The organism is Flavobacterium chungangense LMG 26729, assembly GCF_000735715.2.
GTDB classification, from domain to species: Bacteria; Bacteroidota; Bacteroidia; order Flavobacteriales; family Flavobacteriaceae; genus Flavobacterium; species Flavobacterium chungangense.
In genome coordinates this window covers 57,672-115,342 of sequence record NZ_JASY01000006.1, presented here as the reverse complement: position 1 = coordinate 115,342, position 57,671 = coordinate 57,672, and the positions used below count along the sequence as shown (strand labels likewise).

The following is a 57,671-nucleotide window of genomic DNA, read 5'->3' as shown; positions in this document are numbered from 1 at the left end:
GAAAAAAACTAGAATCAGATCCAAATATCAACATTGTTGTTATACGCAGCAAAGGATATAAGCTTGAAATTAGCAATCAATAAATGCCACATACTACGCTGAATTATTAAATCTGAAATCATTAACATTTACAAATGGTTTACGGCTCGGATTACAAAAGATCATTCGAACGCATCCTTTCTAATAAACAAATAATTAGTTCTTATAACGTTTTAAATTTACAGCGTTAAAAGAATACGAAATCATTAAGTAACTCCAAATAGAAAGCCTGTTCTCATCCTGTATTTTCGGCAAATATTTCATAGTATCAGTTGATTTATAAAAAGAAAATGCATAATTTATTTCAAGCTCTTTAACTGGTATATATTTCAAAGAAAAATCATTTTCAAATCCAAGAAACTTTGTCATTTCCTGACCTAAATTATTTTGAAGAGGATATTGAGTATAAAAAAGATGCAAATCAGAACGAAGCGACAGCTTAGGACTTAACGAAATTGTAGTAAACAGATAAGGATTTATCAAACCTTTTCCATTAACATCATTTGGGAATCGAGTAAACACATTCATATTTCCATTGAATTTCCATGTTACACCATATAAAACATCAAAGTCTCCAGAGTTATCACTGGATAATTCAGGATTGCTTCCGCTAATTATTTCAGCACCTAAACGCCAGGTAGATTTTTGTAAAGACAATTTGATCTCAGGCTGAAAATAGTAAGCTTGCAAATCCTGACCTTTTGCATTACGTCCAAACTGAAAATATGAGTTTAAAGTATAGTACCATTGTTTCTTTCTAAATTCGATTCTGCCGCCTGTCGTTGCACGAGTATATAACTCCCCGGAATTTGTACTCTCTAAAAAATCTACAACATTTATAGAATTTAACGAAAATCGATTATTAGTATAACTGAAATTATTTAACAGCAGATACTTATATTTATTAGATGCAACGGGAGAATAAGTAGTTTCAAACTCAGTACTGTATTTTCGCGTAAATAAAAATAAAAAGTCGTTAGAGAAATTTTTAGAAGATTTCATTATTCGTAATCCTTCATGAGACCTTCCCTGTTGTGCCCAGGGAGCATCAGAGAATAATCTGCCATTATCTAATAAAATACTTTGCCTTCCCAGCCTCATATTTATTGATTTAAACTTAGTCTCAAAAAACAACTGATAAAAATTAACACTTCCCACCTTGGATGCATTACTGTTTTGATCCCAAAGATGAATTTCCTGCAGATCAGATTTGATAAGCCATTTTTCTCTTGCATATTGCATCGAAATCCTATTTCTCTGTGTAATATAAAAGTATGGATTCATAGATTCGTTGGGAGGAAGAATGTAATTTGAAGTATATTCAAATCTTGGTCTTATTTCTACATTCATCAGGAAATGTTGGGATAAACTATCTGTTTCTTGTGCCCTTAGCTGAATCGCTAATACGAGAAAAAAAAATACGCTATTTTTTTTTAATAAAGCTTTTATCATTATATTACTTTAACCCTATAGATTTAGTATACAAAAATAGTAATAGTAAATTTATATCCACTATTGTAATTTAGTTTATTAATCTTTATTTACATGTCATTTGTTAAAAAGACAGGATTTTCCCCAAGGTTATTTTCTTCTAAAAACGCTGTAATAATTTTTTATTACATTTGACATAGATATTGTTTTGTTTGGCAACTTTATTGCTGTAAAGAAATCAATTCATCAACCAAAACTTTAAAAATGAAAAAAACACTCATAATTCTTTTATTTGTATTTACAGTTATAAATGTATTTGGACAAGTGCCAACCGTGTCAGAACCTGGCAAAACGAATCCTTCTAATGAGGAAGTTGCACCAATTAATGATGTAGTCACAAACAAAATCATAAATCCGTTTGCAAAAGTTCCGTTATACGATAATGGAATCCTGATTTATGATTACGATGGCAATCTTTTTTCATTTGATTTAGATTCCGAACAAATTGTATGGACGGTAAAAGCAACTGATTCCTATACAGAAATGTGTGCAAATGCAGTAACGCTACATGACGGAGTTATATACGTTCCTTTTATTAATGGTGAAATTTTCGCAATTGACAACCAAAGTGGTGATGTTTTTTGGAAATCCAGAATAGGAAATAGCACTGATAAGATCATACTCAAAAATCAAACTCCAATCGTAAATAATGGAAAACTTTATGTAAATGCTCAGAACGGCAATATTTATGCTCTTGATATAAAAAATGGAGCTTTAGTATGGAATTATAAGTTTGACAGCTTAAATAACGATATTCCGGTTCTCGCTTTTGACAATAAAATTTTTACACCAAGTGGATCCAGTTTTTACAGTTTTGAAGCAAACACAGGTAAACCCCTCTCTCAAAGAAGCTTCGAAACTGCTATGAACGGAAAACCTGTAACAGATGGTGAAAACGTATTTATAGCAAATGAAAAAGATGTGCTTTTTGCTTTAGGCCCTAACAAATTAGATAATCTGTGGCAATTTAAATTAGACGAAAATCAATACAACATCAAGGAACGTATATTTTGTAAAGACAAAAAAATATATTTTGGAACACAAGGTTCAACAGTTTCTTCTGTATATTCTGTGGATTCAAAAACAGGTACCCAGATATGGAAAACTGATTTTACGGAAGATAATATCCAATACATTACTGAGCATGATGATACCCTTTGGGGCTATACCCGTAAAGGAAAACTTTTTCAGATAGACTTAGAGAATGGTAAAATATTATTCGAAGCAAAACTAACGACCTTACCTATTTCAAATCTTGAATTTCCGGATGATGTTTCCGTGTTTTATTATTGTGATGCCGGGTTAATTCAATTTGAATTTGAAACAAAAGACGAAAACATGATGTACATGAGAACCTCTATTAAGGACGACATCTATAGCGGATATTTAAAAATAATTCGATAGCAAAAAAAGAAGCTGCTTCAGTAATGAGCAGCTTCTTTTTCTTTTATACGTGGTTTTTTCAACACTCAACTACAAACCTTAATTTGAAGTAATTTTCATAATGGTCACCGCTATAACTGACACCAACACCAATAGCGAGTAATAACTGCTTCTTTTAGTTTTACTATCAATATTGTTTATTTTTGGTTAATTGATTCCATTTTTTCAGCAATTCAGATTAAAATAACGGTTTATGGCTACAGCCTCTCAGTAAACTTTTAAGTATTGATATACAAATCATCTAAAGTTATGAGTCAGCTTTTCTTGTGCGCTAATATAAAATTAATTTTACTACAAAAATTAATTACTTTTTTGATACATTCCCCGCATTATTTTATCTAAATATGCTTTAAATCGCCGAAAAACAATTGTAGTTCGGTTAGCGTTTTAATACTCTTCCTTCGTATTTCGAAATTTAGTGACGGCTTAAAATTCATTAAAACAATGCTTTCAAAAAAAGGACTTTCTGATTTTCCTGCCTATGGAATGTCAGGAGGTGAAGCGCTTACTCCTATTGTTATTTTAATTGATTTCAGAACCATAATTAAGGCGGCTATATACGCTTTCAATTGTTTAATGATCATTTTATGGCTCACAGTTCTGAAATATTCTCTATGGAAAACAGGTAGATGGGCTATAGAAGTACTTGGTCTGTATCTCTTTGAGCTCGAGTATGTTTTTTTTATGGGAGTAGGCAAAATTGCCGTTTCAAAAAACAATAATTGGGATTAATTCTGAAATTGATAAATGATTACTATTTAAAAAAATCTCATCCAAACATGTAATTAAAAACCTCCCAAATCAGTTGATTTTGGGAGGTTTTTAATTATTATATTTTATCTAGTGTGATTTTCATCTCTTTACTCTCTAATATGAGCTTGTCACTTGTAATAGTGCTTTCGCAAGGGTAAGGAGTTCCCGTTTCGTCTTTAATCACTAAACTTTTCCCTCCTTTACTTAAAACAAAAGTACCATCTGTTATTTCACTTTGAAGATAACCTGTTACATGTCCGTCTTCTGTAAAAGTTAAGGTTCCTTTAGTAAGAATTTCATTTTTTAAAGAATCCGAAAGCGGTAATTTTGCTTCCACATTGGTGATTTTCCATGAATTTACCAATTTGTTTCGTCCTTTATGACATGAAACCATTAATACTGCTAATAATACAATCACATAAATAAATAAGTTAGATTTTTTCATGATTTTAGATTATAGGTTAAACAGGAAACAAGTTACAAAAAAAAATAAACACAAAATACTTGTAGTCAATTATTTATAACAAACCAAACAACAAACAAAGCTATTTTCTATCTTAATACAATTTAAAAATATCTTCGTATTTGATATATTTTTTTCTGCTGATGGCGTATAACGGATTTCCATTTTGATCCGTAATTATCCCTATACTTTCGTCATCAGATTTCGGAAAACTGATTTTATAGCCTCTTCCATCTTCCAATTGAATTCCATAGGTAGAAACTGAATTTATAACTTCAACAGAATTTTGGGTATATTCAAATTTTTCTTTTTTTCCACTGCTGTTTGTTACCGTAAAATCTTTGGCATTGAAAAACAAATCAGACTTTACACCTTTAGAATCGGTTGCTTTCCATGAACCTCGATAGGTATCTGAACCACTGCATCCAACTAAAATTACTGCTAAAATTGCCAACAGGGCAATACTGATTTTTTTCATTTTTATTTATTTAATTATTTTATATTAACGGATGACTTATGCTCATTTAGGATTCTTCTAAAAGTAAAAAATAGCATCAGGATATACGCTATAATAGGCAGGTAATATTTTTTGCCTATTTCAATTGTTTTTTGCCATATTGCCCCCCAAACATCTTCTTCAAAATCAGAATCAAAACCACTAGAACCACAAGTAATAATTCGCAAAGGCTCTGCATTTTTGTCAAATTTTACAGGTTTTGGGGGCTTTGGATTTGTGAATAATATATCATTTTTATAACTAAAATAATTCCCTCCTTGTTCTATGTTTATAATATCCAAAACTCTAATATAAGTCCAGTATTGCGATTTTTGCCCAAAGTGAAATTTAATTCCACTAACCGAATCCTTTGATTTCACTAATACTTGGATGTTTTTTTGAGCTTCTTCTAATTTAATACTATCCGAAATAGTATTACCCGTTAAGGCAACAGTCGTAAATTTTTTAGTATTTAAAAAAGCCATATTATTTTTAAAGAATTCTGAATTTTCCTGTCCGTCCCAATTTTGAAAATTCATCGAATAGCTATTTCTAAATGGCTTACTATTTTTGATATGAATTAAGCATAAAACAGGAAGCAGTATGATACTGATTAATCCTGCTGAGTAATATATTCTCTTTAGTTTCTGCATTTTATGATTTAATTACAAAACAACTTATAGATTTTATGTACTTTCAAGCTCATCAAAATCTTTAATTTTTGATAACTGAACCAGTTTGTTAACTTTTATTTTTTCTGTTTTTTCTTCAAATACTTCATCGCCACCTTCTCCCTCCTGGTTGGTATTCGTTTTAGTTACTTTCTTCTTTGTTAAATAATTAATGCTGGTTTCGCTATCAATTCTTGGTCCGAAATTGTCGCTCGAATCATATCCAATCAATTCGAAATCATTGTTTTTTGATCTAAAAGTATAAGTCCAATATCCGTATCTTCCGTGACCATAGTGCACATAGAGTTTTCCTTTTTCTATACTAACGTCTAATTCAGGTGCAAAGTAAACACCGCCATCTTCATTTTCAGACGAGAAGCAATCATAATTCTTTACTGCCTGAATGTAATTGCCGTTTTCCTTAAAAAGCACAATTATTCCTCTTCTATTGCGATCTAATTCACCTCTATATTCATCTCTAATAATGTTTTCTTTATTGGTTCCTTTGATGATTATTACTCGATCTTCTACTCCATCTTTATTGAGATCTCCTTTAATTTCCTGAAAAATCTTGTAACCAACCGGAATAAAATCGGCTATTGTTTTTCGGGTTTCTAAATTTCGCCCTACTGCCTCTGATTTCTTTTCTTCTTTGATTGAAACCTGTTCTTTTTGAATAGGAGTTTGACTTTTATTAGAATTGTTACAACTTTGCAACAAAACAAAAAATGCTACTATAATTGAAACGGAATATTTTTTATTCATAGTTTTACTTTGAATGATCATCTACGTTTTAATGTTTCATTTTTCTACACCAATTTTATAAAAGATCAGCAGAAGAACCTACAAGACTTAAAATTTCAACTTTATGTGTGTCATCTAATCCACTTTTATCTCTTTCTTCCTGAAAAGATTTAAAAGAGGGAATATTGAGAATTTGTTTTTGTATTTCTTCATTTTTGTAAGTTGAAAAATGAAGAAAAGTTATTCCGTCCTCCTGTAAATAAACGTTGTAACTAAATTCAGATGGGTTCAATTTTTTGAAGTCGCTCAGAAATTTGTTAATATTTTGTTTGTTTGTTTCTACAAACTCAGATTTTACTGTATAGGTTACTTTCACCGTTATCATATATGCTTTATTTTGCGTCTCAATTTCTAACATTATTACTGCTAATATAACATTATTTTTAGTACAAATTTTAAACAAATCAACCAAAACCTGATTATGAAACTGCTTGTTGCATAAGGGATGGGAATGGCATCCTTTTGTTTCCTTCTTTAGGAAACAAAAGATATAATGTACAGCCCGGCCCTTGTGGTTATGCCCAAATCATAAAACTAAATCCTATAAAAAACTCCATCGTTAAAATGGAGTTGTTATTTTCTAATGTATATCAGTACTAGTTTCCTCTTCGGGATTGCCTATTTTTCGCCAGTAATTAGCCAGCAAAGAACCCGAAACATTCATCCACGGGCTGAATACCGCTGAGGCCAGACCGACTGTTGCCAGCTTACCCATCGCACCTGCCAATCCAGAAGCCATTCCGCCGTTTTGAAGGCCAACTTCGAAAGCGATGGTCTGACTGCTCTTTTTGTCGAGACCACTTAATCTGCTGAGCCAATAACCAAAGAAATAGCCTGCTCCGTTGTGCAATACTGAAGCCAGGAATAATAAGAAACCTATTTGAATTAAATTATCTCTTCCTGCTGCAGTGGTCACCAAAGTAAAATAAATGATTCCGAACATGGAGAAATAAGGCATAATCGCATCAATTTTCGGATAAGCTTTGTAAAGCCAATGGTACAATACACCCACGATAAATGCCCCACATGTGAAATTAATAATTTCCAGTACATGAGCTGCTGTACTGTCTTCGGGAACCGAAAAAGAACCTGCAAAGAAAACAACTACTCCCAACCAAATTACCGAAATGATTGTCAAAACATAAATTCTTTTTTTTGCTCTTTCTCCATAATTTTTTAAAATATCATGAACCATCGCTGCTGCCAAAGGAACAAGGACAATTTTAATAATTTCCATCATCATGTTGAAAAAATGCACCTCAACCAAAGTTCCGGCAAATATTTTCATCAAAAATGGTGTCATAATAGGTGCTGCCAAAGTAGACATAGCCGTTACGGTTACGGACAAAACCAAGTTTCCTTTGGCAATATAAGTCATTACATTCGAAGCCAATCCACTACTGCAAGAACCTATCAGGATAATTCCGGCGGCGATTTCGGGTTCGAAGTCAAATGTTTTGGCGATGATAAAACCCATAATCGGCATGATGGTAAAATGCCCGAGTAAGCCAATCAGAACGCCTTTGCCTGATTTTCGAATACCTGTAAAATCCTCGATGCTCATTTGCGTCCCCATTCCGAACATTACCATTTGGATGATAATCAGAATGAGCCATTTGTTGCGCATGTCGAAACTGCCTACGTGCAGGAAAAAGTCAGGATAGATTAGTCCGGCACATACGGCTGTAATAATCCAGAAGGTATATTGATAACCACTTAGTATTTTCACATGTCCTGCTCCAATGGCAATACTCGAAAATCCAAAGATTAATCCTAATTTCCAGATGATTTCCGTTTGCTGTAACCAGCCTAAACCGGCTGCAATAAAAAATATCGGGGCAACCCAAAGAAAATATTTACGCATACAAATGAGTATTAAAACATGTTATTTATTTAAATCTTTTATTTTAAACCATATAAGTTATATAAGTCAATGTAAGTTGTTGCTTTTATACGTTTGGCTTAAATGAACTTATATAACTTATATGGTGAAAATTAATCTGTTATTGTTTTTAAAAATATAGCTCTGCCAGTTTTTTCATGGCAATGGCCGGACTTGCCAAAATTGGAACCAGTTTTTCTTCGGCACTTAAACCGTCAACTACTCGCGCCATTGAGGCCTGTGCCAGCACAATTACATCTACTTGTTTCATTAATTCTTTCAGGGCTTTGGCTACCATTTCGTCATGTTTGGCTGCATCTCCGCTCATTAAAGCTTCAAAAGCGCCTTCGCATAATTTAGAAGTAATCGTTGCATTTTTACCTGCCAGTTCGGCTCTTCTTCGCACCAGATCGCTCGTTGGTTCAAGAGTCGTTGGTAAAGTAGCAATCACACCAATTTTATTGCTGATCTGTACTGCTTCATCCGCCATTGCCTGATCTACACGAATTACCGGAACGTTACTCAATGTCGCAGCGGTTTCAATCGCTACACCAATAGACGAGCAGGTTACCAGAATTACATCAGCACCTGCGGATTCAGCAAGCTTAACGTGGCTCACCACTCTGGCAGCTGTGTTGGGCATTAATTTTCCTTTTTTGATTACATCTTTTATCAGACTATCATCAACTATATTGAAGGTTTCTGCTCCGTTTAAAAATTCATTGCTTAACTGCTGAAACAACGGAACCAATGTTGCCGATGTGTGTACAAAACCTAACGTTTTTGCGCTCATAATTTTTCTCCTTTTAATACTTTTATAAAATAATCGGCGGTACCTACCTGGCCGCCTTTAAAATTCATTTCTATTCCATTTACCCATTCCTTGTCCGAAACTGCCTTACAAAGCGGTGCTCCGGGTGCTATTGGTGCAATCATTTCGAGGGCTAAAATATCGAGTTCGGAAGCGGCGTAACTCGATGTGTCACCGCCTGCAAAAAGGATTCTTTTTAACGGAATTGCTTTTAGTACTTCATTGGTTATTTGTCCTAAAACGCTTCCGTAAATGGTACTGCACTGTTTTTGAATGTCATTTACAGGTATTCCTTTTGATGTAAAATACGCCTCAGTTTCGGCTATCCTCGGATCGTTCGAACCAGTACTGGTATGCAAAATCGTGCTTTTTCCCTGATTGAAATTCTCAATAATCTGAGCTACTGTATTTTTTATAATCTCTGCCTGATTCTGAATATCGACTGCTTTGCTTTCTAATGCAATTTCCAAAAATCCATTTTTGAGGGCGTATTCAATTTGGCTGGATGTTACCGGAGAACAGCTTCCCGATAAAACGAGTATGGGCGAAACTTCTCCTGCCGATTCAAATGCTGTTTCGTTTCCTATGACTTTTTTGCCTTTCCAGTCTAACCCCAACGCCATTTCGATTCCGGATGAACCTACTGAAAACAATGTTTTTTCTGCTGCCAATTGGTTAAAAACACTTCCTATTGTTTTCAAATGTTCTAAATTGAATCCATCGAAAAACAAAATCTCTGCTTTGTTATTTTCTAACGCTTCGAGGACTTCTGATATGCCTTTTTCGATTGTCGTTAGATTAACAAGATTGATCGATTTCTCCGTTTGTTTTGCCAAGTGCAAACTCAAATCACCTTCTAAAGCGGGTGTAACGGGATGTTTGCTCATGGATGGATGACGGTCGATTCTATAAATTTCTCCGTTTCCAATTGTTCCCATTCGGGCAAAAAGATTTCCGAATACGCAAAACCTTCCCAAATGTGGTGCTGATGGCGAAACCAAAACGGTCTTTTGATTAAAAACTTCACTTCCGATTTCGATTGCCTTTCCGATATTGCCAACGTGTGGTGCGGAATCAAAAGTGGAACAGACTTTATAATGAAAATGATTTGGGGCAAAACTTTTCAGATTTTCAAAGGCATTACAAAGTTCTGTTTCCATTTCTGAAGGCGACATCGATCTGCTTTTTCCTGCCAGACCAATGGCCTGAATTCCCGGAAAGCGATCTAAGTCTTTTTGTTCGGGTTTTCGAAGAAAGAGAACGGTTTTCACTCCGGCCAGGGTTAGGAATTCCAAAGCATCCGTAGAGCCCGTGAAATCATCTCCGTAATAAGCCAATAGCAATTTATCTTTCTTCATTATTTCGAAAATTTCTTTACCGATTCAGCAAATTCAGGATATTTCAAAGCAGTTTCTTCCACAGACAAACCGTCAACGGCTCCTGTCCAGGCTTGCTGTAATGCGTTTACTCCGGCTTTTGGTCCCATTGGATGTGCCAAAATTCCGCCACCTGCCATATACAGCAAATCGGTGGTTTGGGTTCTTCGGTAAGTTTCTACGGCTTGCCCGCCCCATTGTCCGGAAGAGACTACCGGCAATATTTCGTATCCTCCTAAAAAGGGTTTCAAACAGGATTTTATCGAAGTGACCACCGAATCATCCGATTCCCAAAATTTATTCTGGATTCCGTTGACGTGGAGCTGATCGACTCCTGCCAGACGCTGAATTTTTTGATAGGCCGGAAATTCAATTCCCAACAACGGATGTCGGTTCAGCATTCCCCAGCCGTTTCTGTGACCGTGAATTACTAGTTCGCCCTGATCGCAGATTTTCTTTGTTCCTGAAAGCCCGACACTGTTGATACTGATCATCGCACAGCTTCCTTCTTCCTTTTTAATCAAATCGTATTTTCGCTGCATTTCGTCAATTTCATCACTGATATTGAAGGCATACATTACTTTTTTACCTGTTTTTTGTTCGTTATCACGAATGACTTTCATAATCGCTTTTACACGATCATCAAAAAACGAATTAGCAGCTGACCCCATCAATTCATCGTCTTTGATAAAATCGATTCCGGCATCAATCAGGGATTTTACCAAAGTAGCAGTTTCCTCCACACTCATTCCGATGCTTGGTTTGATAATCGTCCCAATCATGGGCCTGTCGGTTACGCCACAGGATAATTTGGACCCTTTGATTCCGAATTTTGGTCCTTTAAAATGAGTTGTGAAAGAATCAGGCACTTCAAAATCCATTAGTTTTAAACCTGTAAATTGTGTGATTTCGTATAGATTTCCCTGTAAAGTACTAATCAGAACCGGCAGATTATAACCGAAATTCTCTATTGACCAGCTTACTTTTACTCTTGCTTTCTGGTATTTTTTCCCCGGAATACTTCCTCCCGGAATGGATGGCTCATCTGCCAAATCCAATAATTGAATATCCTCTACCCTTGCGGCAAAACGTTTTTTCAATTCTTCGGTTTCGCCCGGAACAGACACAAAGGTTCCTGATGACTGTTCACCCGCCAAAACTGCCGCTGCCTGTTCTACCTCATAAGGGGTTTCGATAAGATACTCCGCAAAAACTCTTTCCATTGTACTTCATTTTTTTAAGAAATCCTAAATAAATGAATTTGCAGAGAGAAAGTGTCCTGCTGTGTGCTGTATGAGAAGAGTTATTTTAACAAAACAGCAATTAAATTTCTTTACTTTTATGACAAAACCTATTAAACCCGTAAAATATTTTCCATTTTTTTACCTTTTGCAAGTTCATCTACCAATTTATCTAAGTAACGTACCTGACGCATCAACGGATTCTCGATTTCCTCAATACGGTACCCGCAAATTACGCCTATAATGAGCGAAGCATTAGGATTGAGACTGGCTCTTTCAAAAAAGTCTTTAAAGGTTGACTTTTCATCAATCAGCACTTGTAATTTCTTTTCGTCATATCCCGTTAGCCATTCGATTACCTGATGCAATTCGGCTAGGGTTCTGCCTTTTTTCTCCACTTTAGTTACATAATGTGGATAAACCGACGCAAATGTCATTTGGGCTACGCGTTCATTTTGTTTCTCGTTAGGTGTCATAGCTTTTTGAATTACGAATTAATCTGATTACCAATACGAATATAACAGTTTCCATGTGAATATTTATTCTGACAGCATTGACTTTTTGTCTTTTCAACAAAGCTAAAGATGCTGCTACATCTTAAGTTTAATTGATACAGCAAACATTACAAACAAGTCAATGGAAAACAATTCTTTGCTGTGGGTTTGAATTCGTATATTCGCCCATTATTTTGAAAAAGAAGAATGATTGCAAAATTGAATGAAAAAAAATCCTATCCATGGATTGTTGTTGGCTTGTTGTGGTTTGTAGCGTTATTGAATTATTTAGACCGACAAATGCTTTCCACTATGAAGTCAGCGATGATGGATGACATTCCTGAATTGGCTAAAGCTGAAAATTTCGGTCTCTTAATGGCTATTTTCCTTTGGATATATGCGCTCATGAGCCCTGTTTCCGGAATTATAGCGGATCGGTTTAACCGAAAAAGAATCATCATAGGAAGTCTTTTTATCTGGTCTGGGGTTACTATGGCGATGGGTTATGCCACAACTTTCAATCAGATTTATATTTTGCGTGGCATTATGGGTTTTAGTGAAGCTTTTTATATTCCGGCTGCATTATCCTTAATTGCAGATTACCATCAGGAAAAAACACGCTCTTTTGCTATTGCAATTCATACCACAGGAATTTATCTAGGACAGGCACTGGGCGGTTTTGGAGCCACTGTTTCTAAGCATTTTTCCTGGCATTTCAGCTTTCATTCCGTAGGTTTACTCGGTGTGCTTTACAGTGTAATACTGATCTTTTTTTTACAGGAAAAGAAAACTTACATTTTTGATCCTACAAAAAAGTCATCTATCCGCTATGAATTCAGACAAATGTTCAAGGGATTGGGAATATTATTTGGTAATATTTCCTTTTGGGTTTTACTCTTTTATTTCGCTTCACCAAGTTTACCGGGCTGGGCGGCCAAAAACTGGTTACCCACCTTATTTACTGAAACGTTACATTTAGACATGGCTCTTGCGGGACCAATTGCAACGGTAACCATTTCGATGTCTTCCTTTTTTGGTGTTTTAATTGGTGGTGCCATTTCAGACCGATGGGTGATGAAACATCTTAAAGGAAGAATTTACACCAGCGCTATCGGATTGTTCCTTACCATTCCGGCCTTGTTTTTATTTGGCTACTGCTGTGACACAGCAGCTATTGTTTTTGGCGCTATCCTTTTTGGACTAGGATTTGGAATATACGATACCAACAATATGCCTATTCTTTGCCAGTTTGTTGCACCTCGCTACCGTGCTACCGGATATGGAATTATGAATTTCGTAGGCATTTCGGCAGGAGCTGTTATCACCGAGTTTTTAGGAAAAGCCGCTGATAACGGAGGAATGAGACACGTTTTTGTACTGCTGTTATTTGTAGTTGTGAGTGCCATCGTTTTACAACTGGTGAGCCTGCATCCAAAAACTATTGATATGACTGAGGGGAATTAGGTTTGAGATTAGAAAATGCCATTGATTTATTATTTCTTAATCGCCACCACAACCACCACAGGAACTTCCGCATGAACTGCCACACGAGCTTCCGCAAGACGAACTACATGATCCGGAGCTATTGGAATTATTACTGGAAAAAGTATTTGAATTATAATTTGTTAAGGGAATAAAGGAACTTGCCAGAACCATATTTCCGTACAAGAAATAATTCCATTCCCAATTTTTGCTATTTTCTTTATTCTTTCGTACTTCTTCTTTGAAAGACAAGGGTATAATCTTAGTAAACAATAAATTGATTACCCTGTCCAAATAATAAAAAGAAGCAAAAACTAAGGCAACAATTGCAATCAGTAAAAATACTATTGGTTTATCTCTGTATATTCCTGTTATCAATCTGCTGAAAACAATGCTTAACAAGAACCCTAAAACAATCATCGACAGAATTATTATAAAAATAAACTGCTTGGAGTCCATAATTATTTCCCTGATTCTGGAAGTCCCTTTTTTCAGTTGCTCGAAAATTGGTTTTTGCATTGCTGATGTACACAAAAACCTGTACGTCATTGGATCAAATTCTTTCATGATTTCGATAACACAATTTTCGTATGGATTATCAACTAAATTTTCATCTATCAACTGGAGTCTCCTGTTCGTTAAGATTTTGATTTTTTTATTCTCTATTAAATTGTTTACAACCCCATGCACTACAGCTTCCAGTTTATTCTCTTTTAAAAAAACCAGTTCTAAAGGTGTGAGGTTTGCTAAAATTGAATTTGATTTAATTTTCTCATATAGTGAAATAAAACTTTTGCTGACGTAGAACTCCAAAAATAAAATTGCTGCACCAAATGCCAAAATATAAAACAGCAGAAAATTGGGATTTGGGATTTTAATTAAAACAGGAAAAATGATCAAACAAACCGGAACAGAAAGAAATATTGAGTACCACAGAAACATTTTTCTCAGGTTCAAAATTTCAAATTTACTTTCATCAAGATATAAAGAATCTAATTCATTTTTATAATGCCAGATTTCCTGAGGCTGAGCTCCAAAAACACTTTCATATAATGCAGAAGTTCTTTCTTTTGCTTTTTGAAATTTTTCGAATTCTAATCTATTATGAGTCGAGGGAATATGTTCAATTCTTTTACCCAGAAGATTACAAAGATCAGAATACGAATTCGTAAAAATTAGATGTTGATGCCAAACTATGTCTACTGTTTCTGAAGGCGAAACCATTTCATTATTTGTTGCAGCCAGAAACATGAACTTTTTATATTCAAGCAGTGCATTTTGTGTAAAATACAATGTCCAATGATTTTCAAGTGATAATCGTGTCGAAAATCCGTATTCATCATTAGGATCATCAAAATTAAATTTCAGGACTTCTTCCCAAAGTGTTTTATTCATAAAAAAACATTTTATATTTCTTTAGTCAATATATAGAATTATTTTTTTCAGTGATCAATTCTTGTGTTAACAAATACGGAATCGGAAGTGAAATTTACAATAAATGTTTTGGTTTCTACGGGATCAATATCAGTTCCGAAATCTACATAAATTTCATATTGAAGCTGAATCGAATCTTCGGAACGTTCATTATAATTTCCCCCAAGTAACTTCTCTACTTCTTTATATTTTATTCCTGGTTTTAAATAATTTTCTTTTAAATCCTGAATCATAAACTCACGATGATTATAGTCGATATCATTTCGGGTTTTCCATTTGTTTTGTTCGAATTTTACTTGTTTTTGTTCGCAGGAAATGAAAAGGATTGAAATAATAAAAATTATGGTATACAGTTTTTTCATTGAGTAATAACTTTGCTTACGAATATAACACAAATTATATTACAATCGAAAAACTCAAAAAACCAAAAAATACCTTATGAAACCGCTTCCCGCATAAGGGATGGAAATGGCATCCTTTTCTTTTCCTTCTTTAGGAAAAGAAAAGATATAATGGACAGCCCGACCCTTGTGGTTATGCCCAAAAATAAAAATTACACCCAAAATATTTTCAATAAAAAAGGCTGCCCTTTAAGACAACCTTAGAATTATTTTGGATATTTATTTTGTTCTTTTAATTTTTGCCGGATTCTGCCTGGTATCAAAAACATCGGCAATCATTATTTGTTTTTGTTTGGAATCGATGGTGTAAATGATTTTATAATTCTCGCAGATTAAGTATCGATATTCATTTTCTCTGTCAAGCAATAATTCTTCTACTTGGGTAATCTCAGGATGCGAAAGGATTTTATTTGGTTCCAGAATGATTTTCTCAATTACATTTTTTGCGACTTGTAAACTTGCATTTTCAATATAATACTCAAAAATTTTGTCTAATTCAGTTTCTGCAAAATCCGACCAGATTATTTTAAAAGCCATTATTTATACTTTGATAAAAGCTCTTCACTGGTCTTGAATTTACCATTCTTAAAGTCATTTTCTGACTGGTCGATTCGTGAATTTAATTCAGCAACAGACATAGGTTTTGTATTTTTTTGCATCTTACTTTTTAGCAAATTTTCGAACTGAGAAACTAATTCTTCGCTTTGAAGTTTTAGGAACTCCTGTACAAATTCAATTTTTCTAGTTTGCAAATCCATGGCATCATATTTTATTCAAAAATACAAAATTATTTTCCTGAAACACTTAATCTACTTTTATTTCTATCGCTGAGCCAGTAATTCCATTTCCTGTAGAAGCTTTTAACTGAATCTTTTCTTTCTTTCCGTTCGACTGAATGATGGCAATGCATTTACCATTAAACAATTTACAAGAATTCGCTTTAAAAGAATCCAGGTTCGCCTGATAGCCGTTATCAACACCCACTAATTTTCCTCCGCCTGTAACTTCAAAATTGATTAAATCATTAGCATTTGGCAGAAGATTTCCCTCTTTATCAACAATAGAAACGGTTACATAAACCAAATCGTAAGTATCATTTTTGATAGTTGATTTATTTACTTTCAAATCTATTTTGGAAGCTGCTCCGGCAGTATGAATTTCTTTTTCCAAAACTACTTTTCCATCTTTTCTGGAAACAGCTTTTATTGTTCCCGGTTCGTATTTTACACGCCAGGAAATATGCAGATCGTCATTTTGTTTGGCTTTTTTGCCCAATGATTTTCCGTTGAGGAACAATTCTACTTCATCGGCATTGTTGTAATACGCCCAAACATCGACTTCCTGTCCTGCTGTCCAGTTCCAATGCGGAAAAATATGTAAAACGGGTTTAGTCGTCCATTCACTTTGGTACATATAATAGACATCTTTTGGAAATCCCGCCAAATCGATGATTCCGAAATACGAACTTCTTGCGGGATACGGATACGGATCGGGTTCGCCCAGATAATCGAAGCCTGTCCAGATGAAAGTTCCCGCCATAAAATCCTGTTTTTTGATGGTTTTCCAATTGGTTTCGTGCGTGGTTCCCCAATAGGACTGCACCTGATCGAAAGCCGAAACGGTCCAGTCGGCATTGCCGTCAAAAGGAGCGCCGTGTTTCGGAGGCCAGGCCTTAATTCCATCCGAAGGAAAATCGTAATGTCCACGGGTTTCGAGAGCCGAAACGCTTTCGGAAGCCAATATTTTTTGCCCTTTGAAACGAACCGGAAAGTCTTTGTAATCTTCGTGTTTGTAATTGAATCCCAACAAATCCAAAGCTCCCGACTGGTAAATGAAATTTTTCTCGATAACATTCTCTGTCAAAGCACTCGTAACGGGACGTGTCATGTCGAGCGATTTTACGATTTGAGCCAGTTCTCTGGTAATCGCAATTCCGGTGCTGTCAAATTGTTCACGGATTTCGTTTCCGATGCTCCACATTATTACCGACGGATGATTTCGGTCTCTTTTGATGAAATCTTCCAAATCCTGTTTGTGCCACGCATCCCAGTCTTTATGGTAATCGTTGGTTACTTTTTTCTTTTTCCAGACATCGGTAAACTCATCCTGAACAATAAATCCCATTTCATCACACAACTGCATCATCTCCAAAGAATGCGGATTATGTGCCATTCGAATGGCATTAGCTCCCATTTCTTTCATGATTTTCAGTTTTCTTTTGACAGCGTGAATGTTCTCCACCGCTCCCAAAGCACCGTTGTCGTGGTGCAGGCAAACACCTAATATTTTGGTTGGTTTTCCATTTAATGAAAAGCCTTTTTCGGCATCGAAACTGAAGAATCTAAACCCTAATGGTGTTTCGTAATTATCGACTGCTTTTGAATTTTCGTAAATCGTAGTGACAATTTTGTACAGATTCGGATGTTCGGTATCCCACAACTTTGGCTGATTTACGTTTAAATTGTGAATCTTTTTTGCGTTGGTATTCGCACCGATTTTTTCTGTTGTTTTGGCATTCGCAACTTCCTTATTATTCGCATCCAAAATAGAAGTCACCAATTGGAATTCTTTTTCTGAATTTGTTTTATTTTCGATAGTCACCTCCAAATGTACCGATGCTTTTTCTGCCGAAACTTCCGGGGTTGTTACATACGTTCCCCATTTTGCTACGTGCAGTTTTTCGCTCGCCACCAATCGTACATTTCTGTAAATTCCGGAACCGGTGTACCATCTGGAATTGGGCTGTGCATCGTTATCGACTTTTACGGCTATTACGTTTTCCTTTCCAAAATTTAAATATTGTGACAATTCATAGGTGAATGAAATGTATCCGTTCGGGCGCATTCCTAACGAATGTCCGTTGATGAAGACTTCGCTGTTTTTGAAAACGCCGGCAAATTCTATCGAAACGTTTTTGGTTGCCCAATCTTCCGGAAGTGTAAATGTTTTGCGGTACCAGCCTTTTCCTGCCGGCAAAAATGCCTGTGCCTGTTTGGTTGGATTGTCTTTATTAAATGCTCCTTCGATGCTCCAGTCGTGTGGCAATTGCAAAGTTCTCCAATCGGCAGTATTGAAATCGGATTGGATTGCGGTTGGATGATCACCTAATTTGAAATTCCAGTTTTGATTGAAGTCTTCAACGATTCGGACATTTTTACTTTTTGAAGCACAGGCAACTAAAAGCGATAATGCCAATACGATTGTTGTTTTTTGTAAAACGTTTTGATATTTTTTTACCATTATAAATATTTTTAAAACCATATAAGGCATATAAGTTTTTGAAATCTTTCTTCTTTACTCTTTCCTCTATTTTTATCTCTTACTGAAACTCAAAAGAATCCAAAAGTAAGCCTTTCATATCTTCTGATTCTATCGTGATTTTATAGGTTCCTGCGTTAATGTATCCCCCAGAAGTTGTATTCAAAATTTTCCATTTTTCTGTTGCCGAAGGAAATTCAATCGTGTCATTTCGCATCAGGATTCCGTAGGCATCTTCCATTTTGAATTTGACTTTCAACGGTGTTTCGTTTCTGTTCATAAATCGGAAACGCATCAGGTAAATTCCCGCCACTCCCGGTTTCACTTCAAACTGAATGCTGTTTTTTGTTTTCTCCTTAAATTCGATATAATCGGCTTTTTTGAAGTTTCCTTTTTCGATTCCGGTTCCGGTGGTTTTGGCTGTTTCAGCTTCCAAAAGTACAACGGGTCTTGAATCGTCTTTTTCACCCATATCGTAAATTGGAACGACTGCGATTGAGTTTTCAAAAAGTACTTTTTCTCCTTTTTTTACTTTTTTATGGAAAACTGAAAATTCAACTTTATCTGAATTTTTAGCTGTTTCGGTCATTCTTTTATAACCCGAAATTGAATCTTTTGATTGGGTAAATAGATAGACTTCCGAATCTTCTTTGGTTATGAATGATCCTGAAGATTTTGAATTTGCTGAAATCTGTAAATAATCTGCTCCATAAACTTCAGCAGGCAATTGCGTAAAAACAATTTCCGAATCTGAATATTGTTTGGAATTAATATCCAGCCACGACCCTACTTTAGTTTCTGAATTAGATGTAACGTTCTGAATATTTCGAGGCGAAGCGGAAGCTCCTTTTGCCATTTTATCTTTGGTTGCAATTGCAATTGCCGAAATAATCGCCTGACTTGCTTTTACATTCGGGAACGAGATAACTATTTTCCCGTTTTTGCTTTTTACAACAAAAGTTTTCTTTAGCGCCGAATCGTGTCCGACTTCACTCCAGATATCCAAATCTTTCAGCACGACATTCTCATTGATAGCTACATCAAACAAACGCCAGCCTTTGCAATCCAATCCGCCACCGGTTCCGTACCAAGGTTCTGTGAAATACAATTCTACCAAATATTCTCCGTCCGGAGCTGGAAATTCGTAACGCAATTTATCGATTCCGTATCTGAAACTCTGAAACAGTTTCCAGTCTTTAGTTCCTGAAATTGGGTCGAAAGTACTTCTTTGACTGGCAAAAAAATCAGGTAATTGCTTAAAATTATCTGTCCACGACAAAGAACCCCAAGTGTTGTTTCCGCTTTTATGAACATCTGCCTGCCACAAATTTCCAAAAGAATCCGTGATTTCGCTTCCGCCACTGTTGACTCTGTAAATGTAATTGTAGTTTTTTTGAGGCTGTAAAAGTATTTCTTTTTTGGTTTCTAATACTTTGAAATTAGGCGCTTTTGGCAAACTGTTCAAAACGATGTAATCTTTGGCAACGGCTTTTCCGTTTACATAACCTACGGCATATAAAACATTGTATTGAATATTGACATTATTCCACTGAAAGTGCTCTCCCAATCCCGGGTTTTTAAGTTTTCCTAGTGATGTTTTATTCATGTCATTAAACAATTCTACCTCATCACAATTCGAATAGACATCGATTCCGTTTTTGATTCCAGGAGCATCCCAACGATTCGGCCAGGTGTGCGAAACGACATACACCATTGGATTGGTTTTGTTCGAAACGTAATTGGCGCGGTACATATAATACGCATCCAAAGGTTCGCCCCAAATGCTGAAAAGTCCTTTGTAATTTACGGGTCCAACTTTGTCTATATCCCTAAATCCTTCGCCGTTTTGCACGCGTCCCGGATTTTCGTGCGAAGCAAAAAGCCAGTTGAATTGTCCTGCAATTTTATCTTTTACCGACTCGGCTTCGCGGACTTTGATTTCCATTAATTGGGAAAAACGGTTTTCGCTCAAAATTCCTTTTTGATCGAATTCGCCTTCAGTGTGCAGGTCGTGTGAACGCCAGGCTCCATATTCTCCGTTTAATAATTGTGTACTCATTTCGACATCATAATTAAACGGATCACCACCATAGGTTCCCGACCAGTTTTGCACGACATTCCAATCGGTTCCTTCGCCTCCGTTACAAGTTGTAACGATACGTTGTGAAGCCGACATTGGATCCATTTCACGAATGATTTGAGTACATTCTTCGGCAAATTCTTTTGGAATCGTGCTTTCGTTTTGCAATCCCCACATTACGACCGATGCATTGTTTCGGCGTTCTTTGATCCATTCGCGTAATAAGGTTTTGAAATTCTCTTTGAATTCGGGTGTGTCGTACCAAATATGTGCCGAAAACTGACTCCAGAACAGGATTCCGTTTTGGTCCAGTTCTTCCTGATATTTTAAATTGTGAGGCTGATGTGCTTCACGAAAAGCATTGAATCCTCCTGCTTTGATTTGCTCAATTCTGGAATGGATTTGTTCATCAGAAAACGAATGACTATTTCCGATTAGATGCTCGTATTCGCAGGTTCCGTTGATGAATAATGGTTCATCGTTGATGTAAAAACGATTGTCTTTTTCGTCTCTGCTAACTGGCCAGCTTACCCAACGGATTCCGTAAGGCGTTTTTAATTCGTCAATTTTTTTTCCGTTTTCCCAAATTGTAGTGACCAATTCATATAAATAAGGATTAGCTGGCGACCATAATTTTGGATTTGCAATTTCCGGAAATGTTTGTGCTATTTCTTTTGTTTCTCCTGAAGTATTTTTGATATCACTTTTTACGCTAACGACTTTCTTTCCGTTTTTATCAAAAAGGGTATTTTCGATGGTTAGGTTTCTGTTTGAAGCCCCGTAGTTTTTGACTTCGGTAGTGATGTTCAGGATTGCTTTTTCTTTTGAAGTTGCTTTGTCATTCCAAATATGAACACCGAAAGGTTCTATGCGAACTTCATCGGTAACGACTAAAGTTACGGGTCTGAAAATCCCCATTGGCTGTGATCCTTCCGAGAATCCCCACTCTCCGGAACAGCCTCCACAAACCCAAGGCAAATCGGCAATGAACGATGGATGCGAGGCTTTGACGATTATATTATTTGTCTTTTCGAAAGAAACGGCTTTTGTAATATCGACTGTAAAAGTGGTTCTTCCACCTTTGTGTTCGCCTACTTTTTTGCCGTTTACCCAAACCGTAGCATACGAACTTACGCCTTCGAAAAAGAGGAAAAGTCTTTTTGAATTATCTTTTTTGTCTAATTGTAAGGTTTTATTATACCAGGCGGTGCCGTGTAAATTTCCGTGTTTGGTTCTTCTGAATCCGTAATATTGATCCCAGTTGTGGGGTACGTTTACTTTTTGCCATTGCGCATCAACTTTTGGATTTTGTACAAAAGTTTCTTCCTTTTCAGGAAGCTGATTCAAAACAATAGTTTCCCAGGAGGAATTCAGCGAAACTTCTTTACGAAACTTCGCTGATTCTTTATTGTTTTGGCTCCACACCAGACAATACCCTGAAAAAAAACAAAAAATAAAAAAAACTATTTTCTTCATATATTTTTAAACCTTTTTAAACCATATAAGTTATATAAGGTAATTTAAGTTCTGGTCTTTTATGCTAATTATTTGTCATTTCGACGAAGGAGAAATCTCCATTAGTAACTCCGCAAAGAAATGTCGCCAATCTTTGTAGAGCATCTTGCGGAGATCCCTCGTTCCTCGGGATGACAAGATTGTGTTTTATTATTCTTAACCTAAATTCTCACGTGATGTGATTAGCTAAAGCTCCGTTCGTTTCACTCGGGTGTTTCATTCCTCTCAATGACTCGCGTTTGCGTGAGGGATAGTAGCGACATCCTTTTGTGGCGTTGTTCGCCACAAAAGATATAGCGGATAGCCCGACCCGTAGGGACACGCCCAAATAAATGAACTTAATATTAATAGAACAACCAGTCTACCGCGCCTTTTTCGCCTGCATCGATATAACCGACATCACGGGTTGTAATGGTTTGATCAGCGTCGATAAAGCCTAAAATCAGGACTCTTCCTTTGCCCAAATCGAGTTTGTTTTCGCCCGGTTGGAAGGTGTAGGTGTGAATGTTGATCCTTGGTAATTCCTTCAAATTCATGGCACTTGCCAAAATAACCTCAGCTTGTCCATGTGCATTTCCGGCTGCATCTGTCTCCAGACTTGGTGGGAATAAAAATCTTTTTTGATCGGAATTGAAATAACCCACTACCAGTTTTACGGCTTTGGTATTTTTGAATTTCAGGTGTGTTCCGTTTTCGTTTTGTGATGCTTCATCGAAAGCAATTCCTTTTAGGTTTTGCAGTTCAGAAGCTATTTTTGTCAACTCTGAAATTGGTGTTCCGTATACTTTTGTTCCGTTTTTGACTGCGTAAGTTCCTTTGCTTTCACTTAATAAAGTTACCTCAGCGGTTTTCCACGGCTTACTTTCTTTGGTTACCACTTTACCATCTTTTGATGATTTTAGAAGATCCAAATTTCGCTTGAAATTAGCCAATTCTCTTTCGTAATGTGGCAATAATTCTACCCAGGTTTTGTTGTTTCCATCGTCTCCACCAATCGGGATTCGGCGTTGTGCGGTCTGCATACTGTTGGCATATAAATAATGGTCTTTGGTCAAATCAACCAATTTTTCATAATATTGGATGCTTTTCTCTAAATGAGGCAGGGCTTTGTCCAAATCGGAAATTTCGTTGGAATAGCTGTAACGCAAAACCAAAATCGCGGCTTTTACTTTCTCCGAAAAGAAATCGGCGAAGGCTTTGTAAGCGTGCATATCGTTTTTAAGACGCAGGAATTCGTCCTTGTCTTTGGTTACTTTTGACTCGGCTTTGTCGATGGCTTCAACGGCTAATTTTCCGTGTTGCGTGATTTCGGCGATGATTTGCGTTGGCAATTCGCCAACGTGTGGTTCTTTGTTCCACTCTTTTTTGGCGTATTCCAAAAGCAATTCTCCCACCGGTCCGCAAGATTCGTGGAATCCAGGATATACGCGCCATTTGGCTGGATTTACTAATTGGCTTTCGAACATTCCTAATAATAAAGTCTGACGATTTCCTTCGGTGATTCCGAAACGTCTTAATGTTTTTGGAGCGATTTCTCCTGACTCATCGTAGGCTTTTTGGATGTTATTTGCTGCTTCTAAATCAGTTCCGTATTTAGCAGCTAAATCTTCACTCCAATATTTAATTTCTTCGTTTCTGTCTCTTTTACTATTCCATGCATATCTCGCCCAGGCCTTATACCAAATCCAGTCGCGATCCATTTCGAGCAATCGTTCGCCAGTTTTTGTTTTATCAGCGGTGTAAGGCCAATCCCAATACGATGCCTGTGGATACAAATGAAGCGCATTGGCACCGTGAGCGGTGTGCATCGCCTGAACCGTTTTCTGGATAAATTCTGGAGATCCGTAACGGAAAGGCTCCAGATTCGCCAAAATATGAACGTTTGAAATGTGAACCGAATTTAGCGAACTTAACTTTTTATGGATTTCTCCCCAAGGTCCGCGTGGTGTATACGTCGTCAGCGACTCGCCATTGTACTTGTGCATCGTGTATAGATTTTTATACAACGGAAGCGATTTTTCCATTACCAACGGCGCATCGGTATCGTGCGCACGAAGAATAATTGGAGGTTCATCCGTTTTTCCTAAAGCTTTCAGTCCGTCCTGAACGCCCGGAATAATCGTTTTAGTAAACCATTCTACGTCATCGTCGATGGTGTTGATGGCTTCTCCCAAACAAACCAACAATCCTACGTTTGGATATTTTTCGATAAAAGCGGTGATTGATTTTTTGGTATAATCAGCAATTTCGGGCGTAATCGGGCGTGAACGATCCTGTGTTTTGATGTTGTAATGCTCTGCAAAAGGTTTTGAAACGATGATATTGTAGAACATCTGAATCACCCAGATTCCTCTTTTGTTGGCTTCTACAGTTAAGTAATTATAGATTTCTTCATTCTTTTTGAAATCTTCTTCGCTTACTTCCAAAGCAAACGGATAGTCTTTTAGTTTTACCAATGAAGCAAACGGATGCCCGTTCCATAAATACAGGGAATTTAGTCGGTTGTCGACCATCATATCCAGGTATTTTGTCCACAGTTTTTTGTCGTAAAACCAAGGGAAAGATTCGGGCGTATATGGATATTCGTAAACGTCTCTTCCCGGAAGGTAAACTGGTTTTTGCACTCCGATACAAGCTCCTCTCAAAACCATTTCTGGACTATCGTCAATATTGATTTCGGATTGAATTTCACCTGAAGTTTTGATTCGGTCTGCCAATTCCAAAGCGCCGTACAAAGCTCCCGTTGCATCAGTTCCTTCAATGAAAATGGTGTTTTTTTGCGTGCGGATTTGAAAGCCTTCTTTCTTCGTTAGTTTGCTGTCGTCAATTTTAGCGGTTTTGGAATTTTGCTTCCAAAAATCGGTTCCTTTTTCGCCAATTACGATTACTTTATCTTTTGATTTTTTAGGAGTTTTGTCTGCGAAAGTTATTTTAAATCCTTTTGCTGTTGCGGTTTCTGATAGTTTTTCGGCTCCATATTGTGCTCTTGGCGCTTTGGCATCACGAACGATGGTAATGTTTTGCGCTGATGCAAAAGTTACGTAAAGTCCTAAAAAAAGTAAGCTTAGATATTTCATTTTAAATGGCATTGGGCTGTCGGCGATGGGCCTTCAGCTATAATTACACTGATATTTTTCATTTATTTTCGATGGCTTGGCAATAATTAGATTTTATTTCAGTTTTGCTCAAAGCCCATAGCTGATGGCTCATAGCTTATAATTATTGTTCTTGAAAAATTTTCTTCAAATAAGCAACGTTGGCTCCGTAATTGGCTTTTACGTTGTGAACCTGTGTTACATCACGCGAACGTTCTACTATTAACCAGCCACTCCATTTCATTTCGTCCAGCGTTTTTTTGATTTTTGGCATATCAACATTTTTATCGTTTTCCAGCCAAACGCTATCTGTTGTGGAAGCGTGAATTTGTGCCAGATGTTTTTTACCTAAAATCTTTAATTCGGTTGCGATGTCTCTTCCGTTATCAACTGCATTCGCAAAATTGAAAGAGCTTTTGATGTGCTTACAGCCAATTTCTTCCAATAGTTTTTTCTCTTCGGTAGCATTTAATGAGGTTTCGATGGCGATTACCCCTCCTATTTTACCGACTTGTTTGCCAGCCCATTTTAATCTTTCGATAATGATCGGACGTAGTTCCGGATTTTTAGTCAAATCACTTTCTGTCCCTAAAGGCAAATAAGCAACTTTTACCTTCATATTTTTCATTGTCGCCACACAATCGTTAATCATCAAGGTGATTGAATCTCTTTTGGCAAAGGATTGTGCATAAAACCCGGACATTGCAATGGAGCTGATTCCAACATTTAATTCTTTGGACTTATCCAGAAACTTTTGTCTTTCGATTGGATCGCCCAGTTTGCTGTCGAATGTGGGTCTTTTTCCCAATCCGCCCATATCGAGCTCGATTCCGTCTGCTTTTATTTCGCTTGCTAAACCAAAGGCTCCGAGTTTTTGTCTTTTTAAAATCATCCAGTCGCAAACCGCCACTTTGTATTTTTGCTTTTTTGATGATTGAGCTGAAACTTCGCTGTTGAATGTTCCCGCCAAAACAATTGTCAGAACTACAGTGATAGTTTTAATGAAACTACTATTTTTCATATTTTATTTTTACTACAAATTGTAATTTTCAATTTGTAATTCATAATTAATTTTTACTCCTCTTCCGCTTTTACAGCTTTCACTTCAACGCCTTCTTGTCCAGGCCAGATTCCGTTTTTGATTGGAATCGCTTTTAATTTACTTGGATCAATTTTTACGTATTTTAGTTTTTCTCTTCTCCAGGTATACACGATATGCACCATTCCGTCTGAACTCTGAATTATTGACGGATAGGAATATTGGCTAATTTTTGAATCTTCCAAAACTAAAGTCGCTTTCCAATTGATTCCGTCATCAGAAATGGAAAGATTTAAAGGCGTTCTTGGTCCTTTGGCTTCTTTTCCAGGAGGCAGAACGTGGTTGTAAACCAATAAGTGTTTTCCGTTTTTCAATGTTACGGCATCAGTTCCTGAATTATTATTTGGCAATCCGATTAATTCTAAATCCGACCAGGTTTTTCCATTGTCTTTAGAAAAAGTACTGAAAATCGCTCTGTTTTTCGTCCTTCCAATTGCCTGAATTCTTCCGTCTTTATGAAACAAAATACTTGGCTGAATGGCGTTTATCTTTTCTTTTCCTCTTGAAATCGTATCACCCATAACCCAGGTTTTTCCGAAGTCCGGAGTGGATTCCATACGCAAATGCCAGCCATTTCCTTCGGTACTTGAAGGAAGTAATAATGTTCCGTTGCTCAATAAAACCGGTTTGTTTTTGATTGGTCCCAAGAAATCCTTACTTGGCAAATCAATCTTATCAGACCAGGTTTTTCCGCCATCTGAAGAAGTTCTGTAAACGCCCCACCACTCGGATGGTTTTGGTCCTATTTTATAAAATAACATCAAATCGCCTCCCGGAATTTGGTACAAAACTGGGTTCCAGGTTGGAAATCTTGTTCCATCTTTCATCACGCCATCGGCTACCTTAATGGGTTCGCCCCATTTGTCGCTTCCTTTTGGTTTTATAGCTGAATAAATACAAACATCAGGATGTCTTTCGTGTGATCCTCCAAACCAGGCCGAAACCAAATCTCCATTGGTTGCTTCCACAATCGTTACGGAGTGGCAAGACGGATAAGGCGCTGTGTCGTAAATGAATTCATCTACCAAAATTCCTTCTTTCCAGGTCTTTTTTTCCAAAGCCGATTTACAGCTTCCCAAAAATAAGAGTCCAAAAAAGGCGATAGTTATGTGTTTCAATTTCATTATTTATTTTTTTAAATATTATCGTGTTTATTTTCAATGCATTATATAAATATCCAAATGCAAAAATTTATTAAGTGTAAAAATGACACTAAATAATGAGACAAGCATCCTGTACTGTCCCGAATTATCTTATTGAAGCCTTAGATTTACTGTATAAGAACCCGATTCTAAGGTCAGGACTATGTTATTGTTTTCTGTTTTATAAGAGGATGAAAATTGAGCCAGTTTTTGCTTGTTTACGGTTACTGATGAAGCATTAGCTGTTGGCAGATACACAACAGCCGATGAATTGGCCGGAATGGTAATTTTCCATTCTAAAGTGTTTTTGGTTTTCTTCCAGTCACTTTTTATTAGGCCGTAAATCGATTCATGGGAAGCGTTTACAAAAGTCAGTCCCGCATTGAAATCCGGTTTCATAATGATTTGTTTGAAACCCGGAGTTTCAGGATTGCTCTTGATTCCCGCCATATTTTCGTAGTACCAGATCATTAAATCGCCCAAAAGCATCACGTGATTTTGAGAATTCATGGTTGGATCGGCGGTGTTTCCGTTCCATAACTCCCAAATAGTTGTTGCACCGTTTTCGACCATATAACCCCAGCTTGGGTAGGTTTTGTTTGAAGCCAGTTTATAAGCCAAATTCCCTCTTCCAAAGTTCGTCAACGTTCGCATCAAAAATTGCGTTCCAATTACGCCTGTGCTGATGTGACCGTTTTTAGTCACTTCCACTTCGTGAACCATATTTTGGAAAACCTTATCAATTAAGTTTTCAGGAACCATCCCGAAAGCCAAAGGCAATACGTTTGCCGTTACGGTATTATTGGCGTAGAAGTTTTTTTCGGTATTTAAAAATTTGGCATTAAATGCTTTTTTAATTCTGGTTGTCAAATCATCATAATGAGCAATATCGGCATCCGCATTTGCGATTTTGGCAAATTTTTTCATAATTCCCAAAAGCTGATAATAAAAAGCACTCGACAGCAATTGTCCATCGGTTAAACGCGCAGGATCTTTGGAACGGATCAGTTCTAATGATTCTGGCGGAACACACCAATCACCGTATTTGTCTTTATCCATTAAATTGTCTTTCAGATAATTTTCTTCCATATACATCATCCATTTTTTCATAGACGGATATTGTTTTTTAATCACTTCTGCATCACCAAATTGTTGGTACAGCATATCACCAACCGTGATATACGTTCCCGGCCAGGTCACATTATCGCCGTAATAACGCCAAAATGCCGGTGCCACATCTGGTAATCCTCCATCCTGCGTTTGTGAATTTTTAATATCATCCAGCCATTTGGCATACAAAGTCTGATTATCGAATAAAAAACTTTCACCATAAGCACCCGTTGTTCGGTCGCCCAACCAAGGCTGACGCTCATTTCGCTGTGGACAGTCGATTGGCATTCCTTTATAATTTCCGCTGATTCCCCACCAGGCATTTTTAAAAATCTGGTTCATGGTCGCATCCGAAGATTCGAAAGTTCCGGTGGTTTTGATATCGTCATAAACCACTTTCCCAACAAAATTCTCCAATGTTGGTTTGGTTGGAAAACCCGAAATTTCTATAAATCGAAAACCGTGAAATATAAAACGTGGTTCCCAGATTTCTTCGCCTTCACCTTTCAGCGTATAAACATCTGTCGTTTTCGCATCACGCAAATTGGCAATGTAAAGTGAACCATCAGCCTGCAAAGATTCGGCAAATTTCATCGTGATCTGGTCACCGCTTTTTCCTTTGACTTTCAGTTGCAACCAGCCCACCATATTCTGCCCCATATCCAAAATATACGTTCCTTTGGCAGTCGCTTTAATCGAAATCGGTTTTACCTCGCCCATAATTTTCATATTCGGCATCATCTGCGCTTCATAAAAACCGCCCGGTTCCTGAACATATCTGGCATTTACCCAGTTTTTATCATCAAAATTGGTCGTAGCCCAGCCTTTCATTTCCTTTCGGGCATCGTATTCTTCACCGTCATATTCGTTGTTGGACAAAATCGGTCCGTCAGTGGTTAATTTCCAGGTGTCGTCTGTGCGGATGATGTCTTTGGTTCCATCGGTATATTCGACAAACAATTGCAAAGCCATTTTAGGAAAACCAAATGACTTGATTTTATATGGTTTGTAATCCTGACGCATCGCAAAAAAACGTCCGTTTCCTAAAATTGTTCCCAGCATATTTTTGCCTTCTTTCAGTTGCGAAGTCACATCAAAAACATTGTATTTTACGTTTTTGGTGTAATCCGTCGGAACGGGTGCCAAAACCTGATCGCCAATTTTATTTCCGTTGATATACAACTCATACAAGCCCATTCCCATAATGTAAACCTTGGCAGATTTGACTTGTTTTTTCAAATCAATTTCTTTTCGCAAATAACGAGCTGACAATCTTGAATATTGAGAAACACTATCGTCCTTCGATAATTTTTCATACCCAATCCAGCGAGTCGATTTCCAGTCGGCATAAGTTAAAATCCCGATGCTGAAATGAGCAGTTGTCGCCGATTTGATTTCACCTTTATTCGTAAAAACTGTCACTTTCCAAAATGCATTTTGTCGGTCTCCCAACTTTTTTCCGTTATAAATAATATTGACCGATTCGTTGCTTGTTACTTTTCCGCTATCCCATAAATCGGCTTTGTTCGCATTTAGATTTTCTAAAGTCGAAGCAACCATAATTTGATAGGCCATCTGTTTTACATCACTCACATCCGATTTTATCTGCCAGCTCAAACGGGGTTGCACCACATCAATTCCTTCCGGATTGTTCAGCATTTCGCATTGCAGATTGGTTACGCTGATTTTTGTTTGGGCTTGCGCCGAAAATGTAAAAAGTGTAATGATTAATGTAAGATGTAAAAAAAACTTTTTCATTTTATTTTTATTTTTTGTTCTCGCAGATTTTGCAGATTCGACAGATTATCTTTTTTACTCAAAATAAATCCGCTATATCTGCCAAATCTGCGAGAAAAATTTTAATACAAAGTTACTCAGAAACTAATTTCTCCAATTTTTCTGAAACCGCAATTTCCTTACCATTCTTAAAAATTCTAAACCCTTTTCCTTTGCCATATTTCTCCCCTGTTTTATCCCAAAGAATCGTGATAATATTCCCGTGATACAGCACATTATCCAAGCAAAACCAATCCCACTTTTCCTGTGGAATCAACGGATTCACCTCAATTTTTTCATCCGCTCTCGGGCGTAAGCCCACCAGTCCCGTAATCATCAAATCGTTAAAAGTCGAATGATTATAATAACGGCTTCTTTCTTTGTCGCCCATCAGCCAATAACCGGTCGTTTCGTCCAGATATTCTCCAATATATGGCTTTCCTCGGTAGTATTGCGATTGCACATACAAATCCATTTGTTTGAAATAATCGGTTTTAGCTACGAAATTCTGATTGTAATTATTCAAAACATTCGCCAAAGCTGTCAAAGTCTGTGAACTCGCAAAAGGCCAAATCGCTCCGTCCCATTCACAGGTTCCAGTTCCGTGAGTCCTGAAACGCGGACTTCTTCTCTCTGCCGTTGTCAAACCAAAAGGCGCCGAAAACCCTTTTTCATCCTTAATCTGTTCCCAGGCTTTTTCAAAACCTTTGTTTTTTTGCGGCAGATTAAAATACCACGGAATAAATCCAATCGCCTCCCGAACCTGCGCCAGTGTATCTTTCTCGGTAAACGTTTCAAAGAATTCACTTTTGGAATTCCATAATTTGGTTTCCACTAATTGTTGTAAAACATCGGCTTTGGCTTTAAATTTAGCCTCTACTTCTTTGTCGCCTTTCATCGATGCCATTTTCGAAATCGCCACAGCATTTCCAAACATATAACTGTTAATCGTCGGCCTTGCATTTTGTACTTTTCTCCCACCACTCAACGATTCTTCCATTCCGTCTTTTACATCATGTTGCCAAAACAAACCATCCTTGCGCTGACGGTCTTTTTCCCAAACTGCATAATCCGTAACCATATCCGGGTACATATCCAATAAGAATTTTTCATCCTTGTTCACCAAATACCGATTGTACAACGCATCGGCCGTCCAACTGCTGAATTTATACAACTTGTTCATCGGTTTTCCCTCATTGCCACGGTACCAAATTTTGACATCCTGCTCAATGTACTGCGGATCGTGCACCCAACGAAATTCATTGATGTGATGCCCCACCGCACAAGCAATCAAATTGTATTTATCGGCATACGAACGATCTACTAAAAACTCCGTAATTCCGAAACCAAGTGGCGTTTTCTTGATGTGTTTTCGAGCCGTCCACCAGCGATAATAATAAATCTCCTCAAAATTCTGCTGCGGACATTCAAACAACGGAACATTCTTTTCCATCCACGCCCACGAACTGTCATTCGGAATCGCAAATTTCAGATTCTCGTCTTCCATCGTGTTGAAATAATCCACATAATGTTTGAAATTATCCGCTTTCAAAACAACCGAAGTTCCTCTTTTAGAATGCCCCGCACCCGATTTACAACCGCTGTTCAAAGCTGAAATCAGGATCACAAAAGCAATTATTTTGTATTTAAATTGGTCTAACATATTCAAATTATTTTAATTTTTTGGGCGTGCCCCTTCGTAAAAACTACGGGTCGTGCTGTACGTTCCCGCTTCCCGATGAAAAATCGGGAGAGCTCCACTGCCATCACTCACGCGGTCTCACGATTACGTTTATTTATTCCTACTTCTCAAGGTTTTCATTATATCTTTTCTCACAGTTTTGTCATTTCGACGGAGGAGAAATCACATCCAATATTCCACAACAGTGAGTGCTCTACTTGTGTGATTTCTCCTTACGTCGAAATGACAAACAAGACTTATTATAGTCAATAATTAATTCGCAGAAAAACTATAAGTCTGCCCCGCTTTCATTCCCACATCATATTCATTATACTTCGGCAATTGCACTTTAGGCAATTTTGCTTCTTTTGAAATAATCGGTTTCTTCACTTCAACATCATAAAACAATGGATTTGGGTTTTTACCTTTTGCTTTTTTAAGTACAATTCCTTTATCTGCTTTTAAGGTGTTTTCCAATTTCAATCGGCAGTTTCCTCCCATTTTTGAGTACACTTTCAAAGCCGAAACTTTATTGTTTTTCCAGGTCATATCAATTACGAATCCCCCTCGGGTTACCAAGCCTTTGATGCTTCCGTCTTTCCAAACCGTTGGCAAAGCAGGCAATAAATGGATCGCATCTTCCTGACTCTGCATCAGCATTTCGGCGATTCCAGCTGTACATCCAAAGTTACCATCAATCTGAAACGGCTGGTGAGCATCCAACATATTAGGATACGTTCCACCGCCTTTTCTTTGGTCAGCGGTTACCAAATGCAATTGATCCTGGATCAGTTTATAAGCGTGATTCCCATCTAATAATCTGGCCCATAAATTTACTTTCCAGCCCATTGACCAGCCTGTCGATTCGTCTGTTCTGTAAATCAGGGACTGTTTCGCCCCTTCAAACAATTCAGGAGTCTTAATTGGCGAAATCTGATTACTTGGAAACAATCCGTACAAATGCGAAACGTGTCGGTGATTGTCTTTTGGGTTGTCCCAATCATCCTGCCATTCCTGCAACTGATTATGTTTCCCTATTTTCATTGGAGGCATTTTTGCCAAAGCGTCGCTTAATTTTTTCGTATAATTTTCATCCGGAGCCACCAGTTTTGAAGCTTTAATCACATTCGAAAACAAATCAAAAACCAATTGATTGTCCATCGTAGTTCCCGATGCAATAGTCGATTTTCCGGTTCCGCCAGCGTGTGTGTTTTCAGGAGAACTCGAAGGAACCACCACCAAATATCCCGTGTTTGGATCCGTAATCATAAAATCCAAAAAGAAATCCGCTGCTCCTTTGATTACAGGATATATTTCTTTTAAATAATTGATATCTCCTGTGTACAAATAGCGTTCCCACAAATCCTGCGAAACCCAGGCACCGCCAGTCATCCACATTCCTGACGCAGCCGAATCAACCGGAGCGGTTACGCGCCAGATATCAGTATTGTGATGCAAGACCCAGCCGTTAGCGTTGTACATTGTCTTTGCCGTTACTGCTCCCGTTACACTCAATTCTTTTGCCATTTGGATAAAAGGCTCGTGCATTTCAGAAAGATTCGTTACTTCTGCAGGCCAATAATTCATCTCGGCATTGATGTTGGTTGTATATTTACTATCCCAGGGCGGTGTTACCATATCGTTCCAGATTCCTTGTAAATTAGCTGGCTGACCACCCGGCTGTGAACTTGAAAGCAACAAATAACGTCCAAATTGGAAATACAAACTCGCCAATTGCGGGTCGAATTGCGTCTTGAAATCGCGGATTCTTTCGTTCGTCGGTTTTTTAATGGCATCGTTTGAACCTAAATCCAAAGCCACTCTGTTGAAGAATTTTTGGTAATAAGCTATGTGTGCTTTTTTGATAGTTTCAAAATCTTTCGAAATGGCTTTCTCCAAAAACGATTTGCTTTTCACTACTTCATCTTCGGTAATGTCCTGATAATTTTTAAAATTGGTCGCTATCGAAATATAAAGTGTTACCTCATCGGCTTTGTTGATGATTAGGATTCCGTTGCTGGCGGAAACTTCTCCTCCTTTGTTTTTGGCTTCGATTCGTCCCTGAAATTTTACTTTTCCTTTTACATTTTCAAAATTAGTCCCAACTCCCGAAAGTATAATTTGGTTACCTTCTGTCGAAGGAACGGTTTTGTCAATCGGGCTGTTCATAAAAACATTCGCTGTAATCTGTCCCGGCTGACTTGCCGATAATTTTACGACAATAACCTGATCGGAAAATGAAGTCAATATTTCTCTGGTAAATTCTACTCCGTTTACAGTGTATTTTACTTTTGCCGTAGCGTTTTCGATATCCAAGTCACGGTAATAATTGGTGTATTTTTGATGTCCCGGAAACGAAATATAAGCGCTTCCAAAAGTCTGGTACGGCATTCCGTCGTTGGTCTGCGACATAATATCACGGGTTGCCAAATCCTGTGCTTCGTCAAATTTTCCTTCAAAAACAAGCTGTCTTACTTTTGGCAAAGCTTCTATCGATTTAGTGTGCGCGTTGCTGTTTGGCGAACCTGCCCAAATGGTTTCTTCGTTCAATTGTAAACGCTCTACAGCGGGATCTCCAAAAACCATTGCTCCCAAACGTCCATTACCCAAAGGCAAAGCTTCGTTCCAGATGGTGGCCGGTTTGTCGTACCAAAGTTTAAGGTTGGTATTGTTTTGCGCTGTTGTGTTTTGTAAAACAAATAACGAAACTCCTAGAAAAGCAATTATTTTATTTTTAAACTTCATATTTTATACTTTTTGGGCAAATGCCCTAATTATTTTTTAACCACAAATTGCACAAATTATCACAAATTTTTCAAGTTATGATAGTGCGTGAGGGATTACTTCACTTAACTTTTATTTTCATCGGAGTTCAGTGAACTTCGTTTGAAGCTGGCTACCGAAGTAGCGCGGATAGCCCGACCCGATTTGAAAAAGGGGGCGACTGAGCGGTTTCGAGAGTTGCCCCCTTTTTCAAATTGGGTCACGCCCAAATACTATTTCTTCACCTCGTAAATTTTCAGATTTTTTTCTCCGAACATTTCATATAATTTGTCAATATCTTTTAATGCGTTTTTCGGCAGATTTTCGGCTTTGTTGCCAAAAACATATAATTTATCGTAAGGTTCAATCACGCAGGTTGACTCGTCGATTTCGTCTTTTTCATTTTGTACTTTCTTTAAGTCCAGACCTAAATATTTTGCCATAAATGGATACAAAGCCATACGTTTTGAAGTGCCAAAATCGTGGCCTTCGGTTGGAAAATGGGCATTTTCTACCAAATCCTTTTTGCCGTACAATTCATAAGTGCGCTGGATAAACGGAAATTCCAGTTCAGGAACTGCGAGTGTCCAGTCTTTTCCGTCAGAAACGATTAATTGTGGTTTTGGCGCCATCATTGCCGAGATTTCCGCATTGTTTGTTCCGTTTCCGCAAAGGTGAATTCCGCGACCGCTCTCGCACGGACAACCGCCCGAAAAATGCGAAGAAACCATTACTACCGGAGCAGAAACTGTGATTCGATCGTCTAAAGCGGCCAAAAACATCGTGTGTGAACCTCCTCCTGAACCGCCTGTAACGCCAACTCGCGAAACATCGGCATTTTTTATAGTGGCCAGATAATCCAATAAACGAATTCCGCTTAAAACCTGAACGGTTGAGGCAATACTATTTCTGTGGGTTTCTTCAGGAAATTGAAGCAATGATTCACCCCAGGCAAACAAATCGTAACTCACAACAATCGCACCCATTTTGGCCATTATGGCGCAACGGTACTGTTCGTCTTTTCTATATCTTCCGTCGCCAAAATGTCCGTCGGGCGTTAAGATAATCGGTGATTTTTTGTTTAAAGGATACGGTTTGTAAATAGATCCTGTTGTGTAAACGCCCGGCAGAATTTCAAGTGCAATGTTCTCAACACTGTAATCTTTGTAGATTCTTTTTGGGGTCAAAATCGGTTTTGATTTGGGCGTTGGCGGTGCTTTATCCAAACCAAATGACGTAATCATACAAGCTTTTATTTCTTTTTTTCTTTTTTCCCAGTCGGAAACATTGGAATATAAAGTGGTTAAATAATCCAAACGCTCTTTTCCTTTATCGACTGAAACTTTGTGGTTTTCATATTTTCGGATTTGGTATTTTCCGTCTGGCTGTTTGAAATAAGTCAGTTCAAAAGGAACTAAAACATTCGCCAGAGAAACTTCCAGATTGCCTTGTTCAATTCGCCAATCGGCGTAATCGAGTTCTTTTCCTTTTAGTAAACCTCTGTCGTCGATTACGGTGATTTTGAAAATGGTTTCGATATTTTTGATGGTTTCTGAAACCGGTTTTCTGAAATTCGTATCGGATGTGCATTGTGCGTTTGAAGCCGTCAATGTGAACATTGAAACTATAAAAGCAAACAGTATGTTTTTAATTGTAGTCATTTTTAAATATTATATTTTGCATTCAATTGTGTATTTTCCTGAACCTAATCTCAAATTTTTAGTCGTTTTTCCATTCACTTTTATTTCAGAACCTTTCGTCGAAACCGGCAATTTTATTGTCGCTGATGTATTGGAAGGAATTTCGACTTTCAGGATTAATTTTCCATCTTTCTTTTCCCATGCTGAAGCAATTTTCCCATAAATAGATTGGTACGTTGCTTTTACAAAAGTCATATCACCCACAATTTCCGGCTGAATGAAGAAATGTTTGAATCCCGGATTTTTTTCATCAGGCACAATTCCGGCTAAACTTTGATAGAACCATTCTTCGATTTGTCCCATCATAAAGTGATTCCACGAATTTCCTTTACGCGGATCCCATTGTTCGGTCAGCGTCGTCAGGCCAAATTTAATCTGAAAACCATAACCCGGTGCATCGTAATGGTTGTTCATTTTGTACATCAATTCATTTTCGCCGTTTCGTGCCAATGCCTGAAATAAATAACGGTTCCCAACATCGCCTGTCGTTAATCGATCGCCTTTAGCTTTGATATCAGCCAATAAATTCTGCATTACTGCCGATTTATATTCCGGCTCTACGATATCCATAAAAATTGGAACGGCGTTGCTAAACTGACTGCTGGTTCCGTATTGCTTGGTTTCTGAATTAAAAAACTCCTTGTTGAAAGCGTTTTTAATATCCGAAGTCAGCTTTTCATACTTCGCAATGTCTTCTGATTTGTTCAATAATTTCGAGGCTTTTGCAACCAAACTTGCTCCATAAAAATAATGTGAAGTTGCCGAAAGCGCAATCGGGCTGTTTTTGGAATAACCTGCTGCGTGTGTTCCGTAATCGTACCAGTCGCCCAAACCGTGGGAAACGATATGGTTCGTAGCTTTTGTCCCTAAATAATCGACATACTTTTTCATTACCGGATAATATTTCTCGATTAATGAAGCATCGCCATAATATTCATAATACATCCACGGCAGAATTACACCTGTAACTCCCCATTCCGGTGAATCAGTAAAGTCGCCTCCAAAAACTACATATTCGGGAACGATGGTCGGAATTAATCCGTTGTCACGTTGCGAATCTTCAATGTTCTGCATCGTTGCCGGAATAAAACTTTCGAGATTGTAATTGAATAATAATCCCGGTCCGTTTAAGTGAATTTCTTCGAGCCAGCCTAATTTTTCGCGTTGCGGACAATCGGTAAAAACACTTTGGAAATTACTTTTTATAGCGTTGTTAATCAGTAAATGTGTTTTATTGAAAATATCATTTGAAGATTCGAAAGTCCCTGCTTCTCCTGCCGAATTGTAAATGAAATTTGATTTTAAGTCTAACAAAGTCGGAAGATTTTCGTCCTTCATTTTCTTGTAATTGATGTTTTCAATCTGAACGTACTGATAACCGTAAAAACTGAATTTGGGCTGCCATTCTTCAATGCCTTCTCCTTTTAAGGTATAATCGTAATAATACGGTTTTCCGGTTTTTCCCTGACTTACCGTTCCGTCTTCGTTTAGACTCTCGCCTACCCAAATACGAACGGTTTGCCCTTTTTTTCCTTTGACTTTTATGGTTGCAAATCCGGATAGATTTTGCCCCATATTGAAAATGTAAAAGTTAGGTTTCAGTTCTTTTGCTTCTTTTACATCATAACGTTTCTGGACCGTAACTGGTGTTGTTGTCTGCGCTCTCAAAACTCCTTTAGGCGCTTCCTGAACGATTACTTTTTTCCAGGTCGAATCATTAAAATCTTTATTATTCCAGCCCTTTTGTTCCAGATTAGCGTTGTAATCTTCGCCCCCAAAAATACTATTGTAAGTAATCGGACTTTTGCTGTATTTCCAGCTTTCATCCGATTTTATGATGTCTTCTGAACCGTCTTTGTAAATCACTTTCATTTTGAAAAATAAAGTCGGAGGGCCAAAACTTACATAGAATTTCGAATAGCGTTCGGCAAGCGTATTGTACATTCCGTTGCCTAACAAAACACCAATTACGTTTTCTCCGTTTTGAAGTTCTTTTGCAGTCAGTTCGTAGGTATTGAAATTAACGGTTTTATCGTAGTCTGTCCACAATGGTGCGAATTCACTGTTGCCGATTTTCTTTCCGTTAATCGTCAGTTCATAATGTCCTAAACCTGAAATGTAAACTACCGCTTCCTTTATTTCTTTTTTTACCTCGAAAGGTTTACGCAGCATAATACTTCTGCGCGACAATGAATCCGAAGCATTGATCAGAGCGTCTTTTTTCTGTCTGTTAAAAGTTGCTGTGTGATAATTTCTACCTTCCGGCAAATGGCTGTCGGCTTTTGTAATAGCTCCAATCCAGACTGGATTCAAATCTGATGCTAAAGGTGACATTCTAAACGAAGCTGTTTTACTCCAATTGGATGCCTTGCCCTTTTGATTCCACACTTTTACTTTCCAAAAATATTTGGTTTCGCTTTTTAGCGGAGTTCCGCTGTAAGTAATTTGAAGATTTTTCTCTGAATTTACTCTTCCGCTGTTCCAGATATCGCCGTTGTCCATTTTTAGATTTTCTTCCGAAGAGGAAACCAAAATCTGATAACCTATTTGTGAGGCATAAAATTCTTTTGAAACCAACTGCCAGCTTAATCTTGGCTGATTTTGAATTACTGCCAATGGATTTTCGGTCATTTCGCAGGTCAAATGTTCAGCAGAAATTTGTCCATTCGAAATGAACGATATCAGAAGACAAAAGAGGAATACTATTTTTTTGAAATTCTTCATATTTTATTTTTTGCACGCAGATTCAGCAGATTGGGCAGATTTTATTTTTAATCTTTAAATATTTCAATCTTTAAATCTTATAATTTCCTTGTGACCAATGACTTAATATTAAATACCGCTTCCGGAATTAATTTTCCTGTATCCGGTAAATCGGTAAAATCCGGTGTATCGGGTTCTGTGTCAGCATTTGGTGTGTAACGCTGATTGCCGGTGCGAAACATAATACGCGAAATTCCATCAACGGGAGCATAGAATATTTTGTTGGTTTCTTTGCCGTCATTCACTTTTACAGTGTAGGAACGGGAAGTTACATCTAATTTTACGGTAATGGTATATGCTGCACCGGCTTCGTATTTACCAATTCCGCCGTGACGTGCTCCGTGCTTTACTTTTATTTCCCCATCCGAATCGAAAACGATGCGAATCGCAGGCAATCCTTGTTTGTTTTGGAATTCTACTTGTAATAATCCGTGATTATTTTGTTCCGTTTTTACTGTGAATGTCGCTTCCATTTTTTGTGCAAACGGAATCACACGTTCGGCTCTTGAATAGTCAAAAAAGTCCTGATCTCTTAAAGTCAGCCATTTTTTGCCATCTGCTTTCTTTTCGATTTTGGTGGATGCCCACGACAAATCGTAGGTGTTCCATAGTTTTAATTCTTCGCCGTTTGGCAAGTCGTTGAAAACATCGTTGGCGTTTTCTTTTACTTCACTTGTCACGGGAACGGGCACCGAAGCGACCCAAATATCTTCTTTGTTGACGCTGTAACTTACCCATAGTTTCCCGTCGGGCGGAGTTCCGTCTCCTTCGTTTATTCCTCGAACGTATTGGGGACCTGCAGATTTGTAGTTTCCTCCGTAACGCATCGGGCTTACTTCGCCGTGAACTAATAATAAATCTTTGTAATTCAGTCCGTCATCGCTGGTGGATATTGCCAATGGCCAACGGTATTCTGATGGATTATAAACGGTTGCATAACGGTTGTCAGAGGTTTTTTGCCCCCAGATTTTGGCATTACTGTTTACAAATCCCGGCGCTCTTACCGGAATATATTCCCAGGTTTTGCCTTCGTCTTTACTTAAGGAGGTCAAAGCAAATTTCCATAAACCAACTACATTTCCGTTTGGTAAATGGTAATAATTAAAGGCTTTGTATTGTTTTTTAAGCGGAATCAAAGCGTCATCACGATCGGCTTCTTCAACCCATTGCTGCATCAGCAAAGGTTTTGACATCAGCTCATCGCAGGCTTTGATGAATTTTTTGTCTTTGCTTTTAGTGTATAACGGAAAAGTTGTTGGCAAAGGATTTCCGGTTTTATTGTATCGGATAAAATAAATTGGACCATACGTTCCGTCTTTGTAGATTTCTCTAACTACGCGACCGATTCCTTTTCCGTCATTCGGATCGTCCTTTTTGTCCAAAGCGACTCCATAATAACCTAATGCGAGCAGTCGGTTGTCGGATGAAACATAAAAGCCCATTCGCTGGTGCATAATGGCATCGATGTTTTTAGCAACTCCTTCTACTCCTTCTTTTTTAAATCCGTCGGGAACATGATAAATTGGGAAAAGTACGGCTGGTTTTGTCCAGTTTACTCCATCTTTGGAAGTCATCATAAAAGTCTGGCTCGGCGGAATGTGCTCTCCGGATGGATCACTCAAATAATGCAGGTAAAAAGTATTATTCCAATACGCCATCATCGACTGGTGGTTGTACGTCCAGCCAAATCCGTCTGCTTTTTCGGGATGTTCACGGCTGGCACGCATAATTTGTGTTGCGTGAACGCCAACTGCCGGACTCAATTGCCCGTGGTGGTAATCGACATTGGAAAGTGTTTTGCCTGTATATCGAATTGTGTCTTGTTGGGCTTGCACCGAATTGGCTGCGACACAACTTAACAAAATGGTTGTTGCTGCTACGATATTCGTTTTTATGTTTTGAAATGCAATCATTGTTTTCAACGTTTTATCTGCTCAATCTGCCAAATCTGCGTGAAAAAATTTACTCTCGCAGATTTAACAGATTTAGCAGATTATTTTTTATTTTCTTTCTATCAATCCTTTTAAAACCTCTTCAGAGATAGTTGTAATCGTTCCGTGTTTGTGTCCTTCTGGTAATTTTATTTTTGAGGAAACATCTTCGAATTTTACAAAATCGGAAGTGCTTAAGGCTTTGTAATTTTTGGATCCGTAATTGTCATAATACAGCAACCAGTTTTTACCCACTTTTACAACCGTTGGTCCTTCTGATAGATATTCGGTTAAGGGTTTTGATCTTTTTTCGAATGGCCCTAAAGGCGATTTTCCGAAAGCTACTTCTATGTTTCGCATTGGTCTGGTGTTGTCTTTTAGAACCAGAACATAATCCTTTTTGCTTTTTTTGACAATCACACAATCGATGACGCTGAAACCGGGATCATAGTATAATTTGGTATCCGAAAAGGTTTTGAAATCCTTTGTCGTTACGTAATACATACGGTGGTTGTTTTTCTCGTCTTCAACTCCTTTTTCGAATCGGAATGGGATTGTGGATGCCCAGATAACGATGTATTCTTTTTTGACATCATCGTAAAAAATTTCGGGTGCCCACACGTTTACGACTTCGGGTTCGTGTTTCATTACGGGAATGTATTCCTGTTTTGACCAATGAATCAGGTCTTTTGAACTGGCGTATCCGAAACCGTTTCCACCTTTCCAGTCGGTTGTCCAGACCATATGATACGTTCCATCTGCTCCTTTTGTGATGGAGGGATCACGCATTATTTTGCTGGCTCCGATTTCGGGTTTTAGGAAGGATCCTTCCAAACCTTTCCAGTTGTAGCCGTCTTCGCTGTAGGCGAGGTACAAACCTTCGGTAGCGGGTTCCCTGAAAGAGGTGAAAAGGAAAATTTCCTTTTTTTTCTGGGAATAGCTTAGAGCGAAAAGTGAAAGCGTTAGTATGATGAATATTTTTTTCATTGTTATTGGTTTAATCTTTGTCAAAGTTTTGAACTTTGACAAAGATGTTTAAACACGAATCTTTATTATTTTTTCCCTTTTGAATAATTCCAAAAAAGCAAAATCTCTCTCTTTAGCCCCGATTGCAGTGGAAATCCTTTTGTGCCGGTGTTCGGCACAAAAGATTACTTCACTATACTTTTATTTTCATCGGAGTTCAGTGAACTTCGTTTGTAACGGAAAGCGGGACGATGTTTCCTAAAATGCCCAATGTTTCTGCTCCTGAAAATAATTACCTTATTCTGTAATTGCTTTTTTATCCAGGTCTTTTCCTTTTTTCACAATTGTAGTCACATTGTTGAATACATTGTTTTTTAGGAAAATATTTTTGGTGTCTTTTCCGTTCGCTTCGATGAAAATATCGGTAGCGTTGAACGGAAAATTGTTGTTGATCATAATATTCGAGGCGTTGTCGATTTTGATAACCGGAATGCCTTTTATCGGTGTCGATGAACCTACGTTGTCCAGAATCAGGTTTTTGGCATCGCTGATTTTGAAAGAAGAACCGACTGTTGCATTGACTTTTACATCGTGAAATTCTACATCGGTCGCCGTGTTTATGGTGAAACCTTCCTTGCCGTCCATATTGATGTTGGAGAACGTGATGTTTTGGATTGGCATTTCAACAATTCCGCGAACGAATCCGGCTTTGTTGACGTTTCCGCCCGTAACGTTGCTGATGTGGATGTTTCTGAAAATTGGCGTGCGCTCTGTAACGGGCTCTACGGGATTGTCTTTGTCGTAGAAAAGATCCAAAATAATGGCTTCTTCCTTGATGTTTTTCATCACGATATTGTCCACGCGAATATCTTCTACCACTCCTCCACGACCACGAGCGGATTTGATACGGATTCCGCGATCGGTTCCGTCGAAAACGCAGTTGGATATGGTGATTTTTTTGATTCCGCCTGACATTTCACTTCCGATAACGACACCTCCGTGACCGCTTAACATGGTACAGTTGGTGATGGTTACATTTTCGGTTGCTTTTCCGTATTTACGACCGTCTGCATCGCGACCCGATTTGATGGTGATACAGTCGTCGCCCACGCTGATGTGGCAGTTTGAAATGTGTACGTTGGTGCAGGACGAAGGGTTGATTCCGTCTGTGTTTGGGGAATGCGGATTGTTAATTGTGATTCCGGTTACGGTTACGTTGTCGCAAAATTCAGGATTTATCGTCCAGAAAGGGGAATTTTTGAAGGTTACGCCTTCGATTAAAATATTCTTGCAATTGTAGGCCTGGAAAAAAGAAGGACGGAAAAAGTGTTTGTCAATCGTTCTTTTGTAATATGGTTCGTAAACGATTCCTTTGTTTTGCTCGGTCCACATTTTTTGGTATTTGGTTTCGGGAATTGGACCTTTGGCGGTTTCGATTCGGTAAACTTCATTCCACCACGCTTTTCCTTGTCCGTCGATTACGCCTCTACCTTTGATGGTGATGTTTTCGACGTCTTTGGCATAAAATAATGGGGAGAATGACTGCATCACGATGCCTTCGTAACGCATTTCTACATACGGCAGATAGTCATCGAAGTTCTCTGAAAATTTTAAAAGGGCTCCGGAATCCAAATGGATGGTGATGTTGCTTTTTAGTTTTAAAGCGCCAGTCAGGTATTCTCCGGCTGGGAAAAATATGGTTCCGCCTCCGTTTTTAGATGCTTTTTCTATGGCGCCTTGAATAGCTTCGGTACATTTTATTCCTTTGTTGTTTCCGCCTTCGTTTAGGATGTTTAACCAGCCGTCATTTGCGAAAGCGGTGTTTAATCCAGTTATGAAGAAGAGTATGATTATGAAGTTTTTGATTTTCATGGTATTGTTATTTTGTTCTCGCAGATTTAGCAGATTGTGCGGGATTTTTTTATCTGCTTGATCTGCTAAATCTGCGAGAGCTATTTTTTTATTTTTTTGATGTTAAAATTAAAACCCAGTCGTTTCCGTCTTCTTTTTTGCCGGAAGGCTGGAATTCTTTTTTCCCTTTGTTATCAAAAATTCCAATCTGTGTTTTTTCTCCGTTTTTTGGATTGTACCAGGTTGCGGTTACTTTGTCTCCTGAAATTTTGCCCATATTCACTGTAATTTTTCTTCCTGTATACGTATAAATCAAAGCATAATCGTTTCCTCTTGTCGCCACCTGATAATCGTATTTTTGACCTTGATTAGCCACTAATGACTGATCCGGAACTCTTTCTAAATACGGAAATTCCAACATCAGATTTTTAATGTGTACCATTTGTCCGGCTCCTGGTGCATTGATAGCGTCATTCCATAATTCTTTGTTTCCGTAGGCTGGATTGTCGCCTTTTCTGAACATTTGCATTACGGCATTATGCCCGTAGGTGTAGCCTGCTCCGCCTGCAAAAACCGACCAATATCCGTAACGACGTACATCACTGGCGGTCCATTTTGGTTGTAAGGTATCGTGTAATCCGTGTGGAATTCCCTCGTATGATGGTTCTCCATCTAAGGTTGGTTTGGTTGGTTTTAAATCCCAGTCTCTTTGAACGAATTTGTAATTGTCTTCTTTGAATGGTTTCACCGAATCCTGATCGTATCTTCTGTGTCCTGATTGGAACATATTGAAATCCAGCCAGCTTGCATTATGAAAATTCTCTGAAGAATCGGTTCTTCCGAAAGGGTGAAAAGTCACTAACTGATCCGGATTATTGATTTTTAAAGTACTTCCTAGTGCGTTCCAGATGTCCTGAAATTTATCTCCGTAGGTATCGCCACCGTTCAGCCAGATTATATTGGTTCTTTTTTTATATCGATCGGCTAAAAATTTTGCATATTTTTCAACATCAGCTTTCGTTACTTTACTTTTAGCACTACTGATATTAGTTCCCCAAACCGGCACCATCGCAAGGTAGATTCCGTTTTTCTGGGCTACATCCAAAGTATAATCTATATGGTCCCAGTAATCGTATTCGGGAGCATCCTTTGGATCGTTCCCAGGTGACGTAATTTGCTGGGACAAATTATCATTCATTAAGGCCTGATCGCCATACGCATTTACAGCATTCACATTATGTAAAACCATAACCTGAACGACGTTGAATCCTTTTGCTTTTCGATCCTGAAGATATTTTTCCACACCTGCTCTGTCCAGTTTTCCAAATGTCAGCCAGCCTGTATCGCCTAACCAAAAGAAAGGTTTTCCGTCTTCAGTTACAAAATAATGTTTGTTTTCGGAAACTTTAAGTTTTGGTAATGCTTTTGATTTTGCAGATTGCGAAAATCCGCTTTGTGCTGTCAACATAAAGCTTATACAAAGGGCGTATAGGTATTTATTTTTCAGGTTCATTTTATTTTATTTTGAATTGTGTTTTTATTTTTTCTCACAGATTTAGCAGATAAGGCAGATTTAATTCTTAATTCTTAATTCTTAATTCTTATATATAATCTGTGGCTAATTTTTTTTCACTACGAATAAAACTTTTTCTTTTATTTCTGATTGCGGAATTACGACATGTTTTCCTCCGTTAATATTTGCTTTTTTAGCGATACTTCCATTGGAAGCATTGATTGTATATACCTCAAATGTTCCTTTTTGATTTGACAAATCGATTGAAACATCCTGCTGATCTTTTTTCAGATAAAAAAGATATGCGTTGCCTTTATTTTCCAGTGTCCAAAGGTTGTCTGAAAAAGTAGTTCCTGTTGCAAACTTCATACCAGATAGGGCAGAATGGAAGGAAGAAAGTTCAATTTTTGGAACATTTGGCAAAGAGCCTCCCGCCATTAAAACAGCCCAGCCAAATCGTGGTGCTCCCATAGTGGAATACAACACTGCTTTTTCCGGATATTTTTCACGGTATTCACGAACGGCTCTATAAACCTGGTCATCTGTTTCTTTGCCTGTTTTGATTTTTCTGGCGTGCTGGCGTGGGGCTAAATTCACTCCTCCTTCCGGAGCATAAAGCGTTCCGTCTTCTCTGTAATACCAATATTTGATATCGATCACATCAACTGTTTTGGCTCTTTCCACCTCATTTAAAATAGCATCCTGAACATCTTTTGTAGCACTCAAAGCTATTTTGGATTCATTTGGATGTGACTTTTCATAGTTCGCAATCACATCAATCCAGAATTGCATAAATGTTAAAGGACCTGTATATTCGGCACTTGTCATTTGCAGAACGTTAGCGTTATCTTTGAAATTTTCGATATTTTTCTCGATAAAGGCTTCATGTAATTTACGAATGTCTGCATTTTTTACATCATAGAATTGCTCTGCCAAGAAAATCCTTTTATCACCTGCATAAGGCGGAGGTTCTGGCAACCCCGTTGTGTTGATATTATTCGCCGGTCGCCACGGAGAACTTGCCCAGTGTGCGCCTGCTTCTAAAATATTATGCTGGAAATAGGCTTCGTTAATTAAAATCTTATTTTTTTGAGCTCCTAATTCGGCGAAGTTTTTCAAACGGCTCCAGTACCAGGCATTGTATCTCGTTAAATCGTATTTGCTTAAATGATCCCAGGCGATTCCCTGACCACTTCTGTCAAAAGGCTGTTCGTAAAACGGAGCCCAAACGTCAGGATCCATTCTTCGGATGCGTTCGTGGTCGGCCATTCGTTGTTCGTACCACAATCCGTAATTATGGTCAATAGCAATTTTGTTGTTTTCGACTAAATAGTTGACTGTTTCTTCCAGATTATCGGTGTAACCTACACCATAATGTCCGGGAACAAATCTTGTAATATGCGGTCTTGATTTTGAAATTTCAGACTCCCGCAAACTGCCTCTCCACCACGGAACATCAACTGTTTCTCCGGTAAGTATACCTTTTGAAGTAGTCAATAATCCATTCGTTACCGTAATTTTATCGGCATTGGAAACGATTTCAGTATTGGATTTTACTTCGTCAATGCGTTTGGCTTTGGCGTAATCAATCGAAATTGGATTTCTTGTTTTTGCTTTAGCGATGAATTCTTTTAAAGTTTCATTTAATTTATAGGCTTCGGCTGTTAAAGCTTTGGCTTGCTCTAATGTCGGGCTCGAAGAAGGTTCTGTACCTAAGTCCATTATTTGGGCATCCATTGGTGATTTGCCCAGACGCTGTTCAAGCAAAGCATAAAACAAGCTTCTCGGGCTAATGTGATTGTTCACGTCTTTCCAGTGTCCGTTTCCTGCCCATTGTGCCCAGACTCCAAATGCCCAGTTCTGAGCTGTTGGCGGACTGTAATTTTCTATTTTGGATGCCGAAGTTTCCCAGATAACACTATTGGCAACATTCCATCCTAAACCTCTTCCGTCCTGTTCTTTGTTTTTGAAACTGATAGCGTTTCCGTCAATTAAAGAAACATCAAAAAGGATTCCGGTTGCCCAGCTTCCGACAGATCCGCTGAAACTATATGGCAAATGTGATTCACATTGCAAAAAGACGTTTGGTCCAGCCGTAGCATAACCTCCGACCACAAAATCATTGTATCCAAATTCCGAATAGCATCTTTGAAATAAAGTCTGCTGTCCTTCGGTATAAAAAGTATTTCTTCTATGCGCTGCAATTTCCGAGATTGGGTTTAAAGCCAGACAATCTTCAACAGTGATTCTTTTTGCCGTTTTCAAAATAGAAACTGCACCGCCTGCAAACTGTTCAAAATTGACTTGTTTTACCCAGATATCTTCAGCATTTGCTATAGAAATTCCATACCATCTATGTTGTTCGTCTTTTGGATTTGTAGTATCGTAATCTGATTTCAATGTCAGGTTTTCAACACCTGAATTATTGATTCTGCCTGACCAGACATAATTTACGACAGTTGATTTTGATAATTCTTCATCTAAAGCATTTGTCAAAGGTGCATCAATCGTGATTTTATTTCCTTGAACATTTGTAATTTCCCTGTCTGCACGAATAACAAAATCGTCGGCTTTCCAGCCAATCCATCCGCTTTCTCCACCAAAATCATTCATTGATAAAACGTCAATCCAATTTTTGGTGATGGGTGTGTTGATTGTAATATGATCTCCTTTTTTTAGGGAAGTTCCATTTTTTACTGATAAAACTGTTGCTCCTAATGGTGTGAAATTATCAGCTAATTCAAATTTATCTTTAAAAACGGGATTGTTGATTCCGCTGATATTGATGATGGCGCTTCTGTTGATGGAAGTTCCTAAAAGAATTGTTCCGCTATTTCCTGCACCACTTCCCCTTAGTACAATTCCGCTTTCTGCAATATTGATTACACCCGAAATTTTAAAAGTTCCCTTGTCTAAAAGTACTGTTCCTTTAAAACCATTTTTATCGGTTTTTAATTTGGCAACATAATCTATGGCTGACTGAATTGTAGCTGTAGCATCACCATCGATGTGCGGAACAAAAGCTTTAATGGCTACGTCCGGAATAGCAACTGAAGAGACTTTATAACCGGCATACGAAAAATCAGGAATCTGGTTTCCTTTTGCATCAGCGGTACGCTCCAGTTTTCCTTCTTTCGATTTTGTAATATCAGGAAATGTGTTTTGTGCGTTAGTAATATTGGCACTAAAGAAAATAACAAAACAGGATAAAATGAGTAAATCCTGTTTTGTTATGATGTTTTTTAGCTGGATAAAATTCACTTTAAATTTTATTATAGATTATTCTTTTTAAATTGACCTGACAGTTTTTTTAATGCCGTCAGGTCTTATCAAACTAACTTAAAAAAACTATTGTAATAATATTTTTGATAATGTATCTTTATTATTTTCTGTTTTTGTCCAATCTGTTCTTCCTTTTGGATCTATACCGTTAAAATATTTTTCAATATTGGTATAACCATCACCATTTGAATCTTTATTTGCATCAGCTGCATCGTTTGGATTCATGCCAAATTTCTTTTCCCAGGCATCCGGGATTCCATCATTATCCGAATCTTTATAGGCTTTTCCTTTGTATTCCGGATAACCGCCTACCTGATCAGGATGTGTTATAATCCCTTTTTTATAGGAGTCAGCAGGTAATCTTCTCTTGATAAATTCTTTTCCGATTGTATTTTCCAAACCGTCTTTCACTTCTATTTTTCCGGTGCGAACCTGTTTAACGATTCTCTCATCAACGGCATCACGTTTTGGCAAAGTTGCTCCTGCATTTTCCAACACAAAATCATAAGTCTGATCTGCCTTCATAATAGAAATTGGTGGCGTTGGAAAAGCTTTGTTTTGTTTAATTTGAGCCAAAAAATCTTTGGTTACTTCAGGTGACAAATCTTCTAATTGCACACCTCCGTTCCAGTTATCGGCTGTTACTTCAGGAGAACCTACGATAAAGTTACCATCAACAAAGGCTTTTCCGTACTGTTTTGGACTAATATAGCCTGATTCCGGTTTGATGATTCTGTAACGAATCGGCTGATCAGTTGGCGTAATTGGCCCCGGTTTGAAATAATTATTGATAATGTTGTATTGCGAACGATAATCACCACCATCAAGCGTACGATTCCACCAATTGAAAACCACATTATTCACAAAGTTAAAACTTCCATACATTCCAACCGAGGCATTTCTCGAAATATTATCAGCCCATAAATTGCGAATAAACATACTATTTAAACCGCCGATTGTACTTCCGAAAGCGTGATTGTAAGTATCCAGACCTTCTGCTGAAATGGTATTCTGAATGGTTACATTCACAGCCGGCAGTTTTTCTAATTTTGATTTTTCATTCGCCTGAAATTGATGGCGGTACAACGAAATATTTTCGTCTAATCCCCAGCTCATGGAACAGTGATCAATAATTACGTTTCCGATTACGTTTCCTCCCAAAGCATCGTCACGACGGGTCACTTCGGTTTCTCCACGGCGAAAACGCATGTAACGAATAATAATGTCGTGTGTGTCTAATAAAACAGATTCTCCCGCAACGCAAATTCCGTCACCTGGTGCGGTTTGTCCCGCGATTGTGATGTAAGGTGCACGAACAGTAATTAGCTTTTTAAGGCGAATGATTCCCGAAACATTAAACACTACTGTACGGGCTCCAACGGCTTCGAGTGCTTCACGAAAAGTTCCTTTTCCACTGTCTTCTAAACTTGTAACAACAAATATTTTACCTCCTCGTCCACCTGGTGTTTGAGCTCCGCCACCCATTGCACCTGGAAAAGCAGGAATATCAGCATGAACTAAATCAGTTGGTAATGCCGCCCAGGGTACATAAGGACGTCCTTGCAATTCTTCGGCTTTGATGATGTGTTCATTGGCTTTCCAAATCTGATCCAAACGCTCACTTTCAGCTTTCATCATGGCATCGGTTTTTTCCTGAATTGGTTTTGGAATATCAGGATATTGCGCATAGGCTGATGAAAAAAGAGAACAAAAGGAAGCTACCATAATTGTTCTTCTAAGAGTGGTCTTTTGTAAATTGTTTTGCATGAGTGTTAATATGAAATTATTAGTTAGAATAGTTTGACACTGTTATTCGCAAAAGGTTTAACTTAAAAATGTTAAAAACACACTTATAAAGAAAAACAACAATTATTCCTTCTTTTTATTCTTTTCTTTTTCTGCAATACGTTTATTCCAGCCTTCACGCTCTTTAGTTAAATCATAGCCTTCTTTTGACAAATAATTGTTGATTCTTCCTTTGTATTTACCAAACCAGGCATGCTTTTCTTTTGATGAGCCACCATCCATGGCATGTTCTCTGGCTTCAACTAAAGCATCATAAATATATTTTTTTTGAGCTTCGTTTAAAGTAGGGATCATATCATTATAAGCGGTTACCGTAATTGGAAGTACGCCGTAAGTCATTCCGTCTTTTACTTCAGTGATTTTCGCTTCGTTTAATTGAGTTGCTAATTTTTTTAAATAGGCTTTATGCAGTTTATCAATTGACTTGTCTGCATTTGCTTTTAGCTTATCGATTTTCTCATTTTGCTTTTCTTTAGCTAAAGTAGTATCGTCTTTTACCTTTTTGATTTCAGCATCTCTTGTGTCCTGAATTTTACTTAAATCACGGAATTGCTGCGCAATAATATTATTTACAGCGTTTTCTTTTTCCTTATTGTTCAAAGCTAATTTTTCGACAATTTTTGAAGCTCTTTCATTGGTAACCTTGATGTATTCTGGATCTGCATATTGTTGTGCGCTTAATTTGCAAAAGGCAAAAAGCAAAAACAATGCACCTAATTTCTTAATTGATGTCATTTTATTTATTTTTTAGTCTAAAGTCAAAGGTCATAAAGTCGAAAGTTTATCTCAAGGTTTATGACCTAACTTCACTTTTTATTTTAAGTCTAACAAAGGTCTTACCAAAGTTTCTTTGTTGTTGGCTAAATCAGTCCAGTCTACTTTGATAGCCGGGTTTACACCGTTGATGTAATCTTCGATATTTGAATATCCATCACCGTTTAAATCTTTTTTAGCGTCAGATGGGTCTTTTGGATCTAAACCATATTTTTTCTCCCATGCATCCGGCATACCGTCTTTGTCTGTATCAACATAAGGTTTCCCTTTGTATTCAGGATATCCTCCTACTTGTGAAATATCTGTGATAATACCTTGCTTGTACGAATCCATCGGTAAACGTCTGTGTTCGAATTGGTAGAAAGTCTTTTTCTCTAAACCTTTTGCATATTCTGGAGTTCCTGTTTTTACAGTTCTTACGATTCTTTCGTCAACTTTATCTCTGACTGGTAATGTTGCACCTACATTTTTCAAAACAAATTCATAAGCATCTTCTGCTTTCATAATTGGACGGAACCAAGGCATTGGGAAAGGTCTGTCGCTTTTCATTTTATCGAAATACGTTTTAGCTTCATCATAACCCATTAACTCTCCTTTTTTGTTTTCGATCTGGATACCACCATCCCAGTTGTCTTTGGTTACTTTTTCGTTACCATTCACTATGTTTCCTGTTACATACGCTCTACCAAAAACCATATAAGACAATTTACTTCTCCCTGATTCCGGTTTTAAGATTCTGTAGCTGATTGGTTCGTTTAAATTAGTAACAGGTCCCGGTTTGTAAAAGTTATTGATAATGTTATAGTTTGCAGTGTAATCACCTCCATCTGTTGATCTGTTGTACCAATTGTACACTACATTATTTACGAAATTGAAAATTCCGTTCCAACCAATTGAAGGATTTCTACCTGCATTGCTCGCCCACATATTTCTCATGAAAGAGCAATTTTCTCCACCTAAAGTACTTCCGAAAGCGTGGTTGTAGGTATCCAAAGCTTCTCCAAATAAACTGTTTTGGATTGTGATATTCACAGTAGGTTTCTTTTCGTCTGGATAGCCTGCACCAGGGCTGTACATATGTCTGTACATAGACATATTTTCGTCTAATCCCCAGGTTGCAGAAACGTGATCGATCATAATATTTCCAACAGGGTTTCCTCCAATAGAATCATCTCTGCGTCCTACGAAAGTTTCACCTCTACGGAAACGCATATGTCTGATAATAACATCATGAGTATTGATCCAAATAGATTCTCCTGCTACACAAATACCGTCACCAGGAGCAGTTTGACCTGCAATAGTGATATAAGGTGCACGAATGATTAACGGCGTTTTGATTCTGATAATTCCTGATACATTGAAAACAATGATTCTGGCCCCGCCTTGCTCGCAAGCTTCACGTAAAGTTCCAGCTCCTCTGTCTTCAAGACTTGTAACGGTGTAAACATTACCGCCACGACCTCCATAAGTATACATACCTCCTCCTTCAGCTCCTGGAAAAGCAGGTATAGATGCCTGTGGTAAATCGTTTGGTCTTGATGCCCATGGAATAAAAGGCTTACCATGTTTTGCTTCTTCTTCAATAATAACTAATGCTTTTTCCCAGGCTTCATCAGAGCGCTTATCCGCTTCATCTATAAAAGCTTTTGATTGCGCAGCCATTTCAGGACTTATTTTTGGGTATTGAGCGAAGCATTTTGCATTCCCTAAAACCAACAGCGATAAGATAAATAGTGCTGAATTTTTCATGTTAATTTTAATTTTGGTAATTCTTTTTAAACAAATCACCTGTATCTTTTTGAGGGAATACAGGTGAAAAGTCTATTTTTAATGTTAACGTTTTATTAAGATATTAATAAAAATGCCTGAAATATCAGGCACTTTTAATTTATAAATTATTCTTGATAGTTGTAAGTTCCTGCTGCTCCATTAGCATCTTTCCATCCGATAGTTTGAGTCAACCATGTATTATTTGCTAATGTTGCCTGATTAAGCCCCATTATATAATAATTTGGTCTCCATAAAATATTAGTTGCTACACCGCCAGCATTATCCATAGCTGTTGGAGGAGAACGGAATTCAAAATTAGTTTTATAAAAAGTTTCTAAGGCCAGAATTTGAGCTTCAAAATTTGTAGCATCCGGATCAACTGAAATAGAAGCACGGGCAGCAGCCAGAGGGTCTGTACCAACAGCACTAGTTCCGTTTTTATAATGCAGGTAATTACCAACACGCTGAGTACCGTTTATTACAGGAATACCAAGTTTAGTATTTGTTGCATCATTAATTGAAGCATCATCACTGTAAAGCATCCATCTTTGAATATCCCAGAAACGTTTCCCTTCGTAAGCCAGCTCTACTCTGCGCTCATATAAACAAGCTTCAAGAGCTGCGTATTTATCAGCCGGTGTTCCAATCCCATAATTATCAGCAGGTTCAATACCTACACGACTTCTTATTTTTTTCAAATACACTAAAGTATTTGGGATATCACCTTTAGCGGCATAACATTCAGCAATATTCAGTATCAGCTCGGCAAAACGATATTCAATGATATCTGTTCCTGAAAATTGGAAGTTACTTGTATTACCCACTGTTGGACTTGACATTTTACGAACAAAAGCAGGACTTGGAACATCATTACCCATACTAAAACCAAAAGTATTAGCATTAGTAGGGCTAGTCCAACGATAGGCCCATACTGTTGGTGCCGTCACATGAACTGCAGGAAGTGCAATATTATTATTATATGGCCAATAACTTCCTGAGAATGCAAAAGTTCTGTAAAAACGTGGGTCACGATTTTTAAAAAATGCTAATTCATCGTAATTATATTTAGTAGAAGCTGTTGGGCGCTTCCCATCTTTCATTGGAAATAAATCAATCATTCTTTTTGGAGCATCTACACCTCCACCAGCAACACCACCCTGACTTGTAACTCGCATAGATCGTTCCCAGGAACCGTTTGAACTAACACCTAAATTACCATTAGACAAAAGACGAACAGTAATTGCTTCAGGGTTAAAAACATTGTCAAAGTTATAGAACATCTTTGCCCAGTCGCTTGCTGATGCACCATACAAATTATTTCCTCCTGCCATACATTGAGTTTCAGCTTCTAAACTTGCCTGCAAAGCTTTGTCCCAGCGTTCTGTTGAAGTATCCCAGTTTTTATTAAACAAAGGGCTTGCGTAAGTTAACAATACTCTTGACTTTTGAGCCAATGCTGCACCTTTTGTAAAACGCCCGTAATCTGATGCTCCCCATGTTGGCGGCAATAAACTGGCTGCTAAATCTAAATCACTTACGATTTGATTTACTACCTCAGTTACAGTCGCTCTAGGATGTTTTGTTACAGGATCTGTTGAATTTGCCTGTTCTACCTTTGTTACTATTGGAACACCGCCATATGTACGCATTAAATCAAAATACTGAATAGCACGTAAATAGTACATCTGACCTTTTACTCTATCACGGAAAACTTGCGACAAATTAGCTCCTTTACTATCCAGATTTTCTAAAATGATGTTACACTCTCTAATTCTTGTATAAGGTTCATTTCTATTTGTATCACCTAATACGGTTCCAAAATAATTTGGTGTATCAGCTGGATTTTCCCATGTAAAATTTGGATTAATCAAACTTTTATCATTCGCACTATTAGACATACCTCCAACTTCCTCTGTATAAGATGCCTGAGTAGTTGCAAATGAGCCTACCACAGATCCCATAGGAGATTTGTAAGCATCGAAATAATCATAATACATGTTACCCACAAACCAGTTCACACGCTCCTCACTCTGAAAGAACTCATCATCAAAATAGGAATACTGTTTTTTCTCTTCCAAAAAATCATCACTGCACGAAACTCCAAATACAAGTAAAAGTGCTAATGATAGATATATATTAATCTTTGTTTTCATATTTTTTAAGTTTAAATTAGAATGTAACATTCAAATTAATTGACCATGTTCTAAGTGTAGGATATCTTGAAGAAGAATTATCATACATGTTACGATAGTGATCCGGATAAGGATTGTACAAATCCCAAAGGTTGTTTCCGGTAACTCCTAAAGTAGCTCTTTGAATATTTATCTTTTTAAGAGCTTCTTGCGGAAGGTCAAATCCTACTGTAAGGTTTCTAACAACACATCTAAAATTACTAACTTCCCAAAAATCTGATGGTGCAAAAGCGCTATCCGACTGAGCCATATTAGGATATTTTCCGTCAGGGTTATCAGTAGCATCATACATATCATTCCAAAAAGTTTCATGAGCCCAGTCATTATGAGCTGAAGAAGTACCCTGTTTAACTAAATCAATAGAATTATATCCTCCCCATGAAGTTGAAATTTGTGTTCTAAAGTAAACAGATTTATACTTCATTCCTAAATTGCTAGTAAAACCATATGTTCTGTTATTATTAGCTAATTTTGCATAATCTAAATTTCTGGCAATTTGACCATCAGCCGGTGCCTGAGTTTTAGTTATTCCATCATATGCCCCTCCTAAATCCTGATAAGCCAGCATTCCTTTTCTCATTCCTGAAATATTATTTACTCCCAAGTAATTAGGTACTCCTCCAACAGCTGTTGCATTTGCTGTTAAATAATTCCAGTAGTTGGTAACGTCCTCGTCAGTACGTAAAATTCCATCTTTTGTTGAAGTTCCATTCCATGTCTTAAAGCCCCACACCGGTGTAAAAGTCGAATACCCTTGTTGAACTGTGTTTAAAGATGGATGTTGTGAAGGTACATCTATATATTTGGTATATTCATTATCATTAAAACTAAAATTCACTCCTACATTGTAGCTAAGATCTTTTTTAATTTTATCATTCCAGTTTATACTAAACTCTGTACCCCAGGCATCAATACCTCCATAATTTTGTTCTGCAAGAGCACCCCCAACAGAAATTGGAGTTCCTGCCTCACCTGCTATACTCATTAGGACATCTGTGTTTTTGTCATAATAATAATCTGCAGTAATTTGCAACCTGTTCTGTAATAAAGTTAAATCAATGCCAAAGTTTTGTTTCAGTGTATTATCCCACGTCATATATGGATTTGCAGTAGGTCTAGGAGTCAGTGCCCCACCTAAAGTTCCACCTGCAGATCCAAATTGATATCCTTTGTCAACAGTTGTATCATAAAGGGTTAACCAACGCCATGGCTTAACATTATCTTTACCCGTTTTACCAATTGAATAACGTAATTTTAAGTTATCAATCCATGATACATTATTTGTAAACCAATCTTCTTTAGATACAACCCAACCTAATTGAGCTGAAGGGAAAAATGCTGAATAGTTATCAGGTGAAAATTTTGTAGAAGAATCCGTTCTAAAAAGCAATTGCACTAAATATCTGTCTTTAAAACTATAATTAAGACGTCCCATATTAGAAAGCGTTCCTGCTTCACCTTTTAATCCTTGTGAGTTTGTAGTAAGCGTACCTGCTGTAAGATAATCCCCTAAATAGTCTTTTGAAGTATTTTCATAAGCTAAACGAGTTGATTTATAATTGGAATCCGAACGTTCCACGCCAAACATTGCCTCAATATTATGATTTCCAAAAGTTCTGGCATAATTGATAAAAAAGTTAGTCTGAATCAATTTATCAGAACTTGAATTATAATAAACTCTTGAACCCCGGACATTGGTTTCTAAAGCATAATCTCCAGTTGAACCAAAAACAGGGTTAGCTGAAGACGCCAAATGTCTATTGGCCAACTCATAACCTTTAATACGAACTAAATCATATGGTAACTGCATTTGTTCAGAATTACTACTAGACTGGCTTCTTGCATAACTTCCTTTAAGAGATAATCCTTTTACAAAAGGTACTTTATAATTTAAAGACAAGTTAACATTGTATGAAAAATCTTCATCAGTTTGTTTTCCACTGTCTAAAGTTGCAAAATAATTCCATCCTGCAATAGTTGTATTGGCATTTGCGCTTCCTAAATTACGGTCTGAACGGGCAATTGGAGACAACCAATAATCTACTCCGTCAACAGTTGTCTGCCATGGAACATATTTTGGCATGTGCAGTAAGTAACCATAATCTGCCTGTTCTCCAGATGTAAGAGAACCAAAACTGCTGTCATTTAAATTTGCTGAAGATTTAGTGAATGATTTTTCATTATCTACCGTATTTGCAGAAATCGAAGCAGAGAAATCTAAACCACTTGCCACTTTAAGTGTAGTACCTGTACGGAAATTCCATTTTTGATAATCCTGATCACCAAGATTGGCATCCTGAGTAAAATAAGTTATACCTGCAAA

General features: G+C 37.6%; 39 protein-coding genes (2 of these 39 cut by a window edge). 4 read left to right on the top strand and 35 right to left on the bottom strand.

What is annotated here, in order from left to right:
* Positions 1 to 83: the final stretch of a winged helix-turn-helix domain-containing protein gene (locus JE46_RS12310; RefSeq protein ID WP_236010628.1), read on the top strand. The gene continues 715 nt to the left of window position 1, outside the view; the window shows 83 of its 798 coding nt (coding positions 716-798); the start codon falls outside the window, past its left edge; it ends in the stop codon at positions 81 to 83.
* 112 nt (positions 84 to 195) lie between these two features.
* On the opposite strand, the gene JE46_RS12305 is transcribed toward JE46_RS12310, so the two are convergent.
* Positions 196 to 1,389 carry a hypothetical protein gene (locus JE46_RS12305; protein WP_157505915.1) on the bottom strand — a complete coding sequence of 398 codons (1,194 nt, stop codon included), beginning with the start codon at positions 1,387 to 1,389 and terminating at the stop codon, positions 196 to 198.
* 345 nt (positions 1,390 to 1,734) lie between these two features.
* Here JE46_RS12305 and JE46_RS12300 point away from each other — a divergent pair, with 345 nt between their 5' ends.
* Together JE46_RS12300 and JE46_RS12295 are read left to right on the top strand one after the other, a co-directional pair.
* On the top strand, positions 1,735 to 2,934 hold the full coding sequence (locus JE46_RS12300; protein ID WP_031455589.1) for an outer membrane protein assembly factor BamB family protein: 1,200 nt from the start codon (positions 1,735 to 1,737) through the stop codon (positions 2,932 to 2,934).
* 483 nt (positions 2,935 to 3,417) lie between these two features.
* Entirely contained in the window at positions 3,418 to 3,705 is a 288-nt protein-coding gene (locus JE46_RS12295; protein ID WP_051872877.1) for a hypothetical protein, read from the top strand.
* 97 nt (positions 3,706 to 3,802) lie between these two features.
* On the opposite strand, the gene JE46_RS12290 is transcribed toward JE46_RS12295, so the two are convergent.
* The 10 genes from JE46_RS12290 to JE46_RS12245 form a co-directional block, all read right to left on the bottom strand.
* Positions 3,803 to 4,171: a hypothetical protein gene (locus JE46_RS12290; protein ID WP_031455587.1), complete on the bottom strand. Its 369-nt coding sequence runs from the start codon at positions 4,169 to 4,171 to the stop codon at positions 3,803 to 3,805.
* Between the two features lie 112 nt (positions 4,172 to 4,283).
* Positions 4,284 to 4,667 (bottom strand): hypothetical protein, encoded by a 384-nt coding sequence (locus tag JE46_RS12285; RefSeq protein WP_051872876.1) that lies wholly within the window; start codon positions 4,665 to 4,667, stop codon positions 4,284 to 4,286.
* 14 nt (positions 4,668 to 4,681) lie between these two features.
* Positions 4,682 to 5,338 (bottom strand): hypothetical protein, encoded by a 657-nt coding sequence (locus tag JE46_RS12280; RefSeq protein WP_031455585.1) that lies wholly within the window; start codon positions 5,336 to 5,338, stop codon positions 4,682 to 4,684.
* A gap of 33 nt (positions 5,339 to 5,371) precedes the next feature.
* Positions 5,372 to 6,121, bottom strand: a complete 750-nt coding sequence (locus JE46_RS12275; RefSeq protein ID WP_083480885.1) for a hypothetical protein — start codon at positions 6,119 to 6,121, stop codon at positions 5,372 to 5,374.
* A gap of 55 nt (positions 6,122 to 6,176) precedes the next feature.
* The gene (locus JE46_RS12270; RefSeq protein ID WP_031455583.1) at positions 6,177 to 6,485 is read right to left on the bottom strand and encodes a hypothetical protein; all 309 of its coding nucleotides are present in this window, start codon (positions 6,483 to 6,485) and stop codon (positions 6,177 to 6,179) included.
* Between the two features lie 255 nt (positions 6,486 to 6,740).
* Positions 6,741 to 8,024 (bottom strand): bile acid:sodium symporter family protein, encoded by a 1,284-nt coding sequence (locus JE46_RS12265; RefSeq protein WP_031455582.1) that lies wholly within the window; start codon positions 8,022 to 8,024, stop codon positions 6,741 to 6,743.
* Positions 8,025 to 8,172: 148 nt separating this feature from the next.
* A complete protein-coding gene (locus tag JE46_RS12260; protein ID WP_031455581.1) occupies positions 8,173 to 8,835 on the bottom strand; it encodes an aspartate/glutamate racemase family protein in 663 nt (220 codons plus the stop codon).
* A complete protein-coding gene (locus JE46_RS12255; protein ID WP_031455580.1) occupies positions 8,832 to 10,211 on the bottom strand; it encodes a four-carbon acid sugar kinase family protein in 1,380 nt (459 codons plus the stop codon). Before JE46_RS12255 ends, JE46_RS12260 begins: the two co-directional genes overlap by 4 nt.
* On the bottom strand, positions 10,211 to 11,452 hold the full coding sequence (locus JE46_RS12250; protein ID WP_031455579.1) for a ribulose-bisphosphate carboxylase large subunit family protein: 1,242 nt from the start codon (positions 11,450 to 11,452) through the stop codon (positions 10,211 to 10,213). The genes JE46_RS12255 and JE46_RS12250 overlap by 1 nt, the downstream gene beginning before the upstream one ends.
* A gap of 131 nt (positions 11,453 to 11,583) precedes the next feature.
* The gene (locus tag JE46_RS12245; protein ID WP_031455578.1) at positions 11,584 to 11,946 is read right to left on the bottom strand and encodes a DUF2200 domain-containing protein; all 363 of its coding nucleotides are present in this window, start codon (positions 11,944 to 11,946) and stop codon (positions 11,584 to 11,586) included.
* Positions 11,947 to 12,171: 225 nt separating this feature from the next.
* Here JE46_RS12245 and JE46_RS12240 point away from each other — a divergent pair, with 225 nt between their 5' ends.
* Positions 12,172 to 13,428: an MFS transporter gene (locus tag JE46_RS12240; protein WP_031455577.1), complete on the top strand. Its 1,257-nt coding sequence runs from the start codon at positions 12,172 to 12,174 to the stop codon at positions 13,426 to 13,428.
* A 36-nt stretch (positions 13,429 to 13,464) separates the two neighbouring features.
* Here the strand turns inward: JE46_RS12240 and JE46_RS12235 are convergent, their stop codons facing one another.
* From JE46_RS12235 to JE46_RS12120, 24 genes are all read right to left on the bottom strand, one after another.
* Complete coding sequence (locus JE46_RS12235; protein WP_031455576.1) at positions 13,465 to 14,841, bottom strand: hypothetical protein; 1,377 nt, start codon at positions 14,839 to 14,841, stop codon at positions 13,465 to 13,467.
* Positions 14,842 to 14,888: 47 nt separating this feature from the next.
* Positions 14,889 to 15,242, bottom strand: a complete 354-nt coding sequence (locus JE46_RS12230; RefSeq protein ID WP_051872875.1) for a hypothetical protein — start codon at positions 15,240 to 15,242, stop codon at positions 14,889 to 14,891.
* A gap of 258 nt (positions 15,243 to 15,500) precedes the next feature.
* Positions 15,501 to 15,818, bottom strand: a complete 318-nt coding sequence (locus tag JE46_RS12225) for a type II toxin-antitoxin system RelE/ParE family toxin (protein WP_031455574.1) — start codon at positions 15,816 to 15,818, stop codon at positions 15,501 to 15,503.
* A complete protein-coding gene (locus JE46_RS12220) occupies positions 15,818 to 16,039 on the bottom strand; it encodes a hypothetical protein (RefSeq protein ID WP_031455573.1) in 222 nt (73 codons plus the stop codon). Before JE46_RS12220 ends, JE46_RS12225 begins: the two co-directional genes overlap by 1 nt.
* 46 nt (positions 16,040 to 16,085) lie before the next feature.
* Positions 16,086 to 18,521 carry a sugar-binding domain-containing protein gene (locus JE46_RS12215; protein ID WP_031455572.1) on the bottom strand — a complete coding sequence of 812 codons (2,436 nt, stop codon included), beginning with the start codon at positions 18,519 to 18,521 and terminating at the stop codon, positions 16,086 to 16,088.
* 79 nt (positions 18,522 to 18,600) lie between these two features.
* Entirely contained in the window at positions 18,601 to 22,095 is a 3,495-nt protein-coding gene (locus JE46_RS12210; RefSeq protein ID WP_031455571.1) for a malectin domain-containing carbohydrate-binding protein, read from the bottom strand.
* Between the two features lie 383 nt (positions 22,096 to 22,478).
* A complete protein-coding gene (locus JE46_RS12205; protein WP_031455570.1) occupies positions 22,479 to 25,211 on the bottom strand; it encodes an alpha-d-galacturonidase in 2,733 nt (910 codons plus the stop codon).
* A gap of 142 nt (positions 25,212 to 25,353) precedes the next feature.
* Positions 25,354 to 26,250, bottom strand: coding sequence for a sugar phosphate isomerase/epimerase family protein (locus tag JE46_RS12200; protein WP_031455569.1), 897 nt, complete (start codon positions 26,248 to 26,250; stop codon positions 25,354 to 25,356).
* 53 nt (positions 26,251 to 26,303) lie between these two features.
* Positions 26,304 to 27,452 (bottom strand): sialidase family protein, encoded by a 1,149-nt coding sequence (locus tag JE46_RS12195; RefSeq protein ID WP_031455568.1) that lies wholly within the window; start codon positions 27,450 to 27,452, stop codon positions 26,304 to 26,306.
* Between the two features lie 129 nt (positions 27,453 to 27,581).
* Entirely contained in the window at positions 27,582 to 30,338 is a 2,757-nt protein-coding gene (locus JE46_RS12190; RefSeq protein WP_031455567.1) for a glycoside hydrolase family 78 protein, read from the bottom strand.
* Between the two features lie 112 nt (positions 30,339 to 30,450).
* Positions 30,451 to 32,019: an MGH1-like glycoside hydrolase domain-containing protein gene (locus JE46_RS12185; protein ID WP_031455566.1), complete on the bottom strand. Its 1,569-nt coding sequence runs from the start codon at positions 32,017 to 32,019 to the stop codon at positions 30,451 to 30,453.
* Positions 32,020 to 32,310: 291 nt separating this feature from the next.
* A complete protein-coding gene (locus JE46_RS12180; RefSeq protein ID WP_031455565.1) occupies positions 32,311 to 34,782 on the bottom strand; it encodes a glycoside hydrolase family 95 protein in 2,472 nt (823 codons plus the stop codon).
* Between the two features lie 251 nt (positions 34,783 to 35,033).
* Positions 35,034 to 36,461 carry an alpha/beta hydrolase gene (locus JE46_RS12175; RefSeq protein ID WP_031455564.1) on the bottom strand — a complete coding sequence of 476 codons (1,428 nt, stop codon included), beginning with the start codon at positions 36,459 to 36,461 and terminating at the stop codon, positions 35,034 to 35,036.
* A gap of 9 nt (positions 36,462 to 36,470) precedes the next feature.
* Positions 36,471 to 39,224, bottom strand: coding sequence for a glycoside hydrolase family 78 protein (locus JE46_RS12170; RefSeq protein ID WP_031455563.1), 2,754 nt, complete (start codon positions 39,222 to 39,224; stop codon positions 36,471 to 36,473).
* A gap of 77 nt (positions 39,225 to 39,301) precedes the next feature.
* Complete coding sequence (locus JE46_RS12165; protein WP_031455562.1) at positions 39,302 to 41,176, bottom strand: six-hairpin glycosidase; 1,875 nt, start codon at positions 41,174 to 41,176, stop codon at positions 39,302 to 39,304.
* A gap of 87 nt (positions 41,177 to 41,263) precedes the next feature.
* Positions 41,264 to 42,181 carry a glycoside hydrolase family 43 protein gene (locus JE46_RS12160; RefSeq protein WP_031455561.1) on the bottom strand — a complete coding sequence of 306 codons (918 nt, stop codon included), beginning with the start codon at positions 42,179 to 42,181 and terminating at the stop codon, positions 41,264 to 41,266.
* A 276-nt stretch (positions 42,182 to 42,457) separates the two neighbouring features.
* Positions 42,458 to 44,032 (bottom strand): glycoside hydrolase family 28 protein, encoded by a 1,575-nt coding sequence (locus tag JE46_RS12155; protein ID WP_031455560.1) that lies wholly within the window; start codon positions 44,030 to 44,032, stop codon positions 42,458 to 42,460.
* Positions 44,033 to 44,120: 88 nt separating this feature from the next.
* Positions 44,121 to 45,524: a glycoside hydrolase family 140 protein gene (locus JE46_RS12150; protein ID WP_031455559.1), complete on the bottom strand. Its 1,404-nt coding sequence runs from the start codon at positions 45,522 to 45,524 to the stop codon at positions 44,121 to 44,123.
* 105 nt (positions 45,525 to 45,629) lie between these two features.
* Complete coding sequence (locus JE46_RS12145; protein ID WP_031455558.1) at positions 45,630 to 48,785, bottom strand: DUF6298 domain-containing protein; 3,156 nt, start codon at positions 48,783 to 48,785, stop codon at positions 45,630 to 45,632.
* 87 nt (positions 48,786 to 48,872) lie between these two features.
* A complete protein-coding gene (locus JE46_RS12140; RefSeq protein WP_031455557.1) occupies positions 48,873 to 50,573 on the bottom strand; it encodes a polysaccharide lyase in 1,701 nt (566 codons plus the stop codon).
* 102 nt (positions 50,574 to 50,675) lie between these two features.
* Positions 50,676 to 51,347, bottom strand: coding sequence for a DUF3826 domain-containing protein (locus JE46_RS12135; protein ID WP_051872874.1), 672 nt, complete (start codon positions 51,345 to 51,347; stop codon positions 50,676 to 50,678).
* 78 nt (positions 51,348 to 51,425) lie between these two features.
* On the bottom strand, positions 51,426 to 53,135 hold the full coding sequence (locus JE46_RS12130) for a pectate lyase family protein (RefSeq protein WP_031455555.1): 1,710 nt from the start codon (positions 53,133 to 53,135) through the stop codon (positions 51,426 to 51,428).
* A gap of 146 nt (positions 53,136 to 53,281) precedes the next feature.
* The gene (locus JE46_RS12125) at positions 53,282 to 55,309 is read right to left on the bottom strand and encodes a RagB/SusD family nutrient uptake outer membrane protein (protein ID WP_031455554.1); all 2,028 of its coding nucleotides are present in this window, start codon (positions 55,307 to 55,309) and stop codon (positions 53,282 to 53,284) included.
* 16 nt (positions 55,310 to 55,325) lie between these two features.
* Positions 55,326 to 57,671: the 3' portion of a SusC/RagA family TonB-linked outer membrane protein gene (locus JE46_RS12120; protein ID WP_031455553.1), read on the bottom strand. 1,023 nt of this gene lie beyond the right edge of the window; the window shows 2,346 of its 3,369 coding nt (coding positions 1,024-3,369); the start codon falls outside the window, past its right edge; its stop codon occupies positions 55,326 to 55,328.

What these genes read in the sequence shown, in the direction of transcription:
- JE46_RS12305 (WP_157505915.1), bottom strand. Translation starts at nt 1,389, where the DNA reads ATGAATGTAGAAATAAGACCAAGATTTGAATATACTTCAAATTACATT.
- JE46_RS12300 (WP_031455589.1), top strand. Translation starts at nt 1,735, where the DNA reads ATGAAAAAAACACTCATAATTCTTTTATTTGTATTTACAGTTATAAAT.
- JE46_RS12295 (WP_051872877.1), top strand. Translation starts at nt 3,418, where the DNA reads ATGCTTTCAAAAAAAGGACTTTCTGATTTTCCTGCCTATGGAATGTCA.
- JE46_RS12290 (WP_031455587.1), bottom strand. Translation starts at nt 4,171, where the DNA reads ATGAAAAAATCTAACTTATTTATTTATGTGATTGTATTATTAGCAGTA.
- JE46_RS12285 (WP_051872876.1), bottom strand. Translation starts at nt 4,667, where the DNA reads ATGAAAAAAATCAGTATTGCCCTGTTGGCAATTTTAGCAGTAATTTTA.
- JE46_RS12280 (WP_031455585.1), bottom strand. Translation starts at nt 5,338, where the DNA reads ATGCAGAAACTAAAGAGAATATATTACTCAGCAGGATTAATCAGTATC.
- JE46_RS12275 (WP_083480885.1), bottom strand. Translation starts at nt 6,121, where the DNA reads ATGAATAAAAAATATTCCGTTTCAATTATAGTAGCATTTTTTGTTTTG.
- JE46_RS12270 (WP_031455583.1), bottom strand. Translation starts at nt 6,485, where the DNA reads ATGATAACGGTGAAAGTAACCTATACAGTAAAATCTGAGTTTGTAGAA.
- JE46_RS12265 (WP_031455582.1), bottom strand. Translation starts at nt 8,024, where the DNA reads ATGCGTAAATATTTTCTTTGGGTTGCCCCGATATTTTTTATTGCAGCC.
- JE46_RS12260 (WP_031455581.1), bottom strand. Translation starts at nt 8,835, where the DNA reads ATGAGCGCAAAAACGTTAGGTTTTGTACACACATCGGCAACATTGGTT.
- JE46_RS12255 (WP_031455580.1), bottom strand. Translation starts at nt 10,211, where the DNA reads ATGAAGAAAGATAAATTGCTATTGGCTTATTACGGAGATGATTTCACG.
- JE46_RS12250 (WP_031455579.1), bottom strand. Translation starts at nt 11,452, where the DNA reads ATGGAAAGAGTTTTTGCGGAGTATCTTATCGAAACCCCTTATGAGGTA.
- JE46_RS12245 (WP_031455578.1), bottom strand. Translation starts at nt 11,946, where the DNA reads ATGACACCTAACGAGAAACAAAATGAACGCGTAGCCCAAATGACATTT.
- JE46_RS12240 (WP_031455577.1), top strand. Translation starts at nt 12,172, where the DNA reads ATGATTGCAAAATTGAATGAAAAAAAATCCTATCCATGGATTGTTGTT.
- JE46_RS12235 (WP_031455576.1), bottom strand. Translation starts at nt 14,841, where the DNA reads ATGAATAAAACACTTTGGGAAGAAGTCCTGAAATTTAATTTTGATGAT.
- JE46_RS12230 (WP_051872875.1), bottom strand. Translation starts at nt 15,242, where the DNA reads ATGAAAAAACTGTATACCATAATTTTTATTATTTCAATCCTTTTCATT.
- JE46_RS12225 (WP_031455574.1), bottom strand. Translation starts at nt 15,818, where the DNA reads ATGGCTTTTAAAATAATCTGGTCGGATTTTGCAGAAACTGAATTAGAC.
- JE46_RS12220 (WP_031455573.1), bottom strand. Translation starts at nt 16,039, where the DNA reads ATGGATTTGCAAACTAGAAAAATTGAATTTGTACAGGAGTTCCTAAAA.
- JE46_RS12215 (WP_031455572.1), bottom strand. Translation starts at nt 18,521, where the DNA reads ATGGTAAAAAAATATCAAAACGTTTTACAAAAAACAACAATCGTATTG.
- JE46_RS12210 (WP_031455571.1), bottom strand. Translation starts at nt 22,095, where the DNA reads ATGAAGAAAATAGTTTTTTTTATTTTTTGTTTTTTTTCAGGGTATTGT.
- JE46_RS12205 (WP_031455570.1), bottom strand. Translation starts at nt 25,211, where the DNA reads ATGAAATATCTAAGCTTACTTTTTTTAGGACTTTACGTAACTTTTGCA.
- JE46_RS12200 (WP_031455569.1), bottom strand. Translation starts at nt 26,250, where the DNA reads ATGAAAAATAGTAGTTTCATTAAAACTATCACTGTAGTTCTGACAATT.
- JE46_RS12195 (WP_031455568.1), bottom strand. Translation starts at nt 27,452, where the DNA reads ATGAAATTGAAACACATAACTATCGCCTTTTTTGGACTCTTATTTTTG.
- JE46_RS12190 (WP_031455567.1), bottom strand. Translation starts at nt 30,338, where the DNA reads ATGAAAAAGTTTTTTTTACATCTTACATTAATCATTACACTTTTTACA.
- JE46_RS12185 (WP_031455566.1), bottom strand. Translation starts at nt 32,019, where the DNA reads ATGTTAGACCAATTTAAATACAAAATAATTGCTTTTGTGATCCTGATT.
- JE46_RS12180 (WP_031455565.1), bottom strand. Translation starts at nt 34,782, where the DNA reads ATGAAGTTTAAAAATAAAATAATTGCTTTTCTAGGAGTTTCGTTATTT.
- JE46_RS12175 (WP_031455564.1), bottom strand. Translation starts at nt 36,461, where the DNA reads ATGACTACAATTAAAAACATACTGTTTGCTTTTATAGTTTCAATGTTC.
- JE46_RS12170 (WP_031455563.1), bottom strand. Translation starts at nt 39,224, where the DNA reads ATGAAGAATTTCAAAAAAATAGTATTCCTCTTTTGTCTTCTGATATCG.
- JE46_RS12165 (WP_031455562.1), bottom strand. Translation starts at nt 41,176, where the DNA reads ATGATTGCATTTCAAAACATAAAAACGAATATCGTAGCAGCAACAACC.
- JE46_RS12160 (WP_031455561.1), bottom strand. Translation starts at nt 42,181, where the DNA reads ATGAAAAAAATATTCATCATACTAACGCTTTCACTTTTCGCTCTAAGC.
- JE46_RS12155 (WP_031455560.1), bottom strand. Translation starts at nt 44,032, where the DNA reads ATGAAAATCAAAAACTTCATAATCATACTCTTCTTCATAACTGGATTA.
- JE46_RS12150 (WP_031455559.1), bottom strand. Translation starts at nt 45,524, where the DNA reads ATGAACCTGAAAAATAAATACCTATACGCCCTTTGTATAAGCTTTATG.
- JE46_RS12140 (WP_031455557.1), bottom strand. Translation starts at nt 50,573, where the DNA reads ATGCAAAACAATTTACAAAAGACCACTCTTAGAAGAACAATTATGGTA.
- JE46_RS12135 (WP_051872874.1), bottom strand. Translation starts at nt 51,347, where the DNA reads ATGACATCAATTAAGAAATTAGGTGCATTGTTTTTGCTTTTTGCCTTT.
- JE46_RS12130 (WP_031455555.1), bottom strand. Translation starts at nt 53,135, where the DNA reads ATGAAAAATTCAGCACTATTTATCTTATCGCTGTTGGTTTTAGGGAAT.
- JE46_RS12125 (WP_031455554.1), bottom strand. Translation starts at nt 55,309, where the DNA reads ATGAAAACAAAGATTAATATATATCTATCATTAGCACTTTTACTTGTA.